General features: G+C 37.2%; 59 protein-coding genes, 2 tRNA genes and 1 other annotated feature (2 of these 62 only partly in view). Of the genes, 47 read left to right on the top strand and 14 right to left on the bottom strand.

The window, feature by feature from the left end; genetic code table 11:
* Window positions 1-379: the 3' end of a M20 family metallopeptidase gene (locus tag K4422_RS02600; RefSeq protein WP_230708955.1), read on the top strand. The gene continues 827 nt to the left of window position 1, outside the view; the window shows 379 of its 1,206 coding nt (coding positions 828-1,206); its start codon lies beyond the left edge, outside the window; its stop codon occupies window positions 377-379.
* A gap of 58 nt (window positions 380-437) precedes the next feature.
* Here K4422_RS02600 and K4422_RS02595 read toward each other — a convergent pair whose 3' ends face one another.
* Together K4422_RS02595 and K4422_RS02590 are read right to left on the bottom strand one after the other, a co-directional pair.
* Window positions 438-1,307, bottom strand: coding sequence for a helix-turn-helix domain-containing protein (locus K4422_RS02595; protein ID WP_230708953.1), 870 nt, complete (start codon window positions 1,305-1,307; stop codon window positions 438-440).
* A gap of 55 nt (window positions 1,308-1,362) precedes the next feature.
* Window positions 1,363-2,064: an MgtC/SapB family protein gene (locus tag K4422_RS02590; protein WP_230708951.1), complete on the bottom strand. Its 702-nt coding sequence runs from the start codon at window positions 2,062-2,064 to the stop codon at window positions 1,363-1,365.
* A gap of 394 nt (window positions 2,065-2,458) precedes the next feature.
* Between K4422_RS02590 and ptcA the strand changes: the two genes are divergently transcribed.
* The 7 genes from ptcA (at window position 2,459) to K4422_RS02555 (ending at window position 10,251) form a co-directional block, all read left to right on the top strand.
* The gene (gene ptcA, locus K4422_RS02585; protein WP_230708947.1) at window positions 2,459-3,493 is read left to right on the top strand and encodes a putrescine carbamoyltransferase; all 1,035 of its coding nucleotides are present in this window, start codon (window positions 2,459-2,461) and stop codon (window positions 3,491-3,493) included.
* A gap of 109 nt (window positions 3,494-3,602) precedes the next feature.
* Window positions 3,603-4,991, top strand: a complete 1,389-nt coding sequence (locus K4422_RS02580; protein WP_230708945.1) for an APC family permease — start codon at window positions 3,603-3,605, stop codon at window positions 4,989-4,991.
* Complete coding sequence (aguA, locus tag K4422_RS02575) at window positions 4,978-6,078, top strand: agmatine deiminase (protein WP_206903813.1); 1,101 nt, start codon at window positions 4,978-4,980, stop codon at window positions 6,076-6,078. Before K4422_RS02580 ends, aguA (K4422_RS02575) begins: the two co-directional genes overlap by 14 nt.
* Window positions 6,079-6,080: 2 nt before the next feature.
* Window positions 6,081-7,067 (top strand): carbamate kinase, encoded by a 987-nt coding sequence (gene arcC / locus K4422_RS02570; protein WP_230708943.1) that lies wholly within the window; start codon window positions 6,081-6,083, stop codon window positions 7,065-7,067.
* Between the two features lie 163 nt (window positions 7,068-7,230).
* Window positions 7,231-8,328, top strand: a complete 1,098-nt coding sequence (aguA, locus tag K4422_RS02565; RefSeq protein WP_206903815.1) for an agmatine deiminase — start codon at window positions 7,231-7,233, stop codon at window positions 8,326-8,328.
* A gap of 8 nt (window positions 8,329-8,336) precedes the next feature.
* The gene (locus tag K4422_RS02560; RefSeq protein WP_206903816.1) at window positions 8,337-9,134 is read left to right on the top strand and encodes a MurR/RpiR family transcriptional regulator; all 798 of its coding nucleotides are present in this window, start codon (window positions 8,337-8,339) and stop codon (window positions 9,132-9,134) included.
* Between the two features lie 145 nt (window positions 9,135-9,279).
* Window positions 9,280-10,251, top strand: coding sequence for a pyridoxal-phosphate dependent enzyme (locus K4422_RS02555; protein ID WP_230708941.1), 972 nt, complete (start codon window positions 9,280-9,282; stop codon window positions 10,249-10,251).
* Between the two features lie 110 nt (window positions 10,252-10,361).
* Here K4422_RS02555 and K4422_RS02550 read toward each other — a convergent pair whose 3' ends face one another.
* From K4422_RS02550 to K4422_RS02540, 3 genes are all read right to left on the bottom strand, one after another.
* The gene (locus K4422_RS02550) at window positions 10,362-11,165 is read right to left on the bottom strand and encodes a TPM domain-containing protein (protein ID WP_230708939.1); all 804 of its coding nucleotides are present in this window, start codon (window positions 11,163-11,165) and stop codon (window positions 10,362-10,364) included.
* Window positions 11,162-12,310, bottom strand: a complete 1,149-nt coding sequence (locus K4422_RS02545) for a TFIIB-type zinc ribbon-containing protein (RefSeq protein WP_230708937.1) — start codon at window positions 12,308-12,310, stop codon at window positions 11,162-11,164. The genes K4422_RS02550 and K4422_RS02545 overlap by 4 nt, the downstream gene beginning before the upstream one ends.
* A gap of 242 nt (window positions 12,311-12,552) precedes the next feature.
* The gene (locus tag K4422_RS02540) at window positions 12,553-13,791 is read right to left on the bottom strand and encodes a DUF7130 family rubredoxin-like protein (protein ID WP_230708935.1); all 1,239 of its coding nucleotides are present in this window, start codon (window positions 13,789-13,791) and stop codon (window positions 12,553-12,555) included.
* A 208-nt stretch (window positions 13,792-13,999) separates the two neighbouring features.
* Here K4422_RS02540 and dnaX point away from each other — a divergent pair, with 208 nt between their 5' ends.
* From dnaX to dinB, 10 genes are all read left to right on the top strand, one after another.
* A complete protein-coding gene (dnaX, locus tag K4422_RS02535) occupies window positions 14,000-15,874 on the top strand; it encodes a DNA polymerase III subunit gamma/tau (protein ID WP_230708933.1) in 1,875 nt (624 codons plus the stop codon).
* A gap of 32 nt (window positions 15,875-15,906) precedes the next feature.
* Window positions 15,907-16,221 carry a YbaB/EbfC family nucleoid-associated protein gene (locus K4422_RS02530; protein WP_206903823.1) on the top strand — a complete coding sequence of 105 codons (315 nt, stop codon included), beginning with the start codon at window positions 15,907-15,909 and terminating at the stop codon, window positions 16,219-16,221.
* A 41-nt stretch (window positions 16,222-16,262) separates the two neighbouring features.
* Complete coding sequence (recR, locus tag K4422_RS02525) at window positions 16,263-16,859, top strand: recombination mediator RecR (protein WP_206903824.1); 597 nt, start codon at window positions 16,263-16,265, stop codon at window positions 16,857-16,859.
* Window positions 16,860-16,920: 61 nt separating this feature from the next.
* Window positions 16,921-17,559, top strand: a complete 639-nt coding sequence (gene tmk, locus K4422_RS02520) for a dTMP kinase (RefSeq protein ID WP_206903825.1) — start codon at window positions 16,921-16,923, stop codon at window positions 17,557-17,559.
* 150 nt (window positions 17,560-17,709) lie between these two features.
* On the top strand, window positions 17,710-18,039 hold the full coding sequence (locus K4422_RS02515) for a cyclic-di-AMP receptor (RefSeq protein WP_206903826.1): 330 nt from the start codon (window positions 17,710-17,712) through the stop codon (window positions 18,037-18,039).
* A 12-nt stretch (window positions 18,040-18,051) separates the two neighbouring features.
* On the top strand, window positions 18,052-18,990 hold the full coding sequence (gene holB / locus K4422_RS02510; RefSeq protein WP_230708931.1) for a DNA polymerase III subunit delta': 939 nt from the start codon (window positions 18,052-18,054) through the stop codon (window positions 18,988-18,990).
* 57 nt (window positions 18,991-19,047) lie between these two features.
* Window positions 19,048-19,929, top strand: coding sequence for a PSP1 domain-containing protein (locus K4422_RS02505; RefSeq protein WP_230708929.1), 882 nt, complete (start codon window positions 19,048-19,050; stop codon window positions 19,927-19,929).
* Window positions 19,916-20,257, top strand: a complete 342-nt coding sequence (locus K4422_RS02500; protein WP_034864815.1) for a DNA replication initiation control protein YabA — start codon at window positions 19,916-19,918, stop codon at window positions 20,255-20,257. Before K4422_RS02505 ends, K4422_RS02500 begins: the two co-directional genes overlap by 14 nt.
* A 77-nt stretch (window positions 20,258-20,334) precedes the next feature.
* On the top strand, window positions 20,335-21,222 hold the full coding sequence (gene rsmI, locus K4422_RS02495) for a 16S rRNA (cytidine(1402)-2'-O)-methyltransferase (protein ID WP_230708927.1): 888 nt from the start codon (window positions 20,335-20,337) through the stop codon (window positions 21,220-21,222).
* 116 nt (window positions 21,223-21,338) lie between these two features.
* Complete coding sequence (dinB, locus tag K4422_RS02490; protein ID WP_206903910.1) at window positions 21,339-22,457, top strand: DNA polymerase IV; 1,119 nt, start codon at window positions 21,339-21,341, stop codon at window positions 22,455-22,457.
* Between the two features lie 225 nt (window positions 22,458-22,682).
* Here the strand turns inward: dinB and nrdG are convergent, their stop codons facing one another.
* Both nrdG and nrdD read right to left on the bottom strand, forming a co-directional pair.
* Window positions 22,683-23,285, bottom strand: a complete 603-nt coding sequence (gene nrdG / locus K4422_RS02485; RefSeq protein WP_206903830.1) for an anaerobic ribonucleoside-triphosphate reductase activating protein — start codon at window positions 23,283-23,285, stop codon at window positions 22,683-22,685.
* Between the two features lie 121 nt (window positions 23,286-23,406).
* Entirely contained in the window at window positions 23,407-25,596 is a 2,190-nt protein-coding gene (gene nrdD, locus K4422_RS02480) for an anaerobic ribonucleoside-triphosphate reductase (protein ID WP_230708925.1), read from the bottom strand.
* Between the two features lie 423 nt (window positions 25,597-26,019).
* Between nrdD and K4422_RS02475 the strand changes: the two genes are divergently transcribed.
* From K4422_RS02475 to K4422_RS02430, 10 genes are all read left to right on the top strand, one after another.
* On the top strand, window positions 26,020-26,787 hold the full coding sequence (locus tag K4422_RS02475) for an ABC transporter ATP-binding protein (protein WP_206903832.1): 768 nt from the start codon (window positions 26,020-26,022) through the stop codon (window positions 26,785-26,787).
* Entirely contained in the window at window positions 26,777-28,825 is a 2,049-nt protein-coding gene (locus K4422_RS02470) for an FtsX-like permease family protein (RefSeq protein WP_230708923.1), read from the top strand. The genes K4422_RS02475 and K4422_RS02470 overlap by 11 nt, the downstream gene beginning before the upstream one ends.
* A gap of 332 nt (window positions 28,826-29,157) precedes the next feature.
* Window positions 29,158-29,307 carry a teichoic acid D-Ala incorporation-associated protein DltX gene (locus K4422_RS02465; protein WP_206903834.1) on the top strand — a complete coding sequence of 50 codons (150 nt, stop codon included), beginning with the start codon at window positions 29,158-29,160 and terminating at the stop codon, window positions 29,305-29,307.
* 13 nt (window positions 29,308-29,320) lie between these two features.
* A complete protein-coding gene (gene dltA / locus K4422_RS02460) occupies window positions 29,321-30,832 on the top strand; it encodes a D-alanine--poly(phosphoribitol) ligase subunit DltA (protein ID WP_206903835.1) in 1,512 nt (503 codons plus the stop codon).
* Window positions 30,832-32,028, top strand: a complete 1,197-nt coding sequence (dltB, locus tag K4422_RS02455) for a D-alanyl-lipoteichoic acid biosynthesis protein DltB (RefSeq protein ID WP_206903836.1) — start codon at window positions 30,832-30,834, stop codon at window positions 32,026-32,028. The genes dltA and dltB overlap by 1 nt, the downstream gene beginning before the upstream one ends.
* 16 nt (window positions 32,029-32,044) lie before the next feature.
* On the top strand, window positions 32,045-32,281 hold the full coding sequence (dltC, locus tag K4422_RS02450) for a D-alanine--poly(phosphoribitol) ligase subunit DltC (RefSeq protein WP_016172567.1): 237 nt from the start codon (window positions 32,045-32,047) through the stop codon (window positions 32,279-32,281).
* Between the two features lie 2 nt (window positions 32,282-32,283).
* Complete coding sequence (dltD, locus tag K4422_RS02445) at window positions 32,284-33,543, top strand: D-alanyl-lipoteichoic acid biosynthesis protein DltD (protein WP_230708921.1); 1,260 nt, start codon at window positions 32,284-32,286, stop codon at window positions 33,541-33,543.
* A 150-nt stretch (window positions 33,544-33,693) separates the two neighbouring features.
* The gene (locus K4422_RS02440) at window positions 33,694-34,776 is read left to right on the top strand and encodes a M42 family metallopeptidase (protein WP_206903838.1); all 1,083 of its coding nucleotides are present in this window, start codon (window positions 33,694-33,696) and stop codon (window positions 34,774-34,776) included.
* A 214-nt stretch (window positions 34,777-34,990) separates the two neighbouring features.
* Window positions 34,991-35,725 (top strand): MBL fold metallo-hydrolase, encoded by a 735-nt coding sequence (locus K4422_RS02435; RefSeq protein WP_230708919.1) that lies wholly within the window; start codon window positions 34,991-34,993, stop codon window positions 35,723-35,725.
* A 54-nt stretch (window positions 35,726-35,779) separates the two neighbouring features.
* Window positions 35,780-36,784 (top strand): lipoate--protein ligase, encoded by a 1,005-nt coding sequence (locus tag K4422_RS02430; protein WP_206903840.1) that lies wholly within the window; start codon window positions 35,780-35,782, stop codon window positions 36,782-36,784.
* Between the two features lie 72 nt (window positions 36,785-36,856).
* Here the strand turns inward: K4422_RS02430 and proS are convergent, their stop codons facing one another.
* Entirely contained in the window at window positions 36,857-38,293 is a 1,437-nt protein-coding gene (gene proS, locus K4422_RS02425; protein ID WP_230708917.1) for a proline--tRNA ligase, read from the bottom strand.
* 317 nt (window positions 38,294-38,610) lie between these two features.
* Window positions 38,611-40,458 carry a hypothetical protein gene (locus K4422_RS02420; protein WP_230708915.1) on the bottom strand — a complete coding sequence of 616 codons (1,848 nt, stop codon included), beginning with the start codon at window positions 40,456-40,458 and terminating at the stop codon, window positions 38,611-38,613.
* 342 nt (window positions 40,459-40,800) lie between these two features.
* On the opposite strand from K4422_RS02420, the gene K4422_RS02415 reads away from it, so the two are divergent.
* The 4 genes from K4422_RS02415 to K4422_RS02400 all read left to right on the top strand — a co-directional run bounded on the left by K4422_RS02415 (window position 40,801) and on the right by K4422_RS02400 (window position 43,074).
* Window positions 40,801-41,310 carry a signal peptidase I gene (locus K4422_RS02415; RefSeq protein ID WP_206903842.1) on the top strand — a complete coding sequence of 170 codons (510 nt, stop codon included), beginning with the start codon at window positions 40,801-40,803 and terminating at the stop codon, window positions 41,308-41,310.
* Window positions 41,311-41,369: 59 nt separating this feature from the next.
* Complete coding sequence (locus K4422_RS02410) at window positions 41,370-42,050, top strand: O-methyltransferase (protein ID WP_206903912.1); 681 nt, start codon at window positions 41,370-41,372, stop codon at window positions 42,048-42,050.
* Window positions 42,051-42,107: 57 nt separating this feature from the next.
* Window positions 42,108-42,935 carry an alpha/beta hydrolase gene (locus K4422_RS02405; RefSeq protein ID WP_206903843.1) on the top strand — a complete coding sequence of 276 codons (828 nt, stop codon included), beginning with the start codon at window positions 42,108-42,110 and terminating at the stop codon, window positions 42,933-42,935.
* A 65-nt stretch (window positions 42,936-43,000) separates the two neighbouring features.
* A tRNA-Arg gene (locus tag K4422_RS02400) sits at window positions 43,001-43,074 on the top strand.
* Window positions 43,075-43,181: 107 nt separating this feature from the next.
* On the opposite strand, the gene K4422_RS02395 is transcribed toward K4422_RS02400, so the two are convergent.
* The 3 genes from K4422_RS02395 to K4422_RS02385 form a co-directional block, all read right to left on the bottom strand.
* A complete protein-coding gene (locus tag K4422_RS02395; protein WP_230708913.1) occupies window positions 43,182-43,334 on the bottom strand; it encodes a hypothetical protein in 153 nt (50 codons plus the stop codon).
* A gap of 163 nt (window positions 43,335-43,497) precedes the next feature.
* Window positions 43,498-43,842: an iron-sulfur cluster biosynthesis family protein gene (locus tag K4422_RS02390; RefSeq protein WP_230708911.1), complete on the bottom strand. Its 345-nt coding sequence runs from the start codon at window positions 43,840-43,842 to the stop codon at window positions 43,498-43,500.
* A gap of 61 nt (window positions 43,843-43,903) precedes the next feature.
* Window positions 43,904-44,551 carry a hypothetical protein gene (locus tag K4422_RS02385; protein WP_230708909.1) on the bottom strand — a complete coding sequence of 216 codons (648 nt, stop codon included), beginning with the start codon at window positions 44,549-44,551 and terminating at the stop codon, window positions 43,904-43,906.
* A 278-nt stretch (window positions 44,552-44,829) separates the two neighbouring features.
* Between K4422_RS02385 and K4422_RS02380 the strand changes: the two genes are divergently transcribed.
* A complete protein-coding gene (locus tag K4422_RS02380) occupies window positions 44,830-45,873 on the top strand; it encodes a glycosyltransferase family 4 protein (RefSeq protein WP_230708908.1) in 1,044 nt (347 codons plus the stop codon).
* A 104-nt stretch (window positions 45,874-45,977) separates the two neighbouring features.
* Here the strand turns inward: K4422_RS02380 and K4422_RS02375 are convergent, their stop codons facing one another.
* The gene (locus K4422_RS02375; RefSeq protein ID WP_230708907.1) at window positions 45,978-46,628 is read right to left on the bottom strand and encodes a uracil-DNA glycosylase; all 651 of its coding nucleotides are present in this window, start codon (window positions 46,626-46,628) and stop codon (window positions 45,978-45,980) included.
* Window positions 46,629-46,783: 155 nt separating this feature from the next.
* Window positions 46,784-46,855, top strand: a sequence feature (ribosomal protein L21 leader region).
* Window positions 46,856-46,874: 19 nt separating this feature from the next.
* Here K4422_RS02375 and rplU point away from each other — a divergent pair.
* From rplU to K4422_RS02350, 5 genes are all read left to right on the top strand, one after another.
* On the top strand, window positions 46,875-47,183 hold the full coding sequence (gene rplU / locus K4422_RS02370; protein ID WP_016172553.1) for a 50S ribosomal protein L21: 309 nt from the start codon (window positions 46,875-46,877) through the stop codon (window positions 47,181-47,183).
* Window positions 47,184-47,206: 23 nt separating this feature from the next.
* On the top strand, window positions 47,207-47,551 hold the full coding sequence (locus K4422_RS02365) for a ribosomal-processing cysteine protease Prp (protein WP_173102571.1): 345 nt from the start codon (window positions 47,207-47,209) through the stop codon (window positions 47,549-47,551).
* Window positions 47,552-47,563: 12 nt separating this feature from the next.
* Window positions 47,564-47,857 carry a 50S ribosomal protein L27 gene (rpmA, locus tag K4422_RS02360; RefSeq protein ID WP_016172551.1) on the top strand — a complete coding sequence of 98 codons (294 nt, stop codon included), beginning with the start codon at window positions 47,564-47,566 and terminating at the stop codon, window positions 47,855-47,857.
* A gap of 98 nt (window positions 47,858-47,955) precedes the next feature.
* Window positions 47,956-48,159: a cold-shock protein gene (locus tag K4422_RS02355; RefSeq protein WP_206903849.1), complete on the top strand. Its 204-nt coding sequence runs from the start codon at window positions 47,956-47,958 to the stop codon at window positions 48,157-48,159.
* A gap of 78 nt (window positions 48,160-48,237) precedes the next feature.
* On the top strand, window positions 48,238-48,774 hold the full coding sequence (locus K4422_RS02350; protein WP_230708906.1) for a GNAT family N-acetyltransferase: 537 nt from the start codon (window positions 48,238-48,240) through the stop codon (window positions 48,772-48,774).
* Between the two features lie 37 nt (window positions 48,775-48,811).
* Here the strand turns inward: K4422_RS02350 and K4422_RS02345 are convergent.
* A tRNA-Glu gene (locus K4422_RS02345) sits at window positions 48,812-48,884 on the bottom strand.
* 193 nt (window positions 48,885-49,077) lie between these two features.
* Between K4422_RS02345 and K4422_RS02340 the strand changes: the two genes are divergently transcribed.
* The 9 genes from K4422_RS02340 to K4422_RS02300 form a co-directional block, all read left to right on the top strand.
* Complete coding sequence (locus K4422_RS02340) at window positions 49,078-49,251, top strand: hypothetical protein (protein ID WP_206903851.1); 174 nt, start codon at window positions 49,078-49,080, stop codon at window positions 49,249-49,251.
* Between the two features lie 138 nt (window positions 49,252-49,389).
* The gene (locus K4422_RS02335) at window positions 49,390-52,245 is read left to right on the top strand and encodes a sigma-54-dependent transcriptional regulator (RefSeq protein WP_206903852.1); all 2,856 of its coding nucleotides are present in this window, start codon (window positions 49,390-49,392) and stop codon (window positions 52,243-52,245) included.
* Window positions 52,246-52,481: 236 nt separating this feature from the next.
* Entirely contained in the window at window positions 52,482-52,973 is a 492-nt protein-coding gene (locus K4422_RS02330; RefSeq protein WP_206903913.1) for a mannose/fructose/sorbose PTS transporter subunit IIB, read from the top strand.
* Window positions 52,974-53,059: 86 nt separating this feature from the next.
* On the top strand, window positions 53,060-54,052 hold the full coding sequence (locus K4422_RS02325; protein WP_206903853.1) for a mannose/fructose/sorbose PTS transporter subunit IIB: 993 nt from the start codon (window positions 53,060-53,062) through the stop codon (window positions 54,050-54,052).
* A gap of 24 nt (window positions 54,053-54,076) precedes the next feature.
* On the top strand, window positions 54,077-54,886 hold the full coding sequence (locus tag K4422_RS02320; RefSeq protein ID WP_206903854.1) for a PTS mannose/fructose/sorbose transporter subunit IIC: 810 nt from the start codon (window positions 54,077-54,079) through the stop codon (window positions 54,884-54,886).
* A 22-nt stretch (window positions 54,887-54,908) separates the two neighbouring features.
* Entirely contained in the window at window positions 54,909-55,820 is a 912-nt protein-coding gene (locus K4422_RS02315; RefSeq protein ID WP_206903855.1) for a PTS system mannose/fructose/sorbose family transporter subunit IID, read from the top strand.
* A gap of 109 nt (window positions 55,821-55,929) precedes the next feature.
* Window positions 55,930-56,319 carry a DUF956 family protein gene (locus K4422_RS02310; RefSeq protein WP_206903856.1) on the top strand — a complete coding sequence of 130 codons (390 nt, stop codon included), beginning with the start codon at window positions 55,930-55,932 and terminating at the stop codon, window positions 56,317-56,319.
* Window positions 56,320-56,772: 453 nt separating this feature from the next.
* Window positions 56,773-57,006, top strand: coding sequence for a GlsB/YeaQ/YmgE family stress response membrane protein (locus K4422_RS02305; RefSeq protein ID WP_206903857.1), 234 nt, complete (start codon window positions 56,773-56,775; stop codon window positions 57,004-57,006).
* A 177-nt stretch (window positions 57,007-57,183) separates the two neighbouring features.
* On the top strand, window positions 57,184-57,671 hold the 5' end (the start) of the coding sequence (locus tag K4422_RS02300) for a M24 family metallopeptidase (RefSeq protein WP_206903914.1). 580 nt of this gene lie beyond the right edge of the window; the window shows 488 of its 1,068 coding nt (coding positions 1-488); its start codon is at window positions 57,184-57,186; its stop codon lies off the right edge, out of view.

Genomic DNA, 57,671 nt, shown 5'->3' with positions numbered 1-57,671 from the left:
ATTTGGTCTTTTCCAAAATTCAGTCGACGATGTGATTGTAACTCCAAGTTTTGACGAATTGTTTTTCAACCATTTAGCCCAATTGAATATTCCAACTGAGGAAATAGAAACAGAAATACGCACAAGTTTAGGCTCTTCTGATGTCGGAAATGTTAGTCAAGTTGTTCCAACAATTCAACCGACAGTTTCTATTTCAGATGATTATATCGCCGGTCACTCTGAAGAATTTAAAGCAGCGGCTAAAAGTGAAAAGGGATTGGCATCTATTGCTATTGCAGCACAACTTCTAGCTCAAACAGCCTTAGATTTATTTGAACAGCCCGAATTATTGGCTAAAATTAAGGGCGATCATAAGGCAAGCTTGGCAAAGGGAAACTAATTTTTTCTAAATGCGTCAAAAAAATCGCGCCCAAAACAACTGGGCACGATTTTTTTATTTATAATTCAGAAAAACAGGTGATTAGTAGATGACAAAACATCAGGTCATCCATTTTTTTTAAGTCTAAACCAGTTGCCTCTTGAAATTTATCAATCCGATAGCTAATGGTATTACGATGTAAGAATAACGTCTTAGCAGCTGAACTAACATTTCCTTGTGCCTGCCACAAGGCTTCCAAAATGGAAACCATCTCTGAGTCACTAAACCAGCGGTCATGTAAGTTTTTAAACAACGTAATTTCCCCCATGGTATCTCCAATCAGGTACATAATCGCTGAATTTGAAAGTGTAAAATTTTGTTGACTATTGTTCCGATGAGATTGTTGCAAAAAGATTTGGCGTTCGGTTTGAAAATCTATAGCCAATGCTTGGCTGATCTTGTGGAAGCTTCCGACAAAGACTTGACTGTAACAGTTGAAGTCGCTATCCAGCGCTTGGAAAATACCAAACAATTCATCGGTTGAAAAATTTCCAACGTCTTTATTTTCGACTAAAATAAAAGTGTCAAAACTAAGCCAAAAACTATCAGAAACAGTTTGGATTATTTCACTTGCTGCATGCTGCCAAGCGGCTTTTTCAAAAGATTTGCCGCTTTTTACTTTTATTTGCAAAATGCGTACGTATCCTGTGTGACTAGGAATTTCCCCTTTAAATAAGATGCGGTAAAAACGGTGGCTGATGACATCTTTTGGTTCACTAATAGTAGGTAAAAATAGCTGCAGCAATTTACGTTCATTTTCATTTAATTGACTGGCAATGAGTAAGGCATATCCTTCTTCAAGGGGGATACAATAAAATTTTGGATCATCTAGGGCAATGTTACTAAAACGCGCATCGGGGTAGATTTGTTGGATTTTATCAAAGGTCATAATAGACTCCTTTAGTAGTTGGTACAAATTTTATCGGGAATACATAAAAAGCAATTTATTTGGCTAAAGCGCGAACTGCTATAATATTTTCATTTTGTGCTAAGCCATCGATAATTTCTGCCGATCTATCTGCACTAATAAAAGCAATGGCATAATTTTTTCTGAAAATTTTGATTTCGTCTTGGGTATCCACATAGTAATCGGTCGTAATAGCTTTTATCCCGCGACTTTTGAAAAATTCATGAATAAAAGGTTCAGCTTCATCTGGATGAATATATTTAATTTGAAAATTTTTGTTTGTTGGGACATGGACGATTTTTTTTAGCAATACCAAAACTGCAATGACCGCGATAAAACTAAGTAAGGCAATAGCATAATACCCCATGCCGATGGCAAGACCTAATCCTGCAGTCGCCCAAAGCGAGGCAGCAGTAGTTAACCCGCGAATGGAATGGTGGGTAACAACAATTGTCCCAGCTCCTAAAAACCCAATACCACTAACCACTTGCGCGATTAAACGCGCCTGGTCCGCCCGGATTACAGTTGCGATTTGCGGATTATTTTTAGCAAAGATAACGGCTTGGGCGGCAATTTCTTGCTGCATCATGGCAATGATACACGCCCCGATTCCAACTAAAATATGGGTCCGCATTCCCGCTGGCCGATTTTTTTGTTCGCGATCAAAACCAATAATGCCACTGGTTAAAATCACTAAAGCAAGACGACATAAAATTTCCCCCACACTAACACGAAACATGAGCTCTCCTCCTTTACAATAATGAGCAACTGCCAAAAGCAGTCTTTACAAGCTGAAATGAAAGGAATAAATGACAATAGCATTTTTTGGCTAAAACCTGCAGCAGCTTCTCTTCCACTATAATCTTCTGGCAAAAATTCCGCAAATAAAATTCTGACCTTAGCAAAAAAAGAGTTTTTAGATAATTGAAAGTTTATACAAAAGCCTTTTGAATCTTATTATTTAATTGCTTGTAACATGTTACGGGAAATGTAACATGTTTTCTTTATCACAAGTTGCATTCTAAAACTTTGAAGACCCTTTCTAAAATCTTGGTGTCACGCTATGCTGAGTATGTCAAAAGCATTACTCGAGTAAAGACAACTATATTAATTATCTAAAGGAGCGTTATACCATGCAAAAAAGAGATTTTATCGACACAAATGATTTTACTAAAGCAGAAATTGAATATTTAATCGCATTAGCCTTAAAAATTAAAGATAGTATCAAACATGGGCATTATCCTTTGCTACTTAAAAATAAAACATTGGGGATGATTTTTGAACAATCTTCTACCCGTACGCGTGTATCTTTTGAAACTGCAATGACACAACTGGGGGGACATGCGCAATACTTAGCCCCTGGTCAAATTCAATTAGGTGGACACGAAAGTCTAGCTGATACAGCTCGAGTATTATCTCGCTTAGTAGATATTTTAATGGCACGAGTAGAACGTCATGAATCTGTTGTTGCACTTGCCAAAGATGCGACAATTCCAGTTATTAATGGAATGAGTGATTATAACCACCCAACACAAGAATTAGGCGACATTATTACCATGACAGAACATCTACCAGCTGGTAAAAAATTATCTGACTGTAAAATTGTTTTTGTTGGCGATGCAACGCAAGTTTGTGTTTCAACAATGTTTATGGCTACAAAAATGGGAATGGACTTTGTTCAATTTGGGCCTAAAGGGTTCCAAATTAAAGAAGAAACGTTGGCGATTGGCAAATCCAATGCCCAAAAATCTGGTGGTAGCGTCTTAATCACAGAAGATGCTGATAAAGCGTTAAAAGATGCTGATTTTGTTTACACCGATGTTTGGTATGGCTTGTATGAAGCAGAATTATCAGAAGAAGAGCGGATGAATGTTTTCTATCCTAAATATCAAGTCAATGATGAATTAATGGCTAAAGCTGCACCAGATGCTAAATTTTTACATTGCTTGCCTGCCACACGTGGTGAAGAGGTTACGGATGAAGTATTAGATGGCAGTCAATCGGTTGTTTTAGATGAAGCCGAAAATCGTTTGACAGCAATGCGGGCACTATTGGTTTATTTCTTAAATCCTTATTTGGATTATGCCGATGATGCATTGGCTGCTAAATTTGATGGCGAATTGCAATACATGTTGCAACCAAAACGTCAATTAGAACGTAAAGACTAGCAAGTTTTCTGAAATTTGAAAAGCTGTGACAAACTTGACGTACTTTCATATAAACTGCGTCAAGTTTGCAGCAGTTTTTCATCTTTGGCTCATTGAAAGGAGCACGATTATGAAGGAAAAGAAAAAGTTTCGTCTTTTTGATGCGGTCTTAATGGCCGTAGTTGTTATTCTGGTAGTAGAGTCTGCCGCGCCGGCCGCTGCAATCGGTTCTTCGCAATTTTTCTGGTGGGGCTTATTGTTAATTTTATTTTTCCTACCCTATGGTTTAATCTCCGCAGAACTTGGTACCACTTATGATGACGAAGGCGGCATTTACGATTGGGTAAAAAAAGCCTATGGTCGTCGTTGGGGAGCTCGAGTAGCTTGGTTTTATTGGATTAATTTTCCAATTTGGATGGCAAGTCTTGCAGTTTTGTTCCAAGAAGTTTTAAGCCAAATTTTTCAGCTACAGTTAAGCACACCGGTTTTAATTTTAATTCAGTTGATTTTCATTTGGTTTGTAACGATTGTCAGCTGCTATCCTGTTAGTGATAGTAAATGGATTTTAAATTTAGCGGCTTTTGCTAAAGTGGCAATTATGGTTTGTTTGGGAATCTTAGGGATTTACCATGCCATGACGAAAGGGATGGCAAATGATTTTTCTGGTGCGGCTTTGTTACCAAAATTTGATATTCAAAATTTAAGCTTTTTATCCGTGATTTTATTTAACTTCTTGGGTTTTGAAGTAGTAACTACTTTAGCAAGTGATATGGATAATCCTAAAAAGCAAATTCCCCAAGCAATTATTTATGGCGGAATTCTAATTGCCTTTTTCTATTTGTTTGCCGCTTTTGGAATGGGGGCAGCTGTACCAGCAGATCAACTTTCCGCTTCCGGGGGATTAATTGATAGTTTTATTTTATTAGTTGGCGGATTAAATCCATTTGTAGTGATTATTGGCATCTTATTTATGTACACGCTTGCTGCTAATCTTATTTCATGGGCATTAGGGGTAAACTATGTTGCTTTATATGCGGCTAAAAATCAAGATATGCCAGCCATTTTTGCAAAAGAAAATCCTAAAAATGATATGCCAGTGGGAGCTTCAGTTGTCAATGGCGTCATTGCTTCGATTTTGGTTGTTGCCGCACCGTTTATTCCAAACGAAAATATTTTTTGGGCCTTCTTTTCATTAAATGTCGTAGCCTTATTACTTTCTTATATTATGATGTTTCCAGCCTTTTTAAAATTACGAAAAATTGATCCCGATGCTGTTCGTCCTTTTAAAGTCCCTGGACCAAACTGGTTAATGAAAATTATGACCTTTGTCCCAATGATTTTATTAATTATTACGTTAATTTTTTCTATCGTTCCCCTAGATGGTAGTGCCTCGGAAATGAATGCTAAAATACCTGTTTTAATCGGTACGATTTTGGCTTTTGTTATTGGGGAAATTGTAATCCGATATTCAGCAAAAGAAAAACATGGAAAAGGAGTCATTACAGATGAAAACAATTGATAGCTCACCACGTCAAGATGGATTTAAAATGCCTGGAGAATTTGCACCACATGAAGGAGTTTACATGTTATGGCCACAACGTCCGGATAACTGGCGTGATGGTGGCAAGCCTGCCCAACAGGCTTTTGTCGAAGTAGCCAAAGCAATTGCGGAATTTGAAGTTGTAACCATGGGAGTAAATTTTGATCAGTACAATAATGCACGGCATATGTTACCTGACAATATTCGCGTAGTAGAAATTGCAAGTGATGATTCTTGGGTAAGAGATTGCGGACCAACTTTTGTAACCAACGGCAAAGGCGAGACCCGTGGAGTAGATTGGACGTTTAACGCATGGGGTGGTTTAGTAGATGGACTGTATTTTCCATGGGATAAAGATGATCAAGTCGCTCAAAAAATTTGTGAGAATGAATGGAAAGATCGCTATCGATTAAATGATTTCGTTTTAGAAGGTGGTTCAATCCATGTGGATGGTGAAGGTACGTTAATTACGACAGAAGAATGCTTGTTATCAGAAGGACGCAATCCACAATTGTCTAAAGAACAGATTGAGAATATTTTAAAAGAATATTTGAATATTGAAAAAGTGATTTGGTTGAAACGTGGTATTTATTTAGATGAAACAAATGGCCATGTTGATAATATTGCCAATTTTGTGGCACCTGGTGAAATTGCTTTGGCCTGGACAGATGATAAGAATGATCCACAATATGAAATTTCAAAAGAATGCTTGGATATTTTAGAAAATGAAACAGATGCCAAAGGACGTAAAATCAATGTGACAAAATTATATGTTCCAAAACCAATTTTAATTAATGAAGAAGAAAGTGGCGGTGTTGACGCGGTAGATGGCACTCTGCCACGACAAGTGGGCGATCGTCTAGCAGCTAGTTATGTGAATTACTATACGGCAAATGGCGGCATTATTTATCCGTTATTTGGAGATGCAATGGATGAAAAGGCCAAAGAAACTTTACAAGCATTATATCCAGATCGTAAAATCGTTGGTGTTTACGCCCGTGAAATCTTATTAGGTGGTGGGAATATCCACTGTATTACGCAACAAATTCCTAAAGGGGAGGCATAATAATGACAAAAACAGTTGTCGTCGCTTTAGGAGGCAATGCTATTTTAACTGACGATCCAACTGCAACTGGACAACAAAAAGCATTGGCAAAAACTGCAACTGCTTTGATTAGTTTAGTTGCAGCTGGCTACAAAGTAGTGATTTCTCATGGCAATGGTCCACAAGTAGGGAATTTATTATTACAGCAAAAAGCAGCCGCTTCCCCGGAAAATCCAGAAATGCCATTGGATACGAGTGTTGCCATGACACAAGGCAGCATTGGGTATTGGTTAACACAAGCTTTGGATAATGAATTAAAAAAAAGAGGACTAGAAAAGCCCGTTGCAGCGCTTTTAACGCAAGTTATCGTAGCAGCGGAGGATCCGGGATTTGTTAATCCTACTAAACCAGTAGGCCCATTTTTGACAGCCGAAAAAGCACAAGCTGAAATGAAAATCAGCGACGCCGTATACAAAGAAGATGCCGGTCGCGGGTGGCGTAAAGTTGTTGCTTCACCTAAACCGATTGGAATCGTTGAAGCTGAAACGATTAAAGCTTTGGTTGCAACGGATACTTTAGTTGTAGCAGGTGGTGGTGGCGGTATTCCCGTCATTACAACAGCTGCGGGACTAGTTGGTGTAGAAGCAGTCATTGATAAAGATTTTGCCTCTGAAAAAATCGCCGAAATCGTTGCCGCCGATGAGCTAATCATTTTAACTGGTGTACCTAATGTTGCGGTTCACTTTAATACACCGGCGCAAAAAAATCTCGCTACAGTGGATATTGAAACTTTAGAAACGTATAAAAAAGCTGGCGAGTTTGCTCCAGGGAGTATGTTGCCAAAAGTGGAAGCCGCCTTAGCCTTTGTCAAAGCACAACCAAATGCCAGAGCCGTGATTACCTCTTTAGATAATTTAGATGCGTTATTAAATGAAGATGCTGGTACGATTATTTATGGCAATCAAAATTTAGAACAAAAAAGTCATTTAAAAGATTTCATCACCAATTAAACCAAAGAAAAAAGTCGAGCCAAAAGGGTCGGCTTTTTCTGACAAAAAATAAAAATCAGATTGTAGCTGTGGTATATTTAAAGTGCAGTGAAAAATCAGTTGTTTCAATAAATAAGGATAAAATTATTCAATTAAAGTAAGCAAAATAAAGGAGGAAGCTTTGATGTTAGTAGAAACTTCACCAAGGCGAGATGGTTTTCAAATAATACCGGAATGGTTACCCCATAATGAATGTTATCTGATTTGGCCAGAACGTACGGATAATTGGCGTTTAGGAGGAAAACCAGCCCAAAAAATTTACCAACAGGTGGCAGAGGCGATTAGTCGTTTTGAAAATGTTACGGTATTGGTTTCAAAGCAACAATTTCTAAATGCCCGTCACCAGTTACCTAATCATATTCGCGTTGTCGAAATGAGTAATGATGATGCCTGGTTAAAAGATACAGGGCCCGTATTGGTTATGAATGCTGTAGGAAAACTACGCGGAGTTGATTTTCGTTTTAATGCGTGGGGCGGACTTTTAGATGGTTTATTCTTTCCTTGGGACCAAGATGATTTACTAGCGCGTAAACTTTGTGATTTAGAGCGAATTGATTATTATCAATTAAAAGACTTTGTTTTAGAAGGCTGTTCAATTCATACTGATGGAGAGGGCACGCTTTTTGCAACAGAAGAATGTTTATTATCAGAAGGGCGCAATCCTCAACTGAAAAAACAAGCAATTGAAGAAATTTTAAAAGAGTACTGTGGGATTGAAAAAATTGTCTGGTTTCCCAGAGGTTTTTTTCTAGATGAAACAAATGGCGATATTGATAATTTGTTAAATGTTGTGCGGCCGGGAGAAGTTGTTTTAACTTGGTGTGAAGACAAAAAGGATCCAATGTATGAAATTACCCGCGAAGCAGAAGCGGTGTTGCAAAGCCAAAGGGATGCACGGGGAAGAAAATTTACGATACATAAATTGGAATTGCCAAAATCTTTGTATATTACTAATGAAGAGGCTGCCGGTGTTGATCCGGTCAATGGCATGTTGCCCCGCTTTGCCGGCGATCGTTTAACGGCAACGTATGTTAGTTATTACACAGCCAATAATGGCATTGTTTTTCCTCTTTTTGATGATCCTAACGACCAAAAGGCCGAAAAATTATTACGAGAACTTTATCCAGGATATGAAATCATTGGCGTACAAGCACGGGAAATTTTACTTGGTGGTGGTAATATTCACTGTATTGCCCAGGGCATACCACAACATGAAAGGTGAGGGAAGCGATGGATTTTTTTGAAATAGTCAACAGTCATATTGCCGAATTGACTAAAAATGAACAAGTGCTGTTTGATTATGTCATTACAAATCTCGACAGCATCAAAAATAAAAGTATTCGCGAGGTTGCTGATGACTGTTTCGTTTCGACGACTACTTTTTTACGTTTTGTACGTAAGCTAGGTTTTTCTGGCTTTAGTGAATTTACAACAGTTATTAAGTATACGCTCTTAAATAAAAAGACGATTCCAGATTCCTCACCCTTTGTTGTGAGTCAAAAAGATTATCGGGAAGAATATTTAAAAAATATGGTGGAATCTGTTCGCGTTATGGACACAGATAAGGTAACGCAAATTGTAGCACAATTGCAAAAAAAGCCTAAAATTTTTCTTTTTGCCAAAGGGTTAAGCAAAGAAATCATGCGTTACATTAAATATTTGTATAACACAGCAGGTTTTTTTGTCATTTTTCCAGAAGACCATCAGACTCGGGCGATTGCGCAACAACAAGCGCAACAAAATGATATTGTTTTTATTTTCAGTTATAAAGGAGAGGACTTAGAGTTAATTGAGGCTGTGCGTAAGATGAAAAATCAAAATCACCCGTTAATTGTTTCGATTACAGGTGCAGATAATAATCTGTTGCAAAACTCTAGTGATTTAAATCTTTATTTATTTACCGACGAAATTAGTTTAAACCATCTGGATATTACTTCACATATTTCGATGGTAGCTCTGATGGAATTGATTTTGTATCAATTTATTGAAACGAGTGGGAGCGATACGTATCACTTGGTGTTTCGTTGATTGTGGGTACATATACAGAAAAAATAGCAGGAGTGAAGTTGCTTAGTTCAACACTCTTGTTATTTTTATTTTTTTTAAAGACCATTGCTATTTGCCGTATTTCATGTTTTAATGTGCTTGTAAACGCTAACAAGAAGGTGGAAAAATGATTTCAGAAACACAGAACCAAGCGCTCTACGGTATTTTAAAAGCCTATGAACGCTTAATGCCATTAATGATTCATACACCTTTGGCACCGAGTAATATTTTGGGCCAGGAAAAACAAGGTGAAATCTATTTAAAACTAGAAAATTTGCAACGCACTGGCTCTTTTAAAGCTAGAGGAGCTTATAATAAACTAGCAACCTTAACACCTGAAGAAAAAAGGCGCGGTGTTATTGCCTGTTCAGCGGGGAATCATGCCCAAGGTGTGGCGCTAGCAGCCTCACTGCTGAAGATTGATGCACGAATTTTTATGCCCAAAAGTGCACCCAAAACGAAGATTTCTGCTACAGAGAATTATGGTGCTAAAGTTGAATTAGTCGGAGAAACATTTGATGAAACAAAAGCAAAAACCCTAGAGAAAGCAGCAAAAAGTGGCGAAGTTTTTGTCTCGCCTTTTGATGATTGTGCAGTTATGGAAGGTCAGGGAACGATTGGAATTGAATTACTACAAGATTTGCCTGAAGTTGATAATGTTATCGTACCCATTGGCGGTGGAGGGTTAATTGCAGGAATTGCGTTAGCCATTAAATCTTATCGACCAGAAGTTAAAATTATTGGTGTGCAATCTTATCACGTTCATGGTATGATTTCGTCAATTTGGCAGCAAAAATTAATTGCCAATCGTAGTCATAAAACATTAGCTGATGGTTGTGATGTGGCTCTTGCCGGTGAATTAACTTATGAAATTTTGAAAGATCGAATCGATGAAACGGTGCTGGTAGAAGAAGAAGAGATTGAACAAGCGATCCATTATTTGGCTTTAAAAGAAAAAGTCATTGCAGAAGGTGCTGGTGCCTTAAGTACGGCAGCAATTTTAAGTGGTCATATTGATCACTTGCTTCATGGGAAAAAAACGATCGCAGTAGTCTCTGGTGGCAATATTGATTTTTCTGTTTTTAAAGAAATTATTTAAGTAAGTCTGGGGAAACGGCATTAAAATTTTTTATTTGTTTATAAAAAAAACTAACTCTTAGCTAGCAGTCGTCACTTTTACGTGACGTGACTAAGAGTTAGTTTTTATTTTTAAAAGCCGCGACCACCGCCGCCAAAGGTACCGCCACCGCTAGAATTTGTAGTACTGCCGCCAGAGCCGCCACCACTTGAGTTGTTTTTAGGGATGCGCCTGGTGGTGACAAAAGAATTAATTAAGCGATTTTCATTTTCCGTTAGTTCCAGCTGTGTATTTTGACGGAAAGGATATTTATAAGTTCCTAATTTTAATTGATACCGCGATTTAACGATAATAAAAAAGGCAATACTTCCTACGAATGCCAAAGCAAAAGCAATGAGTCCTTCTAAAAGGGTGATTGTTTTGTAATAGGTAATTTTGCCACTCTCTTCATCAATGCGATAATGTCCACCAGGTACGCCAGCATTTACATAGGCGGTCATTTGCTCTAGAAAGATTGTGCTAGCCCCGTAATAATCGCCATTACTCATTTCGGAACTAATCTTATCAAAAAAATCTTCCCGTCTGCTGTCTGTTAAATAATCAATCATATTTCCTGACGTGGCGACGTACATTTCCCGTTGGTTCAAATCGATTAAAAATACAGCCCCATTTTGATTATTTCCGACCTTATCCCGCAAGTATTCATTGGCAAAAGTACGAGGCTCTTCTTCATTGGTTGTCGTTGTTACAATGTAGATGCCGCCTTTTATTTTTTGGCCGAGTTTTTTTGCGCCTTCATTTAATTGACTCAGTTGATTTGGTTCAAAAATATTAGCCGCATCTTCAACGTTACTTACTGCACCATGAGCAGGTAACGCAATTAAAGAAAAAAACAAGGTGACAATAAGAACTAAACTACCATAAAGTTTTCTCATAGGAAATAACCTCCTAGTAAAAACAATACGAACAGCCCTAAGAAAATACCTGCTGATACCAGTCCTAATTTTTTGTAGCTGATAGGCAAAACCCCACTCACTTTTCCAGTTTGGCCATTCATCGCATAATAAAAAACTTTCTCATCATTAGTTGAACTGCGATAAGTAACGAGCCAGACGGGTAACAACAAATAAGAGGCTTTAGTTTCTGTTAAATTGAGGTCTTGCTGCGTTTTGGTAAAGGTTGTGTAGCTTCCCACTGTTTCTCGCAACTTTTTTTCACCGTAATCAGCTAATTCTTGTGTTACTTCATCTTTTAAACTATCGTATTCAATATCGCGTTTTTCAGCTTGAAAACCGGCGAGATATTGATTTTGAAACGTTACTGCTTTTTCTAGTGGAAAAGGCTGGACGCTTGCGACCATTTTTTGTGGCGTGTTTTTTGTTAAAGCATTTTTAACAAGTTCTTTAAAAATAAGGTTCCCTTTTCGACTGATAGCGTATTGTTTGGTTTCGGTATATTCAATATCACCGACAATCCAAACACGAATAGAAGTACCATTTCCCGTCAAACTGCCGCTGCCTTTAGCATCAACTTGCCAATAAGGAAAATACACTCCCGTCAGTTTTTCTACTTGGCTTTTGTTAAAGAAATCTTTTGGCACAAAAAATTTCTTCTGAGCCCAATTTAGAAAATCTGCGGTTGCTTTTTCTTTTCCAATTGCAAAGGGTAAGACTTTGTCTGGTAAAAATTCCCCCGATAAACGGCCCTTTAAGACGACGGGATTATGGCAATAATAACAATAAGTTGCCGCCGTGGTAGCATCTGTTACAATTTCAGCACCACAGTTGGGGCAGAGGTAGAGCTCCATTGCGCCTTCATCTGCCACGGTCGTATCTGCAAGTGAATTATCAAGTGTTGCATTTTCTTTTTTGCTTGTAGTTTCATCTGTGGTAGTGGGTGGCGTTATTGTTTTTGTGTTATCGGTGGATATGTCTCGTGAACTAGCTTGTTTTACTTCAAATGCGCTTAACTCATCTATGGTAAAAATACTACCGCAATAAGGACAATGAAACTTTTGGTCATCGGGATCAAAAGTTAGCGCACCGTTACAATTGGGACATTTATGTGTTAAGGCGTCCATGGCGTCACTCCTTATTTTTTGTCAGGTGTTAGCGATATAACAAAAGTCTTGTCACACCTCCTTTTTTAAATAGTGGTGTTTTAAGGTTAACTTTTTTAAACCAAGCCGAACAATCATAAAAATATGAGCTGCTATTTTGGGATTTGCCGACTTATTGTTTTGACTAGCTGCAATAAGGCAGCTACGTTGATGTGAATAGTAACTCATTGATTTTTTAAACGTAACAATTCTGTTACAACTGCTTAATCAATGGGGACGCCTTTAAATGGTTTGCCACATTCCGGACAGAATTTTGGAATTCCATTGGAAAGATCAATGATACTGCCACATTCGCTACATTTCATTTTTAAATCAACTTTTCCAGATGCAGCTGGTTTTGGTGTGCCACAATTGCTGCAGAATTTACCGGTATTTTCTGTGCCACATTGCGGACAAGTCCATGTATTGTTATCTGCTTTTTCATTTTGTTTTTGTTGTTGATTATTTAGCTGTTGTTGATTGTTTTGGCTAGCTTGGTTTAGGTAAGTCCCGCCTGTATTCATCCCCATTCCCATGCCAAAAAATCCCGTTGCTGCGCCGGCATCATTTTTGCCAGCAGCTTCCATGCCTCGTGCCACTGATCCTTGTACGTATCCTTCACGAATACTTGGATCGCCTAACATAGCACCTTCGTTACGCATATTAATTAATTTAGTCGAGTCATCGGTATAAGAAATACTTGCTAGTGCAACGGCTACAATTTCCATTCCTCGCAAAGTATTCCAATCACTATCCAAAACATTAGCCATATATTTACTTAATTCCATACTTTTTGACGGAACATAAGAGATACGGACGCCATCAGCTGACATTTGGTTAATAGCAGTCTGTAAAGCAGTCAAGAACTCATTTAAATACTGTTCATTAATGTCGTCAATTTCCACTTGCTCTTTATTTTTAGGGATTGCATTTGTATAAAATAAAATCGGATCGGTAATTTTAATTGAATAAGTTCCGTGGGCTCTTAAAAACAATTCCGCATTGTAAAAATTATCAAAATAATTTAACGGTGCAGGGGTGCCAAACTTGATGCCTTTAATTTCTTGTAAATTAATGTAGAAGACTTGTTGTTTTTGCGGTGTCGTTCCACCAAATTTAACGCGACTAAACGTTTCTTTAACGGCATCTTTTAAAGAGCCATTAAAAAGAGAAGGAGCGGTATCATTTTTGACTGTGTAATAACCTTCTTCGGCGGTATAGTCAATGATTTTCCCACCGTCAACTAAAAGCATCATCATATTTGGATAAACATGAATGACAGAACCATCTGTAATAACGTCGCTTGTTCCTTTTTTGTTGGCGTTACGCTTGGCATCTTTTCTAACTTTTTCACCTTTTGTTAAGACAGTGTTATCCCCCATATCAGCAGGTTCAATCACCTCAAGCCATTGATCGGCTAAACCGCCTGTCACAGCTCCGGCTGCAGCTTTAATAATTCCCATACTCAAAAATCCTCCTTTTTATTTCGTGGCACTTTTTTTAATAGTAGTAAAGCGCCTACTATAATAAAATTATAGCATAGGTGCAACAGACTGCCCGCTTTGTTTAAACAAGGTTTTAGAATTGATAAAAGAACAGAGCAAAACTAGTTTTTTTATCAGAAATTGCGTATAATAGAAAATAGTGAATTTAAAGGAAGTGAGGCAAAAAATGGCCTATCAAGCCCTATATCGTGTTTGGCGTTCACAACGTTTTGATGACGTAGTCGGACAAGACGCGATTACGCAAACCTTAAAAAATGCTATTAGCCAACAGAAGATTTCCCATGCGTATTTATTTACCGGACCACGAGGAACAGGGAAGACCAGTGCAGCCAAAATTTTTGCTAAAGCGATTAACTGTCCTAATAGTCATGATGGAGAGCCTTGTAATGAATGTGAAAATTGTCGCGGGATTACGAACGGCCAATTTGATGATGTTATTGAAATCGATGCAGCTAGTAATAATGGCGTTGACGAAATTCGCTTTTTAACCGAGCGTGCTAATTATTCCCCTACCAAGGGTAAATATAAAGTCTATATTATCGATGAAGTCCACATGCTTTCAACGGGGGCTTTTAACGCGTTATTAAAGACACTTGAAGAACCAAGAGAAAGTCTTGTCTTCATTTTAGCGACAACCGAGCCTCATAAAATTCCGGCGACAATCATTTCTCGAACGCAACGCTTTGATTTTAAACGCATCGACACCAAAGCAATCGTGGGACGAATGCAATATATTTTAGAAGAAAGTAATCAACCCTATGAAGAGCAAGCCCTAGAAATAATTGCACAATCAGCCGAAGGGGGTATGCGAGATGCCCTGTCGATGTTGGATCAAGCAATTTCATTTGCTGATGGGACCATTACTTTAGCTGATGTTATGGCAGTTACAGGTAGTCTAACGTATGAAATGATGGATCAACTTTTAGGCCATTGTTTAAGTCATGATGCCGGCGCAGCTTTAACGGATTTAGCAGCTATCTTAGCCGAAGGAAAAGAAGCGCAGCGGTTACTTGAAAATTTATTGGTTTATTGTCGCGATTTATTATTGTATCAAAAAGCGCCACAATTACTGCAACAAAAGGCAGGGCATTTAACTACTGCTTTTAAAAACTTGTCTGAGCAGTTAAGTAGCCAACAGATTTTTGATTGGATTAAAATTTTAAATGAGACACAAAATGAAGTCCGTTTTACAAATTCCCCCACAATTTATTTGGAAGTCTGTATTGTTAAATTAGCTGAAATTAAAACGACTACCGCCATAGCTTCAACTGAGGCCAACACGCCAGTTGCGCTATCAAATACAGATAATTCAGTTGTTGCCTTAAAACAAAAAGTTGAACAATTGGAACAAGAGGTAAAACAACTCCAATCAACAGGTTTGGTGAAGCAGGAGCCAACCGTTTCAAAAGCTCCGGAAAAAAATCATAATCGGAAGCAAAATAATCTGCGCGTTCCCAGAAATCAAGTCTTTAACGTTTTGAAAGCAGCAACAAAAGATAATTTACATCAAACGCAAATCGTCTGGGAAGATTTATTAGCAAGTTTACCGATTACAAAAAAAGCAGTTTTACGGCAAGGGCAAGTGCGAGCTGCTAGTGCAAATGGAATTGTCGTGACCTTTGATTATGAAATTATCTGTCAAAAAGCTATTGCCGATGAGGAGATGAGTCAGCTCATTGGCAATAATTTGAGCAAAATGATCCCAGATTATGCGCCGCAGCCGGTCTATTTAACCAGTGCTGCTTGGCAAGAGTTAAGGCGCGAATTTGTGACAGCGCAAAAAAATGGCAGCCTATTAGCTGATGATGATTCGCAAAAAGAAGAAAATAAAGCAAACAAGCAAGAAAAAGTAGTCGAAAATGCTGCAAATGAAAATAGGCAAGCGCAAAATAACGGGCTAGATTTAGTGGAAGCTGGTATTTTAGATGACGATTTATTAAATCATTTGCCACCAGATGCGACTGCTACAGAAGATGAAGATCCAGCCCAAAAAGCAGTCGCTTTATTTGGCTCAGATGTGGTCAAAGTAATCGACGATTAGTCTAAATTTTAAAAATTGAAGGAGTGGTTAATATGATGCGTGGCATGGGAAATATGCAAGGCATGATGAAACAAGTACAAAAAATGCAAAAGGAAATGACAAAAGCACAAGCGGCTTTAAATGAAAAAGAATTTGTTGGTGTTTCAACCAATGAATATGTAAAAGCGACGTTTACTGGCGATAAAAAAATGACTGGCTTAAGTGTTGTCTCTGATGTGATTGATCCAGAAGATAGTGAAATGCTACAAGACTTAGTCATGATGGCAGTCAATGATGCTTTAAGTAAAATCGAAAAAGAAACCGAACAAACGTTAGGAAAATATACAAAAGGTATGCCAGGATTTTAAAAAAGTGTCGCACAGCAGTTTTAGCTTAAGGAGAAATGTTTATGCAATACCCAGAACCAATTGCCAAATTAATTGACAGCTATATGAAACTGCCCGGAATTGGACAAAAAACCGCCACACGGTTAGCTTTTTATACAATCGATATGAAAGACGAGGTCGTCAATGAATTTGCCAAATCCCTTTTAAGTGTTAAACGGGACCTACATTTTTGTAGCATTTGCGGCAACATCACAGAAGAAGATCCCTGTCCAATTTGTGCCGATCAAACTCGGGATCGCAGTACAATTTTAGTCGTCGAAGAACCAAAAGATGTGATGGCTTTGGAAAAAATGCGGGAGTATCACGGTTTATACCACGTTTTACATGGCGTTTTATCGCCAATGGAAGGAACCGGACCAGAAGATATTAACGTGCCAACTCTTTTGAAAAGATTACATGATGATGAAGTAAAAGAAGTAATTTTGGCGACAAATGCTACGACCGAAGGAGAAGCGACCGCCATTTATTTGTCCCGCTTAATTAAACCAGCTGGAATTAAAGTAACCCGATTGGCTCACGGTCTATCTGTCGGCAGTGATATTGAGTATGCCGATGAAGTAACCCTTTTAAAAGCGGTGGAAGGACGCCGTGAGTTGTAAAGTTTCAAAATTTAGAATTTTTTTGTACAATAATGTTAATAGATAATTGGAGGACAAACTTGTGAACGGATTATTTATCACGATTGAAGGACCAGATGGCGCAGGAAAAACGAGCGTTGTTAATGAATTATTTCCTCGGATTCAGCTGATTGCCAAACGCGGCATCGTTAAAACGCGGGAACCCGGTGGTGTAAAAATCGCTGAAAAAATCAGAAAAATTATTTTAGACCCTCGTAATGAAGAAATGGATGATCGCACAGAAGCTTTATTATATGCAGCAGCCAGACGTCAACATTTAGTTGAAGTTATTATGCCTGCTTTAAACGCTGGTAAAATCGTGATTTGTGATCGTTTCGTAGATAGTTCTTTGGCCTATCAAGGAGCTGGACGCAGAATTGGTATTCCGGAAATTGCTAAAATTAATGAATTTGCAACAGAAGGTTTAAAGCCAGATTTCACTCTTTATCTTGATGTCGATTCAGACACAGGATTAAAACGGATCGAAAATTCCCGTCATGGTGAAGCAGATCGCTTGGAAATTGAGAGTTTGGAATTTCATCAACGGGTGCGTCATGCCTATTTGAAATTGGCCGAAGAAGATCCCATTCGGATTCACAAAGTTGATGCCAGAATGAGTTTACAAGATGTAGTGGATGCGAGTTTTACTGCCATCACTGAAGCATATCCTCAATTTTTCTAAAGAACAAAAGCATAGGATACAATGAAATGCGATTTACTGGAAAAGCGAGTATCCACAAAGGCAAGCCAGCTTTTCTTAGAATAATTTAGCTGAATACATTGCAGTCACGTCAGTTTGTGAAGTCTTTCCAATTAAAAGGAGGCAATTTTTATGAAATTAGTTATGGCAATTGTACAAGATAAAGATAGTAACCGTTTGGCTAACGAGTTTATTGACAATAATATTCGGGCCACAAAACTATCTTCAACCGGCGGCTTTTTAAAAGCTGGTAACAGTACGTTTATTATCGGGATTGAAGATGAACGGGTGCAAGAAGCACTTGAATTGATTAAAAAGACGTGTCAGTCACGAAAACAGTATGTTTCAACCCCCATGTCTTTAGATATTTCCCTAGACGGACAAGTACCCTATCCAGTCGAAGTTGAAGTCGGTGGCGCAACAGTTTTTGTTCTACCAGTCGAAGGTTTCCATCAATATTAAGGAGCAAGTAAAATGACGGAGCAAGAATTTTTATTAAAAAATGAGCCCCAGGTCTTTGCCCAAATAAAAAAAAGTATTGAGCATGAGCGTATGTCTCATGCTTATCTTTTTGAAGGGGAGAGTGGCACTGGTAAACATCAAATGAGTATGTGGCTGGCTAAACGTCTTTTTTGCACCAATGTAGTAGCTAACGAGCCTTGCAATGTGTGCAATAATTGCATCCGGATTCAGTTAAACGAGCACCCGAATGTTCAAGTTATAAAGCCTGAGGGTCAAACGATTAAAGTTGATCAGATACGACGACTCCAGGCTGAATTTAGTAAAAAAGGGTTTGAAGCAAAGCGACAAGTTTTCATTATTTCAGATGCGGACAAAATGAACGTTAGCGCAGCGAATAGTTTGTTAAAATTTTTAGAAGAACCCCAAGCAGGCCTTTTAGCAATTTTAGAGACCAGTGCGTTAGGACGCATTTTACCAACGATTCAATCCCGCTGTCAGCTTATCCACTTTACCCCCTTATCAAAGACACACCTTTTTGAAAGTTTGGTCGCTGAAGGGGTGGGGGAAAAAAGTGCAACTTTACTTGCAAGCCTTACCAATAGCTTTGAAAAAGCAATTGAATTCTCACAAGATGAATGGTTTAATAGTGCTAAGGATGCTGTTTTAACTTGGCATCGCTATCTTGAAAAAGCAGATTTACAAGCCTTTATTTTTGTTCAAAAGAAGTTGGCGCCTTTAGCAAAAGAAAAAGAGCAACAGTTTACATTATTACAAATGTTATTGTTTTATTTTCGCCAACAACGAAAAAAGGAAGTAGCAAACTTGCCGCAGCTGCAAAAAGTTAACGGTATTTTAGAGTTGATCTTGCAAGCTGAACAAAAATTACGGGCCAATGTTGCCTTTCAAAATGTATGTGAACAATTGGTTTTGCGGATTGTTCGTCTTTCATAAAAAAGTTCAGGGAGTAGTTACCGAGCTTTTAAAATTTAAAGTAAGGGAGGGAATTAAATGGAAGTAGTGGGAGTCCGCTATAAAGAAGCAGGTCACGTTTATTATTATCGTCCTGGTAAAGATCAAGAGTATCGTTATGAAGAAAAAGTGATAGTTGAATCCCAACAAGTCAAATTAATGGCAGAAGTTGTCATTCCTAAAGTGGAAATTGACAGTGGGGATTTACCTGATGAAGTGCTGCCGATTTTACATATTGCAACGAACGCAGAATTAAAACGAGCAGCCCAAAACAAAGAAGACGCAAAAGCGGCCTTTGTGATTGGAAAAAAGAAAATACGACAACATGAATTAGCGATGAAACTAGTCTCTGTTGAATATACTTTTGACCGGAGTAAAATGATTTTTTACTTCACAGCAGATGGTCGAATTGATTTTCGTGAGTTGGTAAAAGACTTAGCTAGTGAGTTTAGAACAAGAATTGAGTTGCGCCAAATTGGTGTACGGGATGAAGCAAAATTATTAGGCGGTATCGGGCCTTGCGGTAGACCGTTATGTTGTACGACTTTTTTAGGTGATTTTATTCCTGTTTCGATTAAAATGGCTAAAGATCAAGGCTTATCTTTAAACCCAACCAAAATTTCTGGTTTGTGTGGCCGTTTAATGTGCTGTTTGAAATATGAAAATGATGAATATGAAGCGGCAAAACGAGAATTACCAGATTATGGTAAAGAGATTGAGACACCAGATGGCAAGGGAAAAGTTATCGGTTTGAATTTATTAAGTCGGATTGTAAAAGTGCGGCTATTCCAAAAAGAAACGCCGGTGGAGTATCATTATGAGGAACTAAAAGACTTCAAGGCGCAACAAGTAGCCAGTCTAGCTGCCACAGCCGATGAAGCAAAAAAAGCAGGTGATGCCAGTGAGCATGGACAAACGTGATATTTATGATGGATTAAGTAAATTAGAGTTAGATTTAGAGAGTTCATTACAGCAATTGACAGCAATGAAAGCGGCCCTGCAAGAAATTGTTGAGAAGAATACAACCTTAGAATTAGAAAATCAAAAACTACGGGAATACTTGCAAGAGTTAAAAGAAGAAAATGCCGCGGAAGAAGTTAAACAAGGTATGTCAAAATCCCGGATGAACTTGGAAAAGATTTATGAAGAAGGTTTTCATATTTGCCGTGAATCCTATGGTGCTAGAAGAGAAAACGACGAGCAATGCGTTTTTTGTTTGGAAGTATTATATCGTGAAAGTCAAAATTAAGTGACGAGGAATTGATTAAAAGGTAATTCTATCCTTTTCAATCAATTCTTTTTCACTTTATGAAAAGGTGATAACAAGTGCAAAAGCAAAGCAGTTTTAAAGGAAGTCCAATAAGCGGAACACTTTATTTGGTACCTACACCAATTGGCAATTTACAAGACATGACGTATCGTGCCGTGGAGACGTTAAAAACGGTACAATTAATCGCCAGTGAAGATACTCGCAATACGCAAAAATTATTGAATCATTTTGAAATTAAAACACCACAAAAAAGTTTACATGAACATAATTTTAAAGAACGAGTGCCAGAATTAATTACTTTGTTACAGCAAGGAATAAATATTGCTCAAGTAAGCGACGCCGGCATGCCGTCAATTAGTGATCCCGGTCATGAATTAGTGGTGGCGTGTATTGCACAGGAGATAAACGTTGTTGCGCTACCTGGTGCAACTGCTGGGTTAACGGCTTTAATTGCCTCCGGGCTAAACCCGCAACCTAATTATTTCTATGGCTTTTTGCCCCGCAAGAAAAGTGAACAGCTCACAGTTTTAAATACGTTGAAAAACGAGATGGCAACTTTAATTTTTTATGAATCACCTTATCGTTTAAAACAAACCGTTGCAAATTTAGCTGAAGTTTTTGGCAGTCGACAGGCAGTTATTTGCCGTGAGTTGACCAAAGTACATGAAGAGTATTTACGGGGCAATCTGGTGGAATTAGCTAGCTATTTGGCAGAAAATGCTGTGAAAGGTGAGTGCTGTTTAATGGTAGCAGGCTCTTCTGGTAGCAAAAAAAATGATGTATCTGCTGAGACGGCTATGTTATCTTTGAAAGAGCAGGTAGAAAATTTAGTTAAAACAGGGATGAAACCCAATCAAGCGATTAAAACAGTAGCACAAAATAATCAAGTTAAAAAGCAAGTTGTTTATAAAAAATATCATGAAATCTTCGAATCAGCCGATTAAAGCGGCTGATTTTTTTGTTAAAAACTAACGTATTGTTAAAAAAATTTTTTATTAACGAGAAAACTTGCGAACGTTTGTTTGTGTTAGTATAATAAGTTAGAATGTGGGGTGAGGGTATGGGAGAGCTGCAATTTCCTTTAAAGAATGATACAAGTCGTAAAATTATTCATATTGATATGGACGCTTTTTTTGCTTCTGTTGAAGAACGAGACGATCCCAATTTAGCAAAGCATCCCTTAGTTATTGCACGCCATCCCAGCGATACTGGGGGTAAAGGAGTTGTGACGACTGCCAATTATGAGGCGCGCAAATATGGGATCCACTCTGCAATGAGTGCACAAAAAGCGTATGAATTGTGTCCCAAGGCTATTTTTGTACCGGGAAACCACGAGAAGTATCGAAAAGTTTCAGAAGAAGTTCGTCAGATTTTTGCCCGTTATACCGATATTATTGAGCCAGTATCCATTGATGAAGCTTATTTAGATGTTACAGAAAATAAAGTGAACAGTACTTCAGCCGTGAAGGTTGCCCGTTTAATTCAAAAAGAAGTCTGGCAAAAAGTTCACCTTACTTGTTCAGCAGGAGTTAGCTATAATAAATTTTTAGCTAAGTTGGCCTCTGATTATATGAAGCCTCAGGGTATTACGGTTATTCCACCACGGGATGCGATTACTTTTTTAAAAGCTTTACCAATTGAAAAATTTCATGGAGTCGGAAAAAAGACAGTCCCCAAAATGAATGAAATGGGAATTTTTACCGGTGCGGACTTATACGAGAAAACAGAAATGGAGTTAATTCAAACCTTTGGTAAAATGGGCTACTCTTTGTATCGAAAAGTGCGGGGAATACACGATGCACCGGTTGCCGTGACAAGACAGCGAAAGTCAGTAGGAAAAGAACATACTTATGGCAACCCGCTTACTACAGAAGAAGAAGTGTTAACGCAGCTGAGACAATTGTCTGAAAAAGTTGCAGCATCTTTAAAAAGAGTGGGCAAACATGGTAAAACGATTGTTTTAAAAGTGCGCTATACAGGTTATGAAACGGTAACCAAAAGAAAGACACTGCCTACTTATTTAATTGATAAACAAATGATTTTTTCTCAAGCTAGTCTAATTTGGGAAGACGTTGCAGGCATTGAAAAGGGAATTCGCCTTTTAGGGGTAACGGTGACGAATTTGGATCCGGTGACTTTTGAGAATATGACATTACCTTTGTGGGAAGATGAAAAGTAATGGAATATAAATATACGTAAAAAGTGAGGCAGAATTTTTATTTTGCCTCACTTTTTGTACACTATTAGAAAAAGATAAAATTTTCACGAAAATAAATTACTTTACAAAAGTTTATGTCGTTTGTTTCAGGTGCAGGCCTTTTAAGAAATAAGGCAAATTGGGAAAATCCTACTTTTTTGTGAGTGGGACAATTGTTTGATTTTTGTGAAGCTAAGCGATGGAGGGCTAGATTAAATCTTGTTTTTTTATTTGTTCAAAATTTTCTGTTGCATCGTGACATTTATCCCAAATAACCGCTTTTCCAAGCGCCAATGATTTTTTGACATCTAGGATTCGTTGATTGCTACTGCCACGAAATTGTAAATTTAAATTTCGTTTGGCTAGTTCAAAGCGCCCATCTACTAAGATGTCAATTTTATTTAGCAATTCCAATTTGTCGTCAGTCTCTTGCAATAGCTCTTCAAAAGTATATCCAGACCAACTCCAAATATCTTTTTTTTCACCAAATTCTTTTTTTACTCGATTAACTACTTGTAAACAAACACTTGTATTTAAAAAAGGTTCACCGCCTAATAGCGTTAAGCCTTGAACATAATCGTGAGATAAGTCCGTGATGATTTGATCTTCTAATTCTTTAGTAAAAGGAGTACCGTAGTTAAAGTTTTGGACAGCTTTATTAAAGCAGCCTTCACAGGCAAAAAGACAACCACTAACATATAAACTATTGCGGACACCTTCACCGTCGACAAAATTAAATGCTTTATAGTCGGCAATATAATTTTTACTATATTTACTTGCTTGCCATTCTTTAGGCTTGGGGTTGCGCATAAAAAAAGCCTTCTTTCTGTTAATCGCTTATTTAGCTAAGCAGGTTTACTTTTTTGCAATAAGACCCGAGCATCAGTTGCCTGAGTTCGGGTCATTTTTTCTAACTTCCATAAAAGTGGCCTTATTTCATATGTTTTACGCGGGATGAAATTTCTTTATGACGACCATGTACCATGGGGCGCGCTTGGGGATTACCTAAATAACCACAAGTTCGTTTTACCACGTCACAGGTTTTAGGATCGTGATTGCCACATTGCGGACATTCAAAGCCGCGTTCTGTTGGGGTGAAGTCACCTTCAAAACCACATTCATAACAGTGATCAATTGGCGTATTTGTGCCTAAATAGCCAACTTTATCGTAAGAATAATCCCACACAGCTTCTAGAGCTTTTGGATTTTGTTGCAACATCGGATATTCGCAGTAGTGAATAAAACCACCGGAACAATATTTCGGATAATCTTTTTCAAAGTCTAATTTTTCAAAAGGCGTTGGGTTTTTACGAACATCATAATGGAAGCTGTTGGTATAGTATTCTTTATCTGTGACGTTTTCAACGATACCAAATTTTTCAGTATCCAAACGACAAAAACGATCTGTCAAACTTTCGCTTGGCGTTGAATAAACGCTAAAGTGGTAACCATATTCATTACCCCAATCATCAGCGTGAGCTTTCAACGATTTGACAATACTTAATGTAAAGTCTTTTGCAGTCGGATTATTTTCCCAAGCACCACCAAAGAAAGTAGAAGCAACTTCATATAAGCCAATATAACCTAATGAAACAGTTGCCCGCTTATTTTTAAATAATTCATTCACGGCATCGGTCCGGCTTAAACGTTTACCAAAGGCACCGTACATATATAAGATTGGGGCATTTGCAGGGATTGCTTCTTTACAACGCTCTACGCGATACACCAAAGCATCTTTCACAGTTGCTAAACGCTCTTCTAAAAGTGTCCAGAATTTATCTTGATCACCAGCAGCCTCTAATGCGATACGAGGTAAGTTTAACGTAACCACACCTAAATTCATCCGACCAACGTTTACTTCTTGCCCTGACTCATCTTGCCAACCTTGTAGAAAAGAACGGCAACCCATTGGTACTTTGAAACTGCCTGTCAATTCAACAATTTTATCGTAGTTTAAAATATCAGGATACATCCGTTTTGTCGCACATTCCAAAGCCAATTGTTTAATATCGTAGTTTGGATCAGTGGGGTTAGAATTAACGCCTTTTTTAATTGAAAAAATCAATTTTGGAAAAATAGCAGTTCGTCTCTCACTGCCTAGGCCATTAATACGAATTTGTAAAATAGCCCGTTGAATCTCTCTTTCAAACCAGTTTGTTCCAAGGCCAAAGCCAAGGGAAGTGAAAGGAGTTTGACCATTTGAAGTAAATAAAGTATTAATTTCATATTCCAAACTTTGCATCGCATCGAAAATATCTTTTTTGGTTTTTGCTTTGGCATATTCTTCACGACGTTTAGGATTTTCAATCCATTTTAGTGCATCTTGCATATGCTTTTGATAATTTAATTTTGCAAAAGGTGCTAATAACTCATCAGTTCTATCAGCAGAACAACCGCCATATTGGCTAGAAGCTACATTGGCGATAATTTGTGAGATTTGAGCAGTGGCAGTTTGAATTGATTTTGGTGATTCTACTTCTGCATTGCCAATTTTAAAACCATCATTTAGCATGCCCTTAAAATCAATTAAACAGCAGTTGGTCATAGGGGTATAGGGATGGTAATCCAAATCATGGTAATGAATATCACCTTTTTGATGTGCGTTTGCGACATGTGTCGGTAACATTTTTAAGCCAATCGATTTTCCAACGATGCCGGCTGTTAAATCCCGTTGTGTATTGAAGACATTACTGTCTTTATTGGCATTTTCATTGACGACACTTTGATCTTTGTTAATTAAACGCCCAATTGTAAAATTAATATCTGTTGCCTTACTACGGTCAAAATCGCGGCAGGTGCGATAATTAATATAAGCTTCTGCGATTTCATATTCGCCTTTTTCTAAAAGGATGTGTTCGACAATATTTTGGATTTCATAAATTTTGACATCGGTTGAAAAGCGTTGGCCAATTTCAGCATCAATCCGCTCAACAATTTCTAATAGACGTTCATGATCAATCGGGGATAATTCACCGTGAATTTGTTGTTTTGCCTTAACCAAAGCATCGTAAATTTTTTGGTCATCAAAATCCATTAGGCGTCCGTCTCGTTTAATGATTTTAATGGTTTGCAGTTGGGGATGCACCTCGCGTGCTAGCTGCTCATTTTTTAAATCCATCATTTTTGCTCACTCCTTTATTTCTTAAACCATGTCCTTTACTGTTAACTAGTTAGAAAAGACCAGCTTAATCAGCAGACTATTGTGTCTGAACTCACATAATATGATAGCCGAAAAGCAAGTCAGGTGCAACCAAAAACACAACTATATATAGTGCCGTTGTTTTAATTTAATACTATTAAACACTATATCTAGTGTATAAAAAATATGTAAAAATATTGAAAACAGATAGGGATAGGTTTTTGCTATTTATAAAAAATAGAAATTTGCATAAAAAGATGAATAGTGCACAAGAAAAAATTTTTGTTTAAATTTTTCCCTTGACTTACCTTAAAAACTGCGCATTTAAAACACCTTGTGCTACCATAAAGATAATAAGTAAGTTGTCTTAAATTATTTAACAAAAGGACTAAATGAGGTTGAAATATGAAAAAAATAATAGAAGTAAAACATTTGAGTAAAACATATGGAAATCGTTTTAATCAGACCAAGGTGCTAGATAATCTGTCCTTTAGTGTTGATGAAGGGGAATTTGTCGGCATCATGGGACCAAGCGGTGCGGGAAAAACGACTTTAATGAATATATTAGCTTCCATTGCCCTGCCGACTTTTGGAACAGTAAAAGTGGACGGACAAGATCTGACTGCACTAAAAGAAGATCAGTTAAGTGATTTTCGCCGTAAAGATTTGGGCTTTATTTTTCAAGAGTTTAATTTATTGCCTACGCTTACAGCCAAAGATAATATCATCTTGCCTTTGGCGATTGATTTTTTAAAAGTAGAAGAGATTGAAAGCCGCGTGACAGAAGCAGCTGACTTATTAGGAATTAAAGCTATTTTACATCGTTATCCAGAAGAGTTATCAGTAGGACAAAGACAACGGGTGGCAGCTGCCCGTGCTTTAGTCGTGCGACCACGGATTATTTTTGCCGATGAACCAACAGGTGCGCTTGATTCAAAATCTGCCACGGAGTTACTGTATTATTTAAGTGAATTAAATCAAAAGCAAAATAAAACCATTTTAATGGTAACCCACGACCCCTATACCGCAAGTTACTGCAATCGCATTTTATTTATTAAAGATGGTGTCTTTTTTTCTGAGGTTGTTAAAAGAGGTAGCAGGCAGAATTTCTTTGAACAAGTGATTGATATGCAGGCGACTTTAGGCGGCGGGGGACGACGAAATGCTTTATAAATTATCCTGGCGTAGTTTTTTAAAACAATTTCGCAATTACGGCGTTTATTTAATTAGTATCACGATGGCGGTGATGATTTATTATTCTTTTAATGCCATGACGCATGATCAGCCACTAACAAAAAGGGCTAGCCAAGATATAAAAATTGAGAATATCTTAACGATTGGTAGTTTTTTTGTCATTGTGATGATGGTCTTTTTTGTATTAAGTGCCAATCGCTTTTTTATCGCAAAACGGCAGCAAGAAGTTGCACTTTACCAATTGTTCGGTTTAAAACGGCGGCGGATTATTTTACAATCGTTAGTCGAAATTTTTGCCTTGAACTTATTGGCATTTTTAGTGGGGATTAGTCTGGGTGTCATTTTTTCCAAACTTTTTTCCATGATTTTAGTAAAGGCAATGGCTTTAGATGTTACGAGTACCTTGTTTTTTTCATGGCAATCTGTTCAGGTTACTGCGGCTGTTTTTCTTTTTGTTTTTATTATCAGTGCATTTCAAAACATTATTGTTTTATCTAAAAAGCAAGTGGATGGTGTATTCTCGGTTAAGTCACAGTTTGACTTGCAAAAGTTAAAGACAAAGCCTTATGAAATTAAATTAGGTATTTTCAGTGTTTTGTTAATTAGCTGTGGCTACTTGGCTGCTGTATTTATTCGAGTGCTAATTTTTCGCTTTTTCTTACTGACAAAAAGTTTTTCTATTTTAATTTGGCTACCGGGAGGTATTTTACTTGCTTGTATTATCGGCACGTATTTATTTTATCGCTATGGTTTAAAAACTATTTTTTATTTTCTTGATAAAAAGAAAAGTCGTTATCAAGGTCTAAACTATTACGAACGTAGTCGCAGTTTGGTCGCTATATTAAAAAATTGGCGTTCTTTGGCACTGCTTACTATTTTGACATCATTAGCCATTGCATTAATTGGTGGTGCAATTTCTCTTGTTAGTATTCAAAGTCGCATCAGTCAAAATGAAACGCCAACTGACTTTCAAGTGCACAGCAGTGAACTGGGAAAGCTAGAAGCCATCGTTCGTGAAAATGATGGCAAGGTAACCACGACCCAAAATTTACAGTATAAAGTCACAGCAGGCCGCTTTGCACTCAAACTTTTTAGTAGTGAAGAAATGGAGCAATTTAATTTAATTAATATTTTACGCTTTAGTGACTATCAAAAATTTCAGGCACAGCATCCTGATTTGCCCAAAATTGAGCCATTACAGGTTAATCGTGGCATTTTATTTGATTATAATTATATGATGTTTAACAGTGTCAGCGAGCTCAGCCGCCAAGTGACGTTGCCAAATGGGCTAGATATTAAAGTAGAACATTTTTATTCGGATTTGCTGGGGGATGCTTTGTTGCGCTATGCTGCTGGGGTATTGGTTTTACCAGATGAACAGTTTCAGAGTATTCAAGGGGTTGACTACACCATTGCTATGGTCAATGTAAAGACAAAAGATGAAGAGCAACTAGCAACTTCAGTTGAAAAAGAGTTGAAATCTGATTGGGGAAATGATATTTACTATGACTTTACGTATAAAAATGACAAATTAAAAGGTGAAATTACCACCAAAGTATTGAAGAATGCTACTCCCCATGCTTTTACTGGAAACTATTCCCGGTTAAATCATACGAGTCGCTTTCCAATTGTACGCAGGGCCACAAGAGAAGCGGGAATTTTCATGTATGTGGCAACATTTCTAGGTATGATTGCTTCGATTACTACTGCTGCGATTGTCATGCTGCGGCAACTTTCAGAAGTTGAAAATGGTAAAAAAGACTTCTTGTTATTGCAAAAATTAGGCGTTAGTCGTAAACAAATGAAGCGCAACTTGTATTATCAAAATGCTTGGATTTTTGCTCCCCCAGTTTTATTGGTGTGTGGTCATGCCGGGTTTGCGATTTATACATGGTCCCAATTTGTCACCAACGGTAGTTATTGGCTCGCTTATTTATTCTGTGGTATCGTCGCAGTGATTTATTTAGTCGCCTATATTTTAACAGTCAAATTTTTCTTACACAGCTGGGAAAGCTGAGGATAATACCTGTGTGAAATACACCCTAATAAAATCTTTTTACTGCATCTTGCAGACTAGAAAAGATTTTATTAGGGTGTATTTTGGCCTGTTTTCTAAAATAGCACGCTTCTTTAAAATAGAATTCATTTCAGGAAAATGCCGTGAGTATTAAAGGTGCATTACATATTAAAAAAATCAGTAACGATGGTACTTAGATAAAGCCTTTTAAGTGAGTAAATTGAAAGGGCTTAAGTGACGAAAGTGTTAGATTCTTCTTTTTACTGTAAGTTGAAAAAATGTTCTAATTTAAACAAATACTCTATACTTAAATTGAAAAGGAGAGAGTGATAATGAAAAATTGGTTGCAAAAAGAAAACACCCATTATTGGTTAACATTTATTGGCAAAACGCTCTTTTACTTCTGTGTCCTACTGATTCTGATTTATTTGTATCACTACAAGAACATTCAGGGCGGCACATTTATTTACAATGAATTTTAAGAGGTGAGAGCAGATGACTGTAACAAACATTATTGAACAAATTGATTCTTGGAGCGTAAAAGAACCAAATCGTATCGCCTATATTGATGAAAAAGAGTATACCTATGGTCAGTTAAAAAGATGGTCAGATCAGCTTGCTACCTTTTTAGCTGAAAAATTTGCTGATAGAAGACCTATTGTAGTTTACGGTGATTTAGAATTTGAAATGTTAGCCGCTTTTTTAGGTGCTAGTAAAGCAGGACATGCCTATATCCCCATCGAAGCTAATACGCCAAATGATCGGGTGGAGTTGATTTTAAATGTAGCGCAGCCTGCGTTAATCATTAGTGTGGAAGCGTGGCCTGATATTTCTTCTGACTGTGAAGTAATAACACCAAATGCATTAGCAGAAATTTTTGCTGCAAAACAAACTGTGGCGAAATTTGAAAGTGTTCAAAATGATGAAAATTATTATCTAATTTTCACCTCAGGTACCACAGGGGTTCCAAAAGGGGTACAAATTAGTCATAACAATTTATTATCCTTTGTAAATTGGACTCTAACTGATTTTGTTTTACCAGAGCAAAGTCGCTTTTTATCACAAGCCCCGTACTCATTTGATTTATCTGTCTTTGATGTTTATCCGGCATTGTGTTCAGGGGGCTCTTTAGTTCCTTTGAAAAAAGAAATTATCAACGATTTTAAGACCTTATTTGCCACATTACCAAAATTGGCATTGGAAGTTTGGGTTTCAACACCATCATTTATGGATATTTGCTTGATGGAAAAAGAATTCAACGCAAAAAACATTCCAAGTTTAACTACATTTATCTTTTGTGGTGAAGAGTTAACGAAAAAAACGGCTCAAAGTTTATTGGAACGTTTTCCTGCGGCTCATATTTACAATACCTATGGTCCTACAGAAGCGACAGTGGCGATTTCTGGTGTGGAAATTACCCCTGCATTATTAGAACAAGTTGACCGCTTACCAATTGGGTATGTAAAAGAGGATACAAAAGTAACCATTATGGATGAAATGAATGTATTAGCAGCCGGTGAGGTTGGTGAAATTGTCATTTCTGGACCAAGTGTTTCAAAAGGTTATTTGAATAATCCTGAAAAAACCGCTCAAGCTTTCTTCTTATTAGATGGTAACTGGGCTTATCGAACCGGAGATGCGGGGAGTTTACCAGCAGATGGATTATTACGTTACGAAGGCCGCATTGATTTTCAAGTGAAACTTCATGGCTATCGCATTGAATTAGAAGACGTAGATCATCATTTAAACCAAGTATCGCTAGTTAAACAAGCGACAGTGGTACCCAAGTATCAAGATCACAAGGTACAGCAATTGGTTGCTTTTGTAGTAGCCAATGAAAATGATTTTGCTAAAGAATTTCAATTAACCAAAGCCATTAAAGCTGAACTAGCTGAAGGTGTGATGGATTACATGATCCCACAACGCTTTGTTTATGTGGAACAATTACCTCGTAGTGCAAACGGTAAAATCGATCGTAAGGGTCTGATAAATGAGGTGAACGGCTAATGGTCTTTCCACATAGTATTCCCTATGCAGATCCTAAATACTTTTTATTATTGCTCGTTGCGTTTATTCCACTGATTTTAAGTATGTTGATTGCAGGTAAAAGGCCTTCTTTTTACCAAACCCTTGTGACGTTATTTTTCTTATACGTTAGTTTTGGCGGTGCAAGTTGGCATCAAGGGGTAGCGCTGATTGTCTATGTTGTTTGGCAAACGTTATTGGTTTACCTCTATTTTTTATATCGCCAGCAAAAAAATAGCAGTGGTGTCTTTTATACCGCCGTTGTCTTGGCAATTTTGCCTTTAGCCATTACCAAAGTCACACCTTTTTTCAATGGTGGTCATAGTTCTATATTAGGTTTTTTAGGGATTTCTTATTTGACCTTTAAATCGGTACAAATGATTATGGAAACCCGTGATGGCATGATTAAATCGTATAAAGTTTGGCATTACATCCAGTTTCTATTGTTTTTCCCAACGATTTCTTCTGGGCCAATTGATCGCTTCCGGCGGTTTGATAAGGACTTAGATAATCCTCCGACGCCAGAAAAATATGTGGATCTTTTAGGTACTGGTATTCATCGCATTTTTGTCGGTTTCTTATATAAGTTTATTATCGGCTATTACTTTGGTTCAGTTTTGTTACCACCAATTGAGCGGGCCACAATCGTCAATGGCGGTATCTCATGGGCCTTAGTTTTATATATGTATGTTTATAGTATGTATTTATTCTTTGATTTTGCAGGGTATAGTTTGTTTGCAGTTGGAACGAGTAATATTTTAGGTTACGAAACACCAATGAACTTTAATAAACCATTTTTAGCTTGGAACATCAAGGAGTTTTGGAATCGTTGGCATATGACGTTGTCTTTTTGGTTCCGTGATTACATTTACATGCGTTTAATGTTTACTTTATTGAAAAAGAAAGTATTCAAAAGTCGGATCGTTGCTTCAAATGTTGGTTACTTTGCCCTCTTTTTAATTATGGGGGTCTGGCACGGTTTGGCTTGGTATTATATCGTCTATGGTTTATACCATGCTACGTTGATTTGTTTAACCGATGCCTGGTTGCGTTATAAGAAAAAACATAAAAATTTACCGTCAAATAAGTTTACCCATGGATTGGCAATCTTCTTAAACTTTCAGGCAGTATGCTTTAGCTTTATGATTTTTTCAGGAATTTTAGATAAATTAATTTAAAAGAGGAGAATGAATAATGAAAGACACAGTATTAGACATTTTAGAAGAAATTACCGGAACAGATGAAGTAAAACAAAATTTAGATGTAAATTTATTTGATGAGGGCTTAATGGATTCTATGGCAACGGTTCAATTGCTAGTTGAATTAGAAGGACAACTAGATGTTCAAGTGCCTGTTTCAGAATTTGACCGCGAAGAATGGGATACACCAAATAAAATTATTGCTAAAGTTTCTGAATTAAAAGGAAATTAATTATGAAAAAAAAGCTTCTTGCTATTTTTGGGCCGGTAATAGCAGCTGTGGTCCTGCTAGCGCTGTTTTTCTTTTCACCTTTTAAGATTAATGACGAAGATAAAGGCTTATGGGAAAAAGCTAGCAGCTCCATGTCAGGAAATATTTTACGGGGGAATTCAATTAAAAATGAAGCCGTAAAATCTGGTGAATATGTACCGTTTTTTGGTTCTTCTGAACTAAGTCGTATCAGTCCTTTTCACCCGTCTGTTTTAGCCAAAAAATATAATCGAAATTACACACCTTTTTTACTAGGGGCACCAGGGACGCAATCTTTAACGCAATACATGATGATGCAGTCATTTGGTAGTGATTTGAAAGATAAAAAAGTAGTCTTTATTCTTTCGCCACAGTGGTTTGTCAAAGGCGGGATTAAACGTGCCTATTTTGATGCGTATTTTTCTGAATTACAAACTTATACTTGGGCGATTAAGCTAGACAAAGTTTCTGAAACTGACAAATACTTAGCTAAACGTCTGTTAGCTTATGGTAAAGTCAACCATGATGAAACCTTGAAGCTTTTGTTAAGAGAAATTGCTAAAGGTAAAGTACCAACGACAAAACAAGTAGATGTGGCTAAATTCCATATCAACATGTTAAATCGAGAAGACGAACTCTTTAGTGAAATCGGCTTACTTTCAAAAAATTCACAAATTGAGCAACAAGCAAAAAAATTGCCAGCTGCATACAATGAGCAAAAATTAGATGAACAAGCCAAAGAGATTGGTCAAAAAGCTACGACGAATAATTCTTTTGGCATTGAAAATAATTTTTATACGCATCGCATTAAACCGCGGTTGGCTAAATTTAATGATTCACAGGTAAAATGGGATTATCGTTATTCAAAAGAATTTTCAGATTTCCAATTGGTTTTAGATCAACTTGCCAAAGAAAATACACAAGCCCTCTTTATTATTCCGCCAATTAACGGGAAATGGAGCGAATATACAGGCTTATCTCAAAATATGCTGCAGGAATTTAGCAAAAAAATCACGTATCAATTACGTTCTCAAGGCTTTAATCAAATTGCTGATTTCACCAATAAAGATCAGGAGCCTTATTTTATGACAGATACTATCCATTTAGGCTGGCGCGGATGGTTAGCAGCAGATCAATATATTCAACCGTTTTTGGAAGAAAAAACAGCCCAGCCAAGCTATCACTTGAATAATTATTTTTATTCACAAGATTGGCAAAATCAAAATCCAGAAACAATTAAATAATTTGTAACGGCAGTTGGTGGCAAAGCTACATTTAGAACACCACTTATTAAAAACAGTAGCTGGGATTATATTAATGTCCCAGCTACTGTTTTTATATGCCCCGTGTTATAATCAAGGACGTAATAAATAATGCTAGGAGTTGCAATTGAGATGGACAAAAGTGAAGAGCAGTTACTAATTGAATTAACCCAAGCTAGAGGTGTACCAGGCAATGAAGATGAAGTACGTGAAGTCTTTAAAAAATACGCTGCCCCGTTTGCCGAAGATATTTCTTTTGATGGTTTAGGTAGTGTTATTGCAAAACACGTAGGTGAAGGTGGTGGCCCGAAAATTTTTATTTCTGGTCATATGGACGAAGTTGGCTTTATGGTGACCAAAATCACCGAGCAAGGCTTTATTGAATTTCAAACATTAGGTGGTTGGTGGAGCCAAGTGATGTTGGCCCAACAAGTAGAAATTAAAACACAAGCGGGCAAATTAATTCGCGGTGTGATTGGTTGTAAACCACCCCATGTCCTAACTCCAGAAGCCCGAAAACAACCTTATGAAATTAAAGATATGTTCATTGATATTGGCGCAACAAGTCTCAAAGAAGCAAAAGATTGGGGCATTCGTCCAGGCGATATGATTACGCCATATATTGAATATGAGCGTTTAAACGGCGGTAAATTTTTACTAGCAAAAGCATGGGACAATCGTGTCGGTACGGCTGTTTCATTACGTGTTTTGGAAAACTTAGCAAAAGAAGGACACCCAAACTGTCTTTTTGCTGGTAGTGATGTCATGGAAGAAGTAGGTTTAAGAGGTGCAAGAACCAGCACACATTTAGTAAACCCAGATATTGCACTTGCACTAGATACCGGTACGGCTGGTGATACACCAGGTATGACGCCAAAAGAAGCCGATTCTAAATTGGGTGCAGGTCCGCAAGTTCTAATCTTTGATGCTTCGATGGTACCACATAAAAAATTATTGAACTTTGTTGTAAATGTTGCAGAAGAATTAGAAATTCCTTTCCAATATACGGTTATTACCGGTGGGGGAACAGACGCAGGGCAAATGCACTTAACTCGTGATGGCGTACCTTCTCTTGCCATTACAGTACCAGTGCGCTACTTGCATTCCCATACTTCAATTATTCACGAGGACGACTACTTAAATACAGTTAAATTAGTAACGGAAGTTGTTCGTCGTTTGGACGATGAGGCAGTTAAGGCTATTCGTAGTTATTAATTTATATCCTGTGGGATTGTTTCATTAGAATGTAAAAAGACTTTCCAGTTTTGTCATGTTTTTTTTAAGTTTATTTTTTGGTCAAACTTTTAAAAGAAGATGATTTGCTGGTAAAGTCTTTTTTTTATTGCTGAAAAAGGAGTCTTAAAACAGCTATTATTTCATGAAAAGAAAAGATTGTGCTAGCATAAAAGAAAAGAAAGGTGTGAAGAAAATGAAATTAACTGTCTTAGGCTGTCTAGGCGCCTATCCTTATAAAGGACAAGGAACTACAGGTTACTTGTTACAAACAAAGGATTTTAATTTATTGCTAGATTGTGGTAGCACTACTTTGGTGGAATTAGAAAAACACTTAGATCCACTAGCATTGGATGCTGTTATAATTTCTCACTATCATCACGACCACATTGCAGACTTGGGTGTTTTACAATATTATTTTCAACTATTTCCAGCGGAAAACAAGAAAATTTTGCCAATTTACGGTCATACTTTAGATGAATTTCATTTTAATGATTTAACAATGCCCGATGTATCAGAAGGTCGTCCTTATTACGAATCAAAACAGTTGGACTTGGGACCGTTTTCTGTTACATTTATGAAGACGATTCATCCTGTAACTTGTTATGCAATGCGCTTTGTAGAAAATGATACAGGTAAAGTATTTGTATTCACTGGTGACTCGGGTTATTTAGCGGACTTCAATGAATTTGCGACAAATGCGGACCTCTTTTTAGCCGACACGTATTTATTTAACGGCCACGAACATCACAAAGCTCACTTTACAGCGCAAGAATCAGGCACCTTTGCCAAAAATGCGAATGTTAAGAAATTGGTTTTAACACACTTGCCGCAATTTGGGGACTTACAATTATTAAAAGAGCAAGCCCAAGTTGCCTCAGGAGCAGTACCAGTTGAATTAGCAGCTATAGGTAAAGAATTTTTGATTTAAGGATGAAGCTGAAGTTCAAGAAAAATGTGTCGTCAACAACGAGGAGGATGTATTGTGATTTTCGTACCAAATGAAAACAATGACCCAAGAGTAAACTTAGCAATTGAACATTTTTTGGTTCAGGAGTATCCCTTAACCGAGCCAATTTTATTGTTTTATATTAATGAACCATCCATTATTATTGGACGCAATCAAAATACCATCGAAGAAATTAATCAAGAATACGTGGAGGAACACGGTATCCATGTAGTTCGTCGTTTAAGTGGTGGTGGGGCTGTTTATCATGATCTAGGGAATTTGAATTTTAGCTTCATTATGCCAGATGATGGAGATTCATTTAGAGACTTTGAAAAATTAACTAAACCAATTGTAGCTGCCTTACAAGAGATGGGGGTTAAAGGTGCCCAATTAAAAGGGCGCAATGATTTGGTGATTGATGATCAAAAATTCTCTGGTAATGCGATGTATGCGACAAATGGTAGAATGTTTGCTCATGGAACCATTATGTTTGATAGTGATATTAACGAAGTCGTTAATGCTTTAAAAGTTCGCAAAGATAAGATTGAATCAAAGGGAATTAAGTCGATTCGTTCTCGGGTAACCAATGTGAAACCTTTCTTGCCGGCAGATAAACAAAACATGACCACGAAAGATTTCCGGCAAGAAATTTTGTTGAAAGTCTTTGGTGTTACCGACCCAAGAGATGTTAAAACATATGAGTTGACTGCCGATGATTGGGAAAAAATCAATCAAATTTCAAAAGATTACTATCGCAATTGGGATTGGAATTACGGCCGCTCACCAGAATTTGATTTGGAGCGCCGTAAACGTTTTGCCATCGGCTCAATTGAAGTACGTTTAAATGTTCAAAAAGGAATCATTACCGCGGCTAAAATTTATGGTGATTTCTTTGGTTTAGGTGATATTAAAGATGTTGAAACAGCACTCGTTGGTGTGAAATATGAAAAAGAAGCACTAACAAAAGCAGTTGAAAAAATTGACGTAAAAAAATACTTTGGGAATATTACGCAAGAAGAATTTTTAGAATTACTTTATTAATAAAAATATAAAGGTTCTAGTAAAAAGTCGCGATGACTTCTTACTAGAACCTTTAGTTATCTAAACTATTTTTTAATATGCGCGGGCAATCCATAAAGTGTGTTTTGCAGGTTTTCCACTCACTAAGTCAAACTCTTTTTCCATTGGAACTTCAAAGGGAATATTACGGGTTGTAAAACCAGTTTCTTCTTTGATTTTGGCTTCGGTTTCTTCGCTACCATCCCAACCGACTAAAACAAAACCAGGAACTGTGCCGGCTTCATTACATTTTTCAATGTGAGCTTTTAATTCATCCAAGGTGTTAATGTCATAATGTTCGTTTGCTTTATTGCGTGCTTTGGCTTTTTCTAATAAGCGTTTTGGCATAATAGCTAATTGCTCAGCTACGTAAGCATCTAATTCTTCAAAGGTGACCGTATTTTTTTCAGCTAAGTCGCGTACTTTTACCATTACGTGACCATTTTCCAAATCACGAGGACCGCATTCAATCCGCAAACAAGCGCCTTTTAATTCCCACTCGTTGAATTTATAACCTGGCGAATTATCCGTATCATCAAGACGAACGCGGTAACCAGCTTTTTTGAAGGTGGCAAATAATGCGTCTAATTTTTCCATAATGGCTGGATTTTTCTTCCAAGGACCAACTGGCATTAAAACAATCTGAGTTGGTGCAACTGTTGGTGGAAAGACTAAGCCTTTTTCATCCCCGTGAGTCATAATTAATGAGCCCAACAAACGTGTTGACATACCCCAAGAGGTTGTGTGCACATGGGTGTGTTTGTTTTCTTTTGTCAAATACGTAATATCAAAGGCTTCAGCAAATTTTGTGCCTAAATAATGAGAGGTCCCTGCTTGAACAGCTTTACCATCTTGCATCATCGCTTCAATTGAAAACGTATCAACAGCACCGGCAAAACGTTCAGAAGGCGTTTTTTGCCCTTTATAAACCGGAATGGCTAAAAATTCTTCGGCTAAACGAGCGTATTCATCTAAAATAGCCATTGTCCGTTTTCTGGCATCAGCTTCATCTGCATGTGCAGTATGCCCTTCTTGCCATAAAAATTCCGATGTGCGTAAGAATGGCAATGTTTTTTTCTCCCAACGGAAAACGTTAGCCCACTGATTGATTTCATAAGGTAAATCGCGATAAGAGTTAATCCAATCAGAAAAAGCAGAACCGATCATTGTTTCAGAAGTAGGGCGTAGTGCCAAAGGTTCATCTAATTTTTCATCGCCAACTTCAGTTACCCAGGGTAACTCAGGGGCGAAGCCTTCAATGTGGTCTGCTTCTTTCATAAAGAAACTTTTTGGAATTAACATTGGAAAATAGGCATTACGAATATCTTGGGTTTTTAAAAACTGATTGAATTCTTCTTGAATGTGTTCCCACAATTCAAAGCCGTCAGGGCGAAAAATAATTGAGCCCCGAACAGGCGAGTAAGCCATTAATTCGGCTTGTTGAATGGTTTTTAAATACCATTCAGTAAAATCATTTTTTTGTTCAGACATAGTGTCTCCTCCTAAATAAGTTACTTTTTTGACCTTGGTTATAAAAAGGCAAAATAAAAACGCACTCCATCCTAAAAAAGGACGAAATGCGTGAATTTCGCGGTACCACCTTTATTGACTGTTTTACAGTCCAGCTCAAAAACAAGGATAAGGGCCTTAACCCGATTATTTTCATAATCATTGCCATCGGGAGGTTCAAAAAATCAGTGGGTACCAAATTTTCAGCAAAACATTGGCTCTCTAAACCATAATTTCAATACTAATCCGACTGTCTCTATGCTAATGGCAAATGCCAAAAAATGCAAGTCAAAATTATTTTAAACATTAAGGGATAAGGATAAGCTGATTTTATCTTGATTGTCATCTTGTAGTTGTGTTAGCTGACCACGATATTTTTTGGCAACTTTCTCAATGGCAAACAAATCCAATGCCTCTTTTTGAGGAAAATCAGTGGTAATGCTGCGGTCAAAAATATTGGTATGGTAATGGGCAGTATGACTACAGTGAATTTGTAATGTCTCGTTTATACAGTGAATTTGCAAGTGAATCTGTCGTTCTTTTGGGTCGTGAATCGCATAGGTTTCCCGCGTTGCATGTTCTAAAAGGTGCACTAAAATTTGACTTAAATCATCATCAGCCACATTTAAATCTTGTGGTAAATCTGCACTAAAGGAAACGGTGATACTTTTTTTGTCTGCATTTTTTTGATAGCGACTCAAGATTAAATTTGTTAAAGTATGCGCAGAAAAATCACCGATAATATTCAATTGATTGGTTTCATCTAGAAGCTTAGCTAAGTATTCATTGACGGCTGGTAAATTGCCGTCTTCGCCTAAATCGCTGATTAGCAGTAAATTTTGTTTGAACTCTTGACGGAGTTGTTCCAACTCTTGCAGGTGACCAACAACAGCTGTGTGATTGTCCTCCAAAAGCTCTGTTTTCAGTTCTAGAAAATGCATTTGGCGCTTGTTTTGTTCATTGGCGGTTAGACCTTCAACTAAGGTATAAATGAAAATGACCAATAGGATCACGGCAAATAAAAGACCCGAAATATTGACGAGATAAAAATTCGACTGTGAGACGCTGGTGATATAAATAAAACAATGGGCCATGGCAACTAAGACGATCCAAGGTGTGCAAATGACAAAAAAACGATTTTTTTGGTGGGCTTCAGTAATTGCAGCAATGGTAGTTGCTAAGGTGCCAAAAATATTAGCGGCATCAATGTAAAATTTTACTTCTGGCAAATCAATTTTAGTAAAAACAGCCCAAAGTAAAATTAATAAATCAAAGCTAATATGAAAAATTACCCATAGTCGGTAGTACTGTTGGCATTTTTTCATTTTTAAACAATAATAAGAAATTAGAAATATTGGCGTAAAAATGGCCAGAAGTAATGCCATCGTTGAGTTCACTAATGGACTAAATAACAATCCCGCTAAAATATCTCCAGCGGCAGCCTCCAAGGCAATAGTGAGGGCAAAACAAGCTAACAAAATCAATTCCCAATTTAGCCGTTTTTGTTTAATTAATTCAGAACCAATAAAGACCATAATGGCTAGACTGATAAACGTGCAAACAATTAGAATTAGAATTTGGGGCAAGGAAACCGATACAACATAGGATAAAAGAGAATCTGCATCGTCAATAAATACACGGGCGGGGATACCGGCATAATTTTTATACGGGCTACTGACTTCAAGCCGCAATGTTTTACCAACATAGTTTTTGGGTAATTGCACTTCTGTCATGATATTGCCGGGATTTTTTTTGCCTAATAAAGTTGGGGTCACCGTTTTTTGGCTGTGTTCATAGACGGTTTTATCGTCGACTGTGACTTTTAACCATTGATGATTTCCTTGAATTAATAAGGTTGGATTAGAAACTTTACGAATCATCGTTCGTTCCATTACCATGGTTTCGTTGGGTGCAACACTATTTAACCGCTTGACATAACGACTTTTAAATAATGTGATGGGGTCATCTTTGGCGTAATAGACCCAAGTATCTTTTATTTCTGCCATCGCAGATTGTGAGAAGGGGGCATTTAGTGCTTGCACAAAAAAAATGCCCACTGCAATAAAAGTCATAATAACAAGAAAATAAGGAATCCAGATAATTTTTTTATTATACTTTTTTAAATTTTCATTATCTAATCTTTTCATAATGTTGAAATTCCTTTCAGATTATAAGGATAGTTGTCTAAAAATATCGTAGTTCTTTTTATGTTTTTATAAATGAATTTTACTATTATGTTTAATAACGATGTTTTTTTAATAAGTATAAAAGCCTGTAATTATATTTATTATCGTTTATACCTCAGTTTAATTGTTATTTAAACTAGGGTCAACAAGCAGTGGAAATTATTTTTCATTTTATTTTAAAAAGAAAATAACTTTCTAACAAAAATGGATAAAATGAAGACGGACGCTTTTAAACAACGGACGATATGTGATATAATTTCGTTGGAATTAAAAATTAAAAAGAATTATATGAGGAGGTGTGGCATGACGAATTTCAAGCAGATGGGCCTATTGGGTTCAGTTATTGTGACAATTGTAATGGCACTGGCTTTGTTGATTACGTTATTGCCGCATCTTTTTGGGATGACAATTTCAATTGTAAAAGATAATGATATGCAACCAACGTATCCAAAAGGTAGTTTGATTTTTGTACGTCAAGTAGAACCAGAGAGTATTTATGTTGGAGAAGTTGTCACGTATTACGTGAACCAAGGAGAAAGCATCCAAACGCGTCGCGTAGTTGCCAAAGAAAAAAATCACGTTTTTTACACCAAGGGAGACGGCAACGAACAAATGGAAATCGGCTATGTAAGTAGTCGCAATTTAATTGGACAGCCAGTTATTCACTTACCTTACTTGGGGCATTTTGTTTCCCGCGAACTTTTGGATTTGGTACAACAAATATTTTGGCTAATTGCTGGCTTCATCACATTAACGACGATTTGGCATTTGGTCGAACACGTTATACATAATAGACAAGTTCGCGACTATTAATTTTAATGGTTGCGGACTTTTTTGTTCCTTCGTATAATGACAAAAGCGAGGTGGAGAATTTGTTAAATGAAATGATGGACAGACCGGTCGTGGATGCACGGCTCGTTGATTATATGCGAACTAAACAAAAGCCTTTGACGGGGCAATTGGGTGAATTAGAAGAAGATGCTCACAAAAGGCGGGTACCGATAATTCCCCATGAGACAGTTGTCTTTTTGCAATTTTTACTCGGGCAAATAAAACCAAAAGAAATTTTAGAAATTGGTGCAGCTATTGGTTTTTCTTCTAGTCTGATGGCCCAATACGTGGGAGCAGGTCATGTAACGACGATTGACCGCTTTGATTTAATGATTAAAGAAGCAAAGGCAAATTATGAAAAATTAGGTTTAACAAAAAAAGTGACCTTAATAGAAGGCGATGCTGCTGAAGTTTTACCTACATTAACAGGCCCTTATGACTTTATGTTTATGGATAGCGCAAAGTCAAAATATATTGCATTTTTACCAGAATGTATACGTTTATTAAAAGTTGGCGGAGTATTGATGGTAGATGATGTTTTTCAAGGTGGCACGATTTTAGATCCAGTGGAAGATATTCCGCGGAAAAATCGCAGCATCCATCGTAAATTAAATCAATTTTTAGATGTCGTGATGACACATCCAGATTTAACTTCAAGTTTAGTGCCTTTAGGTGATGGAATTTTATTAATTACCAAAGAAAAAGAAACGATTTCTTTTTAGTTTAATTTCCATTTAAGCTAGACAGTCTATCTTAAACTAAAAAGAGGTAGTCTCGTTATGGCAAATAAATGGTTAAAAGGAGTTTTATGGTTGGGATTGTTGGCTTTTTTATTAAATACTTTTCACGTAAATGCTAAAGCAGAGGATAGAAAAGTACCGATTACATTGGAAAATGAAGCATTAGTAATGGTCCCAGGCACGGGTGCGACGGTGGACCGTTTTGATAAATTAATTGTCCAATTGCAAAAGACAACTGCATGCGAGGTTTTGAAAATCACGGTGCAGACAAATGGCCAATTAACGATTAAAGGTGAGTTATCACAAAAAGCCAGTCAGCCGATTATCGTCATTGGTTTTGCTGACAGCTCAGAAGAGACCGTCCCAAAACAAGCAGTATGGTATGAAAAAGCAATTGCCTATGTTCAGCACCAATATGGTGTTGAACATTATAATTTTCTTGGCCACTCCAATGGCGGGTTGGTTTTGACGGATTATTTGGAGTATGTTTCTTTGTCAATTGATCCCAAGCCAAATAAAATTTTATTTTTAGGAACGCCATTTAACGATGTGGGATGGAAGTATAATGAAATGACACCGACTTTTAATGAAGTAAAAAAAGTCAGTGATGTTTTAAAACGCTATTTGGATAATAAACAGCGTTTGCCTAAGACAATTTCTGTTGTTAGTGTAGCTGGAAATGTTGCCGATGGGAATTCTGACGGGACTGTACCTGTTACAAGTCTTCTGGCTGGGGGACTAATTTATGGCGACAGTCAAAGTTATCAAACGTTTCTTGTGACCGAAAATGCGAAACATAGCCAGTTGGTTGTTCATCCTACGGTTATGCGATTAATTCAAACTTTTTTATGGTCGGCGAAAAAATAACGTATTTATTAAGAAAACTGATTGACATTAGGTGGTCAGTTTTCTATAATGAACTTTGTTGCTATGTCATAGTAGCTCAGCCGGATAGAGCATCCGCCTTCTAAGCGGACGGTCGGGGGTTCGAATCCCTCCTGTGACGCTAAAAAACCGCTAGAAATTAATATTTCTAGCGGTTTTTCTTTTTGGATTAAAAGTAGACTGATTAATAATTTGAAACCAAGGCAACATGATTGCCGCGTTCTTTGTTTAGTGAGCTGTGTGGCGGACAAATTTAAAATGCAGCGATTTATTTTTTCTTTCTGATGTCGTTTCTTGCAAAGCTTTTTTTATGATTTTTTCACGTGATTGCTTGTAAGCGTCTATTCGGCGGGCTAAAATTTCTTCTTTTGTCGTTTTCATAATAATCCCTCCTGTGTTTGATGTAATACAAGGGTAGCATCATCGCGGTCGCATTTCGAAGATATTGCTTGTAGTTTAGTGAACATACGTATGGCTTAAATGCAAAAAAACAGATAAACACGAAAAGAATTTAATCCATGGTGTTTACCTGCCAGATAAGTTTTTATTCTGCTGTTTGAAAAGCTACATTCATATCTAATATTCCTTCATCAGAACGTAAAACGAAATTACCGTAACTACCACTACGATCTAATGTGATGTTATGGGGCAAAAAGTTTTTTTCATAATCGGATATATACACTTGATATTGCTCGTTTTGTAGCTGTTCACTAAAAGGCGCTATTTTTTCTTTAATGGGTTTAATCAAAAAACGATCCCCAATCATACAACATCCCTGGGCTGATGAAAATTGATTTGAACCGTCATTTAAAGCTAATATGAAAGATTTGCTGCCGGCTAATTTATCTGCTAAGTAAAAAGCAGCTTCATTGGTAATGTGTAGTTTCATACGATCATCTCCTAGCGGCAGTATAAGCCCAGTGGCCAAAAATGAAAAATATTCTGCTTTATTAACGGTTTTTACTTAAAATAAAGTCATAGTCATGTGTAGTTTGTTTTTCTGAAGACGTGGCGTTGGCTTTTTTACCGGTAAATTTCAATTCAATAGTGGTAACGTCATCGGCGTCTGCCAATTTTTCTAGTGGATAAGCTGCGGTTCCGGTCACGGTTTTATTTGCAGGGATTTTTCCACCAAATTCGTCCATCGCTAAATTACCTGTCGTTTGCCCACTGGTATTGGTAGTTAAAACGCCTTTTTCAGGGGCGACATTTACCGCAGTATCGCCAGTTTCAATTGTAAAATGCATTAAAACATAGCCTTCGTATTCCTTGTTTTGTTTATCTTTATAATCTTTGATTTTAATGATTTTACATTCATCGCTGGTAATCGTCACATTTTCCCAATTGGCATCTTTTAAAGTGACGTCGTATTCTTTAGTACCAACTAATTTAGCTTTGGTCGCACCTGTCTTTTCAGCTAGTTGTTGATATTGAGCCTGATTGATTAATAAGTCGGGATTTTTATCGATACTCGTGGCTGTTGTTTTTTTTGTATTGTTTGAACTTGTTGCTAGCGTTACGTCTGTTGTACTTTTTTCGCGACAGCCTGATAATAACAAAGCCGCAGTTAGTAGCAGGGGAAACAATATCTTTTTCATCGCCATCCTCTTTTCGTTAGAAAAATTATTCTTTAATTAAATTTTAACATTTGTATGGGATAGCGCAAGCGAGAAGTCGGGCTTTAGCCTGATTTTATTCCCAAGAAGCTTATGCTATAATTGTCGTTAGATTAAAAAGAAATTTTTGGATTTGAATTTTTTTATGAAATACGTTTTAATGCCGTATTTTATTTATTGCTTGTTCAGCTGATGTTTAACTAAGGTATAAGAGGAGTAATACAAGCAAGTTTATAAATTAGATTTGAAGGGATTTTATTATGATAAAAATTACCATGTTTTCTCGAGCCGACACGATTAAAGGCCAAGGGGTGGGAAGTGCTTATAATGAGTTAATCAAGTTATTAAAGGCGCGTTTTAGCAATGATTTTGACGTACAAATCAATACCTATAAAAAATCAGACATCTCCCATTACCACACAATTAACCCGGAGTTTTATTTGTCGACCTTTTTTAAGAGACGTCGTGGTATTACCGTGGGATACGTTCACTTTTTACCTGAAACACTGGAAGGAAGCATTCATTTAGCCAAGCCGATTCAAAAGATTTTTAATTGGTATGTGTTATCTTTTTATCGGCGGATGGACAAATTGGTAGTTGTAAATCCTAACTTTATTCCTGAGTTGAAAAAAGCCGGAATACCCGCAGAAAAAATCAGCTATATTCCTAATTTTGTTTCAGCAGAAGAGTTCTACCAAATGTCCCCAGAAAAAAAATTGGCGCTCCGTCAAAGTCATAAAATAAAACCAGACAAATTTGTCGTTTTAGGTGTGGGACAAATTCAAAAGCGTAAAGGTGTAGATGACTTTATTCGTTTAGCAAAAGAGAATCCTGAGGTTTCCTTTATTTGGGTGGGGGGATTTTCTTTTGGCAAAATAACGGATGGCTATGAAGAATATAAAGAGGTTTATGAAAATCCACCTGCTAATTTAACCTTTACAGGCATTATTGATCGCAGCGAGTTGGTTGATTATTATAATATGGCCAATATTTTCTTGCTACCTTCTTATAACGAATTATTTCCGATGAGTATTTTAGAATCTTTTAGCTGTCAAACGCCGGTAATGGTCCGCAATTTAGCGCTGTATGAATCCGTTATTTCCGGCTACTATCTTGGAGCAGATGATTTTGAAGAAATGAATCAGGATATTAAAGCATTGCAAAGAAACGAAGCGTTATTAAAAAAATATGCTTGTCTTGCTCATGATGCTTCCAATTATTATTCTGAATCCCATGTAGGAGAAATTTGGTATGACTTTTATACCGGTCTTTTAAAGAAAGAGGCAGAAGAAGTTAATATTTAAAAACGCAACTATCGTTTTTCTGACAGGTTAGCAATAGTCAGTTAAAAAGCGGTAGCTGCGTTTTTTACTTATTAAAGATAGTTTTATAGTCTTTATTTTTAAAATTAGTTATTATCGACTGTTTGTAACAATTGACCGATGACTTGCCAATCGGCTTTTATTAAAGGGGCTAATTTACGGTTATAAAAAATGGCTGCCGGGTGAAAGAGGGGAACGATTGTGTAATCTTTTTTAGACCAAACGTAGCTTTCCATTTTTTCATTTAGCATTTGAATCGGGTGTTTGATTATTTGACCATGGAATTTACTAACGGTGTAAGTATTTCCTAATAAACGTTTTAGGCCGATATTTCCTAGTGTTGCGATTAACTTTGGCTTTACTGCTTTGATTTCATAATCTAAAAGTGGTGCATGGGCAAAAACTTCTTTTTTTGAGGGCGTGCGATTTGGGTAAACAATCTCTTTGGCACCTGTCTTTTTATTGACTCGCTCGTTTATTTTATAAGGGCGACTTCTAAGCGCACTGGTAATATAAACATCTTCTCTTGTTAGTCCAACACTTGCAAAACACGCCATTAATTCTTTTCCCGCTTGTCCGCTAAAGGAAATTAAATTTTCAATTTCTTTGCGGCCAGGAGCTTCACCAACAATCATTAATTTAGGATCTAGTGGACCACTGCCTGTAACAAAGCCTTCCAAGGCGTAATTTTTTGAACGCTCATTGACTATTTTAACCAGTTCTTTTGGATACTCCATCTTTATCCCTCCTATTTTTAGTATAACGCTACTCGTTTATAATAATGAAAAGTTATGTTTTTTATGAAGCTTAAAATTTACTTTTTCTTTTAGAAGAAAACTAATTGACGTCACGCTCATTTTTTGGTAAAGTGTAAATGTTGTAATTGTGGACTCCACAGCTACAACCGCTCAGAACAAGTATTAAGCACATTATGTCACTTGGGATGGCGAGTCTAAGTATATTATAAGGAGGTGCTTTAGAGCATGTACGCAATTATCAAAACTGGTGGTAAACAAGTTAAAGTTGAAGTTGGTCAAGCAATCTACGTTGAAAAATTAGACGTTGAAGCTGGCGGCAAAGTGACTTTTGACGAAGTTATCTTAGTAGGTGGCGAATCAACGAAAGTTGGCGCTCCAACTGTTGCAGGCGCAACTGTTGAAGGAACTGTTGAAAAACACGGTAAACAAAAGAAAGTTGTTACTTTCAAATACAAACCTAAAAAACACTCTCACCGCAAGCAAGGTCATCGTCAACCATATACTAAAGTGGTTATCGACGCTATTAACGCTTAATACTTGCGAGAAAGGTCGCACTAATGATCAAAGGGACATTCAAACGCAATGACTCTGGCCAGATTGTTACTTTCACATTGACAGGGCATGCCGAAGCTGGGCCATATGGTAGTGACATTGTTTGTGCTGGTGTTTCTGCGCTAGCAATCAGTACCATTAACGGCATTGATGCTTTAGCTGGGGTTGCACCTAAAGTTGAAGCAAACGAATCTGAAGGCGGCTATCTTAAAATGGATGTCGTGTCAGGTTTAACTCAAGAACAAACTAACATTGAACAAATTCTTTTAGAAAATTTGTTGTTAGGTTTACAGTCAATTGAAGCCGAAAACAGTGAGTTTATTCAAATTAATACGATTACAGAAAAATAGGAGGTGCATCTCATGTTGATGAAAATGAATTTGCAATTCTTCGCGCATAAAAAAGGTGGCGGTTCTACTTCTAACGGTCGTGACTCTGAATCTAAACGTTTAGGCGCTAAACGTGCGGACGGTCAAACTGTTACAGGTGGCTCAATCCTTTACCGCCAACGCGGTACTAAAATTTATCCAGGTGTAAACGTGGGTAAAGGTGGCGACGATACTTTATTTGCTAAAGTTGACGGCGTAGTACGTTTCGAACGTAAAGGCCGTGACAAAAAACAAGTGTCTGTCTACCCAGTAGCGAAAGAAGCTTAATTAAAAATGAAGTGTCGGTATTCGAATGGATGCCGACACTTTTTTTGTAGTTTTATAAGTTATGGTTTGGAGTTTTATGTTGAAAAGAGGTTAATCCATTGGAAGGAACTGTTAAATCTTTTAATGAAAAAGGCGGCTATGGTTTTTTAGTAAATGCCCATAAACAGGATATGTTTGTTTATCAAGATGATATTGTAATGCCCTCAGATAAGGTGCTTTTCGCCGGCCAAAGAGTAACCTATGAGGTTGCTACCAATCAAAAGGGGCAGCAAAAAGCGATTAACGTAAAATTGATAAATTAGAAACTGACACGACATGTCAAAAACAACTTGCAGAAATAAAATATAATGTGCTACGCTCTGTAAAAAAAGAGGGTTCCTATGACAGAAAAAATTCGTATTGCATCAAAGCAAGATGCCGCAGCAATCCTAGCGATTTACGCGCCGTATGTAAAAGAAACGGCTATCACATTTGAATATGAAGTTCCTACTTTAGCAGATTTTGAAAAACGGATTGAGCAAACGCTAGCTCATTATCCTTATCTAGTAGCAGAAAAAGAAGGGGCAATTGTAGGTTATGCATATGCTGGTGCTTATAAAGGGCGGTCTGCTTATGATTGGAGCTGTGAAGTAACAATCTATTTAGCCAAAGGTGAGAAGAGTCGGGGATTAGGGACACGTTTGTACCAAGCTCTAGAAGCGGAATTGTACAAACAAAATGTCGTACAATTGCTAGCTTGTGTCACGGCGGGAAATAGTGCTAGTATCAAATTTCATGAAAAACTAGGGTATCAACAAGTCGGTAATTTTCCTAATGTGGGTTACAAATTTAATCAATGGTACGATATTTTATGGCTACAAAAAGCGTTACAAGAAGTACCTCGTCTACCTGCAGACTTTATTGCTTATCAAAAATAAAAGACTTACGCTGAAAATTGCGTAAGTCTTTTATTAATAGCCTGTACGGGATTCGAACCCGTGTCTCCGCGCTGAGAACGCAGCGTCTTAAACCCCTTGACTAACAGGTCAAATTACTACGCTATTTATCTTAGCACTTTTTTTCTTGCTGTAAAGGAAAAGCACTTGTGTCATCTTACAAAAATGTTCGACACTTGATAGTTTAAACGCCGGTTAAGTGACGGAATCTTTGTTAGACTAGGGTAAATTAGTAAGCCATTTGTTAATATATTAAAAATGGTATTGTTTTAAAGGAGTGGAGCAATGAGTTTAATTGGTGTTGGCAGTTTTATCTTTGGTTTTGTATTGTTTGGGGTTGCCCTGATAAAAAAACAAGTGACGAAACAAAAAATAGTGCAATCGGAAACATTTCAATTAGCGGCATTATTAATTTTTGTCGGTTCATTTATTTTAGCTATGCCCCATTTGGGTATTTAATTATTAGTAACATAATAGTAGAGAAGTCATTTAAGGTGCTTATAGCTTAAATGGCTTTTTAGTTTGCGCTTTAAAGGAAAAAAGTTATAATGAAACAACACAGATGACACACTAGCACAAGTAAGGTGAGGAGATTCAATGACCAAGAGAATTGAACGTGTTTATCAGTTTGTTGCAACAAACGATCAGTTTCAAACGGGACTCACCACAAATGATGTGGCAGAAGGTCTTGTATTGCAGCGAACAAATGTAAGTAAGGATTTAAATAAATTAGTCCGTGCGCAACGCTTGCTTAAAATTGATGGCCGACCTGTTCGCTATACTGTTGCAAAATTAGATGATGCAATAGACGAAAATGAGATAAATCAAGCGTCTTATCCTAAAAATGAGCACGTGGCGAGTTATAAAGAATTTAGCATCCCTAAAAAAAAGCAGGGTATCCCTCAAGAATTACGGTTCGGTGATATTTTTTCACGAATTATTGGTTCAAATGGCAGTATGAAAAATGCTGTTGAACAAGCAAAAGCAGCAATTTTGTATCCACCAAAAGGATTAAATTGTCTCATCACAGGCCCTACTGGTTCAGGTAAAACGTATTTTGCTCATGCGATGTTTCGTTTTGCTGTCACCAGTCAGGTAATTGACAAGGAAAAAGAATTAATTGTTTTTAACTGTGCTGACTATGCTAATAATCCTGAGCTTTTAATGAGCCATTTGTTTGGTTATGTAAAGGGTGCTTTTACTGGAGCAGAGCAAGATAAAACAGGGATTATTGACCAAGCAGATGGGGGAATGTTATTTCTTGATGAAATTCATCGCTTACCACCAGAAGGTCAAGAAATGGTCTTTTATTTTATGGACCATGGGACTTTTTCTCGTTTAGGTGAAAGTAGTAAAAATCATAAGGCTGACGTGCGCATTGTGGGCGCGACAACAGAAGATCCAAGTTCGTCTTTATTAGATACTTTTGTTCGTAGAATTCCGATTAATATTCAGTTGCCGGCATTTGATCAACGGCCAGCAAGTGAAAAAGTTGATTTAGTCAAGGTGATGGTCGCCCAGGAAGCAGGTCGGATTGATCGGCAAATTTCTTTATCAGAAGATGTGGTTAAGGCTTTAATTGGTAGCGTTAGTTACGGCAACATTGGACAATTGAAATCAAATGTCCAACTTGTTTGTGCCCGTGGCTTTTTAAATCATATGAACAGTGATGAAATGAATATCACGATTGAGGACTTGCCAGAAGGGATTCGTTCGGGATTACTATTATTGGCCAATAAACGAGAAATCTTAAATGAGCTATCCAAAATTTTAGATCCTCAAATTGTAATTACGCCAAATGATCAAATGATTTTAATCCAGCAAGATACGTATGAATTACCGTATAATTTGTACGATATCATCGGAGATAAAGCTGCATTATTAAAAGCCGACGGACTAGATCAAGAAACGATTAATCACTTTATTTCGACAGATATCAATGTTCATTTGAAATCTTTTTATAAAAATCATGGTTTTGCTTTTAATGCAGATAATAAATTAGCTGAATTTGTTGATCAAAAAGTGATTGATACGACGAATCATATTTATGATATGGTACAGGAAAAATTAGGCTATGCTTTTCAGCAAAACTTTGTCTATGCTATGAGTTTGCACATTAGTTCTTTTTTGAAAAAATTAGAACATGGCGAAGAACGAAGTACAAATGACAATATTCGTCAAATGGTAGCCGGTTTTCCAGCTGAATTTCAAATTGCTCAAAAAATTCGTACCTATATTAGTGGAAGTTTTCATGTCGAAATTCCTGAAAGTGAAGATTATTACTTGGCAGTTTTGCTAATTTCTTTACGCGCAAACCAACAAGATGGCAAAATCGGAGTTGTTGTGGCGGCTCACGGCAATAGCACAGCTACGAGTATGGTGGAAGTGGTAACGCAATTATTAGATATTGATCAAGTGCAAGCTGTAGACATGCCTCTTGATATGCCGCCAAAAGTTGCCTTGGAAAAAGTTAGTCGTGCCGTTACCGAAGTTGATGATGGTTCTGGGGTCATGTTATTAGTGGACATGGGTTCATTGGCAACGTTTGGTAATGAAATTACCCAAAATACGGGTGTTGAAGTACGGACAATCGATATGGTGACAACGGCAATTGTTTTAGAAACAGTGCGAAAAGCTTCTGTTTTAGGAACGGATTTAGATAGTCTGTTTGAATCATTACATCGATTTAGTGGTTATACATTAATGTCACCACAACAAAATAATAATGTTACTGCAGCAAAACCTACTGCTATTTTGGCAGTATGTGCTTCAGGAGAGGGTACCGCCCAGCGAATCAAAGAAATTATTCAACGTTCTTTAAGTGGTGAACAAAAGCAGTTGCAAGTAATTACGCAATCGGTAGTTACATTGCCAGAGCAATTACGGCAAATTCAAACAGACTATAATTTAATTGCGGCAACTGGAATTGTCGATCCAAAGATTAATGCGCCATTTATTCCTTTAGATCGTTTTATCAATCAAGATGTCAAAGCGATTTTAAATCGACTACTATTGGATAGTGAACAGCTGCTTTCATATCCAAATGAAGCAATGCAAGAAGAAAAGGCTGTAGAGTTGATCAAACGCTTTATTAGTGAGAATTTTACTTTTATTAATGGAGAAAAACTTGCTCAACCCATTTGGGATTTTGTTTCAAATCTGGTGGAAGATGTTGGATTAAGTGATCATGAATTTGGTTTAGAAGTCAACTTGGCTTTGCATACAGCGGGTTTGTTGGAACGAGTAGTATTAAAGCAGCCGCTTGCCGTAACAAAAGAAGAAGAACAGCAACTAACTGCTGATCCAATTTACGAACAAGTGCATAATCATATTCAATCTTTTGGGCGAATGTTACGCTTAGGTGTTCCGCCGGCAGAAGAATATTATGTTTTAGAAGTATTGAAGACGCGCATTGAAGAGTTAAAAGAAAAGACTGTATCACCAAAAACGTAATTAAAATACAATACACAAAAAACGACACACTGTGTTAAAGTGTGTCGTTTTTTTGTGTATCGAAATTTTCATAGATTATTCTTTATAATTAAGGATTTTTAAAATTGTGTATCGTTTTTGAAGTTGGCACACATCTTGCTTATATATAGGTGACACAGGAGGTGAATACTCTGGCGTGAGCAGAGTTTAAAATTTTTGCTGCTCAGTTTTATTAAGTAGGAGGGTTGCTTGTGAGCATTGATATTGCCTTAGCGCGCATTGATGATCGTCTGATTCATGGACAAGTTGCGACGGCCTGGTCCAAACAAACCGGGATTGAACGCATTCTAGTTGTATCAGATGAGGTGGCCCAAGATCAGTTACGTCGGTTTTTGTTGCAAGAAGCTTCCCCACCAGGAATCAAGTCAAATGTGATTAGTGTTGATAAGATGATTACACTTTATCATGAAGATTTATTGGCTAATCAAAAAGTTATGTTGTTGTTTACCGATCCTAATGCTGTTGAACGTTTGGTTCGCGGCGGTGTTTTGTTGACTTCAATTAACATTGGTGGAATGCGATTTACTGTTGGAAAGAAGATGTTGACCAATTTTGTCTCTTTAGATCAAGCTGATATTGCCTCTTTTCAATTTCTTGCTTCACAAGGTATTGAATTAGAGTTGCGAAAGGTACCAGCAGATCGCAAAGTCTACTTAATGGAATTGTTGGAAAAGGAAAATTTTGTCTAGTTGGTTTTAATCGTCGCATTTTTGAGAAATTATTTATTTATCCCTTAGACGATTAGTAAAACAAAAATGTTATAGGAGGTATACAGATGGTAGGAATTATCCTGGCTAGTCACGGAGAATTCGCTGAAGGCATCTTGCAATCCGGCGCAATGATTTTCGGAGAACAAGAAAATGTTAAAGCAGTAACTTTAATGCCAAGCGAAGGTCCCGATGATGTAAGAGCCAAAATGGAAGCAGCGATTAGTTCTTTTGATGATCAAGATGAAGTATTATTCTTGGTCGATCTTTGGGGCGGAACACCATTCAACCAAGCGAATAACTTGTTTGAAGCCCACAAAGACAAATGGGCAATTGTTGCCGGCATGAACTTGCCAATGGTCATTGAAGCATACGCTTCACGCTTTTCAATGAACTCTGCACAAGAAATTGCAGCTCATATCATTGAAACTGCAAAGGAAGGTGTCCGGGTTAAACCAGAAGAATTAGAACCACAAACCGCGGCTCCAGCAGCAGCTGGAACAGGACAACCAACAGGTGCTATTCCTGAAGGTACAGTTTTAGGCGATGGTCATATCAAATTTGTTTTAGCACGAATTGACTCTCGTTTATTACACGGTCAAGTCGCAACAGCTTGGACAAAAGCAGTTGGTCCTAACCGCATCATTGTTGTTTCTGATGCAGTTGCCAAAGATGATTTACGTAAAAAATTAATCGAACAGGCTGCTCCTCCAGGTGTTAAAGCTAACGTTATTCCAATCTCTAAAATGATTGAAATAGCAAAAGACCCACGTTTTGGTAATACAAAAGCGTTATTGTTGTTTGAAAACCCAGAAGATTTGTTGAAAGCTGTTGAAGGTGGCGTTGATATTAAAGAAGTTAACGTTGGTTCTATGGCCCATTCAGTTGGTAAAGTTCAAGTCAACAAAGTGTTATCAATGAATAATGAAGACGTTCAAACTTTTGAAACATTAAAAGACAAAGGAATTACTTTTGACGTACGTAAAGTACCAGCTAACTCAAAAGAAAACTTTGACGAATTGTTGAAAAAAGCAAAAACTGAATTGGCAAACGCCAATTAGTCATAAGAAAGAGGAGGCTTAATCATGCACGATTTAAACATAATCCAAATGATTTTAGTGGTCATCGTTGCTTTCTTAGCTGGTATGGAAGGTATTTTGGACCAATGGCAATTCCACCAACCACTAGTAGCATGTACGTTGATCGGTTTAGTAACTGGTAACTTAGAAGTCGGAATCATCTTGGGTGGTTCACTACAAATGATCGCCCTAGGTTGGGCAAATATCGGTGCCGCAGTTGCACCAGATGCTGCTTTGGCAGCTGTCGCATCCGCAATTATTTTAGTTTTAGGTGGACAAGGAAAAGCTGGTGTTGCATCTGCTGTTGCCGTTGCTATCCCACTAGCTGTTGCTGGTTTGTTCTTAACAATGATCGCACGTACTTTAGCTGTGCCAATTATCCATATCATGGATAGCGCTGCTGAAGAAGGCGACTACCGTAAAATTGAACTATGGCAATGGGTTGCAATTTGTATGCAAGGCTTACGTATTGCTATTCCTGCTGCCGCTTTACTATTGATTCCTGCTGACACAGTACGTGGCTTCTTAGAATCTATGCCTGCTTGGTTAACAGATGGTATGGCAATCGGTGGTGGTATGGTAGTAGCCGTTGGTTATGCAATGGTTATTAACATGATGGCAACTCGTGAAGTATGGCCATTCTTTGCTATCGGTTTTGTGGTAGCGGCTATTTCACAATTAACATTAATCGCATTAGGTGCTTTAGCTATTTCTATCGCTTTAATTTACCTACACTTAGAAGAAACTGGTGGTTCAGGTAATGGCGGTGGCGGTAACACAGGCGACCCATTAGGCGATATTTTGAACGACTATTAATCTTGAAGGAGGAGAACAAACAATGGCTGAAAAAATTCAATTAACAAAAGCAGACCGTAGAAGTGTCATGTTCCGCTCAATGTTCCTTCAAGGTTCATGGAACTATGAACGTATGCAAAACGGTGGTTGGGCATATGCAATGATCCCAGCAATTAAAAAATTATATACAACCAAAGAAGATCGTGCGGCAGCTTTAAAACGCCACTTGGAATTCTTTAATACTCATCCATATTTAGCAGCTCCAGTATTAGGGGTTACTTTAGCCCTTGAAGAAGAACGTGCGAATGGTGCACCTGTTGATGATGTAGCAATTCAAGGGGTTAAAGTTGGTATGATGGGACCTTTAGCTGGTGTCGGTGACCCAGTATTCTGGTTTACTGTACGTCCAATGTTAGGTGCCTTAGGTGCTTCTCTTGCAATGAGCGGCAGCATTATGGGTCCATTATTATTCTTCTTTGCTTGGAATATTATCCGGATTGCTTTCTTGTGGTACACACAAGAATTTGGTTACCAAGCTGGTTCAAAAATTACTGATGACTTATCAGGTGGTTTGTTACAAAAAGTTACAAAAGGTGCTTCTATCTTAGGTATGTTCGTTTTAGGTTCATTAGTACAACGTTGGGTAAGTGTTAAATTTACGCCGGTTGTTTCTGAAGTTCAATTAGACGACAAAGCATTTATTCACTGGGATAAATTACCTGACGGCTGGAAAGGTATTCAAGAAGCCTTCAGTCAAGTAGGTGCGGGTCTTTCCCAAACTCCTACAAAAGTAACTACCTTACAAGACAACTTGGATCAATTAATTCCAGGTCTTGCTGGTTTATTACTAACTTTACTTTGCATGTGGTTATTGAAGAAAAAAGTTTCTCCAATCGTTATCATCATTGGCTTATTCGTTGTCGGTGTTGGTTTACACGTATTAAACATCATGTAATCAAAATTTTTTACAAGGGCTCAGGGGTTGTTCCCTGGGCTTTTGTTTTACATCTGGTAGTTGTTATAGCTATAATACTTAATAAATATCCATAAAGGAAGTGTCTGTAATGGTTCAGTCGTTAAATAGCAAAGTTGATTTGACTATTGATGCAACATCTTATCTTGGCATTGGTGAGTATGGGAAGATTATGATTGGTGATAAGGCCTTTGAATTTTACAATGATCGTGATATTAATAAATTCATCCAAATTCCGTGGGAAGAAGTAGATTTTGTGGTAGCTTCTGTTTATTTCAAAGGAAAATGGATCCCACGCTATGCTATTCAAACAAAGAAAAATGGGATTTACTCGTTTTCTTCAAAACAACCGAAAAAGGTTTTACGTGCCATCAGAGAATATGTACCGGCAGATCACTTGGTACGTTCCCTAACTTTTTTTCAAGTTGTCAAACGCGGGTTAAAAAGTTGGCAAGTAAAATTAATGGGCAAAAAACAGTAACCGTAAAGGCATGTGCTTTTATGGTTATTTTTTATCTGACAGAAAGGAAGTATAAATTTTTCATAAAAAAATATTGATTTGATTGCGCTAGCACTGACTAGCTTCACGAATCACTTTTTTCAAAGCTAAAATTTATGAAAATAAAAAAAGTCACTTTAATAATTTTTTGCCTTAGGGGGTAGGATTTCGTTAGCTTTTCCTACTCTAGTTGGGTTGTTGAAAATTACGTTGAAACTTAGAAATTAGATGTAACTATTTGGTATAAGTTAGTGTCGTTAACAACTTTTGATGACCACAAAAGATTGAAAAAAAGGCGTTCTTTGAGTCAATGTTTTCGTTATTATTTTGAAATATGTTACCATAAATTGAAGATAAATTTTAAATAGCTTATAGACAGCCTAGTTATTTGTTAGAAACTTTATTTTTGTAGTTTTTGTAAAAGGAGTGAAAAAAATGCTTTGGACATTAATTGTGGGTGCTGTGATTGGAGCAATTGCAGGAGCAATTACCGGTGAAAAACGGGGATGTTTGTTTAATATTATTGCCGGATTGGCAGGGGCTTCAGTCGGACAAGCACTGTTTGGCAATATGGGACCTGATATTGCGGGCATGGCGATTATCCCATCGATTTTAGGTGCGGTAATCGTTGTAGCGGTAGTATCTTTCTTTTTTGGTAAAGCCAAATAATGATTAAAAGGTTGTGAAAAACTATGCTGTACGCAACTACTTTTTGTAGTTGTGACGGATATGAATGGGAAATAACATTTGTATCCGTAAAGAAAGATAGTTTTGTCGCAATCTTTTTTATTTTCTCTTATATTTGCTATAATGATTGGGAAAGTCAAAAGAAAGAAGGAATTCAACATGATGTTACGAGTAGAAAAATTACGAGCAGCGATGCGCAAAGAACAAGTCGATGGCTTTTTAGTGACAAGTCCATATAATTTGCGTTACTTAACCAATTTTACTGGCACGACAGGTTTAGCTGTTATCACATTAAACAAAGCGTTTTTTGTGACGGATTTTCGCTATACAGAACAAGCTAGCGCACAAGCGCCTGATTTTGAAATTATTAAAAATGTAGGACCAATTTTTGACGAAGTAGCGGCATTATGTCAACAAGAAAATATCACTGCGCTAGCCTTTGAAGAAAACTATATTAGCTTTGCTGAATACTCTGTTTTAGAAGAAATCATAGAAGAAACACCGCTCATTCCTATTGCAGGAATGATTGAAACGCTGCGGGAAGTAAAAGATGAAAATGAGATTGCACTTATCCAAAAAGCATGCCAAATTGCCGATCAAGGTTTTGAACATGTTTTAAAATTTATTCGTCCGGGTATGACTGAAAT

This window comes from Enterococcus sp. SMC-9 (assembly GCF_021011285.1).
GTDB classification, from domain to species: domain Bacteria; phylum Bacillota; class Bacilli; order Lactobacillales; family Enterococcaceae; genus Enterococcus_C; species Enterococcus_C montenegrensis.
The sequence above is the reverse complement of the archived record's forward strand: the minus strand, read 5'-3'. Positions and strand labels throughout refer to the sequence as shown.

Excerpts from the sequence above, each read along its gene's own strand:
- K4422_RS02595 (WP_230708953.1), bottom strand. The coding sequence starts at position 1,307 with ATGACCTTTGATAAAATCCAACAAATCTACCCCGATGCGCGTTTTAGT.
- K4422_RS02590 (WP_230708951.1), bottom strand. The coding sequence starts at position 2,064 with ATGTTTCGTGTTAGTGTGGGGGAAATTTTATGTCGTCTTGCTTTAGTG.
- ptcA (WP_230708947.1), top strand. The coding sequence starts at position 2,459 with ATGCAAAAAAGAGATTTTATCGACACAAATGATTTTACTAAAGCAGAA.
- K4422_RS02580 (WP_230708945.1), top strand. The coding sequence starts at position 3,603 with ATGAAGGAAAAGAAAAAGTTTCGTCTTTTTGATGCGGTCTTAATGGCC.
- aguA (WP_206903813.1), top strand. The coding sequence starts at position 4,978 with ATGAAAACAATTGATAGCTCACCACGTCAAGATGGATTTAAAATGCCT.
- arcC (WP_230708943.1), top strand. The coding sequence starts at position 6,081 with ATGACAAAAACAGTTGTCGTCGCTTTAGGAGGCAATGCTATTTTAACT.
- aguA (WP_206903815.1), top strand. The coding sequence starts at position 7,231 with ATGTTAGTAGAAACTTCACCAAGGCGAGATGGTTTTCAAATAATACCG.
- K4422_RS02560 (WP_206903816.1), top strand. The coding sequence starts at position 8,337 with ATGGATTTTTTTGAAATAGTCAACAGTCATATTGCCGAATTGACTAAA.
- K4422_RS02555 (WP_230708941.1), top strand. The coding sequence starts at position 9,280 with ATGATTTCAGAAACACAGAACCAAGCGCTCTACGGTATTTTAAAAGCC.
- K4422_RS02550 (WP_230708939.1), bottom strand. The coding sequence starts at position 11,165 with ATGAGAAAACTTTATGGTAGTTTAGTTCTTATTGTCACCTTGTTTTTT.
- K4422_RS02545 (WP_230708937.1), bottom strand. The coding sequence starts at position 12,310 with ATGGACGCCTTAACACATAAATGTCCCAATTGTAACGGTGCGCTAACT.
- K4422_RS02540 (WP_230708935.1), bottom strand. The coding sequence starts at position 13,791 with ATGGGAATTATTAAAGCTGCAGCCGGAGCTGTGACAGGCGGTTTAGCC.
- dnaX (WP_230708933.1), top strand. The coding sequence starts at position 14,000 with ATGGCCTATCAAGCCCTATATCGTGTTTGGCGTTCACAACGTTTTGAT.
- K4422_RS02530 (WP_206903823.1), top strand. The coding sequence starts at position 15,907 with ATGATGCGTGGCATGGGAAATATGCAAGGCATGATGAAACAAGTACAA.
- recR (WP_206903824.1), top strand. The coding sequence starts at position 16,263 with ATGCAATACCCAGAACCAATTGCCAAATTAATTGACAGCTATATGAAA.
- K4422_RS02515 (WP_206903826.1), top strand. The coding sequence starts at position 17,710 with ATGAAATTAGTTATGGCAATTGTACAAGATAAAGATAGTAACCGTTTG.
- holB (WP_230708931.1), top strand. The coding sequence starts at position 18,052 with ATGACGGAGCAAGAATTTTTATTAAAAAATGAGCCCCAGGTCTTTGCC.
- K4422_RS02505 (WP_230708929.1), top strand. The coding sequence starts at position 19,048 with ATGGAAGTAGTGGGAGTCCGCTATAAAGAAGCAGGTCACGTTTATTAT.
- K4422_RS02500 (WP_034864815.1), top strand. The coding sequence starts at position 19,916 with ATGGACAAACGTGATATTTATGATGGATTAAGTAAATTAGAGTTAGAT.
- dinB (WP_206903910.1), top strand. The coding sequence starts at position 21,339 with ATGGGAGAGCTGCAATTTCCTTTAAAGAATGATACAAGTCGTAAAATT.
- nrdG (WP_206903830.1), bottom strand. The coding sequence starts at position 23,285 with ATGCGCAACCCCAAGCCTAAAGAATGGCAAGCAAGTAAATATAGTAAA.
- nrdD (WP_230708925.1), bottom strand. The coding sequence starts at position 25,596 with ATGATGGATTTAAAAAATGAGCAGCTAGCACGCGAGGTGCATCCCCAA.
- K4422_RS02475 (WP_206903832.1), top strand. The coding sequence starts at position 26,020 with ATGAAAAAAATAATAGAAGTAAAACATTTGAGTAAAACATATGGAAAT.
- K4422_RS02470 (WP_230708923.1), top strand. The coding sequence starts at position 26,777 with ATGCTTTATAAATTATCCTGGCGTAGTTTTTTAAAACAATTTCGCAAT.
- K4422_RS02465 (WP_206903834.1), top strand. The coding sequence starts at position 29,158 with ATGAAAAATTGGTTGCAAAAAGAAAACACCCATTATTGGTTAACATTT.
- dltA (WP_206903835.1), top strand. The coding sequence starts at position 29,321 with ATGACTGTAACAAACATTATTGAACAAATTGATTCTTGGAGCGTAAAA.
- dltB (WP_206903836.1), top strand. The coding sequence starts at position 30,832 with ATGGTCTTTCCACATAGTATTCCCTATGCAGATCCTAAATACTTTTTA.
- dltC (WP_016172567.1), top strand. The coding sequence starts at position 32,045 with ATGAAAGACACAGTATTAGACATTTTAGAAGAAATTACCGGAACAGAT.
- dltD (WP_230708921.1), top strand. The coding sequence starts at position 32,284 with ATGAAAAAAAAGCTTCTTGCTATTTTTGGGCCGGTAATAGCAGCTGTG.
- K4422_RS02440 (WP_206903838.1), top strand. The coding sequence starts at position 33,694 with ATGGACAAAAGTGAAGAGCAGTTACTAATTGAATTAACCCAAGCTAGA.
- K4422_RS02435 (WP_230708919.1), top strand. The coding sequence starts at position 34,991 with ATGAAATTAACTGTCTTAGGCTGTCTAGGCGCCTATCCTTATAAAGGA.
- proS (WP_230708917.1), bottom strand. The coding sequence starts at position 38,293 with ATGTCTGAACAAAAAAATGATTTTACTGAATGGTATTTAAAAACCATT.
- K4422_RS02420 (WP_230708915.1), bottom strand. The coding sequence starts at position 40,458 with ATGAAAAGATTAGATAATGAAAATTTAAAAAAGTATAATAAAAAAATT.
- K4422_RS02415 (WP_206903842.1), top strand. The coding sequence starts at position 40,801 with ATGACGAATTTCAAGCAGATGGGCCTATTGGGTTCAGTTATTGTGACA.
- K4422_RS02405 (WP_206903843.1), top strand. The coding sequence starts at position 42,108 with ATGGCAAATAAATGGTTAAAAGGAGTTTTATGGTTGGGATTGTTGGCT.
- K4422_RS02395 (WP_230708913.1), bottom strand. The coding sequence starts at position 43,334 with ATGAAAACGACAAAAGAAGAAATTTTAGCCCGCCGAATAGACGCTTAC.
- K4422_RS02390 (WP_230708911.1), bottom strand. The coding sequence starts at position 43,842 with ATGAAACTACACATTACCAATGAAGCTGCTTTTTACTTAGCAGATAAA.
- K4422_RS02385 (WP_230708909.1), bottom strand. The coding sequence starts at position 44,551 with ATGAAAAAGATATTGTTTCCCCTGCTACTAACTGCGGCTTTGTTATTA.
- K4422_RS02380 (WP_230708908.1), top strand. The coding sequence starts at position 44,830 with ATGATAAAAATTACCATGTTTTCTCGAGCCGACACGATTAAAGGCCAA.
- K4422_RS02375 (WP_230708907.1), bottom strand. The coding sequence starts at position 46,628 with ATGGAGTATCCAAAAGAACTGGTTAAAATAGTCAATGAGCGTTCAAAA.
- rplU (WP_016172553.1), top strand. The coding sequence starts at position 46,875 with ATGTACGCAATTATCAAAACTGGTGGTAAACAAGTTAAAGTTGAAGTT.
- K4422_RS02365 (WP_173102571.1), top strand. The coding sequence starts at position 47,207 with ATGATCAAAGGGACATTCAAACGCAATGACTCTGGCCAGATTGTTACT.
- rpmA (WP_016172551.1), top strand. The coding sequence starts at position 47,564 with ATGTTGATGAAAATGAATTTGCAATTCTTCGCGCATAAAAAAGGTGGC.
- K4422_RS02350 (WP_230708906.1), top strand. The coding sequence starts at position 48,238 with ATGACAGAAAAAATTCGTATTGCATCAAAGCAAGATGCCGCAGCAATC.
- K4422_RS02340 (WP_206903851.1), top strand. The coding sequence starts at position 49,078 with ATGAGTTTAATTGGTGTTGGCAGTTTTATCTTTGGTTTTGTATTGTTT.
- K4422_RS02335 (WP_206903852.1), top strand. The coding sequence starts at position 49,390 with ATGACCAAGAGAATTGAACGTGTTTATCAGTTTGTTGCAACAAACGAT.
- K4422_RS02325 (WP_206903853.1), top strand. The coding sequence starts at position 53,060 with ATGGTAGGAATTATCCTGGCTAGTCACGGAGAATTCGCTGAAGGCATC.
- K4422_RS02320 (WP_206903854.1), top strand. The coding sequence starts at position 54,077 with ATGCACGATTTAAACATAATCCAAATGATTTTAGTGGTCATCGTTGCT.
- K4422_RS02315 (WP_206903855.1), top strand. The coding sequence starts at position 54,909 with ATGGCTGAAAAAATTCAATTAACAAAAGCAGACCGTAGAAGTGTCATG.
- K4422_RS02310 (WP_206903856.1), top strand. The coding sequence starts at position 55,930 with ATGGTTCAGTCGTTAAATAGCAAAGTTGATTTGACTATTGATGCAACA.
- K4422_RS02305 (WP_206903857.1), top strand. The coding sequence starts at position 56,773 with ATGCTTTGGACATTAATTGTGGGTGCTGTGATTGGAGCAATTGCAGGA.